General features: G+C 66.5%; 56 protein-coding genes (1 of these 56 running past the window's edge). 30 read left to right on the forward strand and 26 right to left on the reverse strand.

Annotated features, from left to right (window positions below; translation table 11 throughout):
* Window positions 1–107: 107 nt before the first annotated feature.
* Window positions 108–1,754: an IS1634 family transposase gene (locus DI606_RS06845; protein ID WP_099234654.1), complete on the reverse strand. Its 1,647-nt coding sequence runs from the start codon at window positions 1,752–1,754 to the stop codon at window positions 108–110.
* Window positions 1,755–1,920: 166 nt separating this feature from the next.
* Here DI606_RS06845 and DI606_RS06850 point away from each other — a divergent pair, with 166 nt between their 5' ends.
* The 3 genes from DI606_RS06850 to DI606_RS06860 all read left to right on the forward strand — a co-directional run bounded on the left by DI606_RS06850 (window position 1,921) and on the right by DI606_RS06860 (window position 6,357).
* Window positions 1,921–4,569: a TonB-dependent receptor gene (locus DI606_RS06850; protein WP_293980852.1), complete on the forward strand. Its 2,649-nt coding sequence runs from the start codon at window positions 1,921–1,923 to the stop codon at window positions 4,567–4,569.
* A 70-nt stretch (window positions 4,570–4,639) separates the two neighbouring features.
* A complete protein-coding gene (locus DI606_RS06855) occupies window positions 4,640–5,908 on the forward strand; it encodes an aminotransferase class V-fold PLP-dependent enzyme (protein WP_293980853.1) in 1,269 nt (422 codons plus the stop codon).
* A gap of 17 nt (window positions 5,909–5,925) precedes the next feature.
* Window positions 5,926–6,357, forward strand: a complete 432-nt coding sequence (locus DI606_RS06860) for a RidA family protein (RefSeq protein ID WP_293980854.1) — start codon at window positions 5,926–5,928, stop codon at window positions 6,355–6,357.
* A gap of 4 nt (window positions 6,358–6,361) precedes the next feature.
* Here DI606_RS06860 and DI606_RS06865 read toward each other — a convergent pair whose 3' ends face one another.
* From DI606_RS06865 to DI606_RS06890, 6 genes are all read right to left on the reverse strand, one after another.
* Window positions 6,362–6,556 carry a Trm112 family protein gene (locus DI606_RS06865; RefSeq protein WP_293980855.1) on the reverse strand — a complete coding sequence of 65 codons (195 nt, stop codon included), beginning with the start codon at window positions 6,554–6,556 and terminating at the stop codon, window positions 6,362–6,364.
* On the reverse strand, window positions 6,553–7,167 hold the full coding sequence (locus DI606_RS06870) for an LON peptidase substrate-binding domain-containing protein (RefSeq protein WP_293980857.1): 615 nt from the start codon (window positions 7,165–7,167) through the stop codon (window positions 6,553–6,555). Before DI606_RS06870 ends, DI606_RS06865 begins: the two co-directional genes overlap by 4 nt.
* 5 nt (window positions 7,168–7,172) lie before the next feature.
* Complete coding sequence (locus DI606_RS06875) at window positions 7,173–8,084, reverse strand: tetratricopeptide repeat protein (RefSeq protein ID WP_293980859.1); 912 nt, start codon at window positions 8,082–8,084, stop codon at window positions 7,173–7,175.
* 102 nt (window positions 8,085–8,186) lie between these two features.
* Window positions 8,187–8,633, reverse strand: a complete 447-nt coding sequence (locus tag DI606_RS06880) for a DUF2141 domain-containing protein (RefSeq protein WP_293980860.1) — start codon at window positions 8,631–8,633, stop codon at window positions 8,187–8,189.
* Window positions 8,630–9,358 (reverse strand): sterol desaturase family protein, encoded by a 729-nt coding sequence (locus DI606_RS06885; protein ID WP_293980861.1) that lies wholly within the window; start codon window positions 9,356–9,358, stop codon window positions 8,630–8,632. Before DI606_RS06885 ends, DI606_RS06880 begins: the two co-directional genes overlap by 4 nt.
* 60 nt (window positions 9,359–9,418) lie before the next feature.
* Window positions 9,419–10,309 (reverse strand): prephenate dehydratase, encoded by an 891-nt coding sequence (locus tag DI606_RS06890; RefSeq protein ID WP_293980863.1) that lies wholly within the window; start codon window positions 10,307–10,309, stop codon window positions 9,419–9,421.
* 150 nt (window positions 10,310–10,459) lie between these two features.
* On the opposite strand from DI606_RS06890, the gene DI606_RS06895 reads away from it, so the two are divergent.
* A complete protein-coding gene (locus tag DI606_RS06895; protein ID WP_293980864.1) occupies window positions 10,460–11,122 on the forward strand; it encodes a cytochrome c family protein in 663 nt (220 codons plus the stop codon).
* A 143-nt stretch (window positions 11,123–11,265) separates the two neighbouring features.
* Here the strand turns inward: DI606_RS06895 and DI606_RS06900 are convergent, their stop codons facing one another.
* A complete protein-coding gene (locus DI606_RS06900) occupies window positions 11,266–11,598 on the reverse strand; it encodes an STY0301 family protein (RefSeq protein ID WP_293980865.1) in 333 nt (110 codons plus the stop codon).
* A gap of 86 nt (window positions 11,599–11,684) precedes the next feature.
* Between DI606_RS06900 and DI606_RS06905 the strand changes: the two genes are divergently transcribed.
* The 9 genes from DI606_RS06905 (at window position 11,685) to DI606_RS06945 (ending at window position 17,990) form a co-directional block, all read left to right on the forward strand.
* The gene (locus DI606_RS06905; protein WP_293980867.1) at window positions 11,685–12,236 is read left to right on the forward strand and encodes a DUF1993 family protein; all 552 of its coding nucleotides are present in this window, start codon (window positions 11,685–11,687) and stop codon (window positions 12,234–12,236) included.
* Window positions 12,237–12,282: 46 nt separating this feature from the next.
* On the forward strand, window positions 12,283–12,972 hold the full coding sequence (locus tag DI606_RS06910; RefSeq protein ID WP_293980868.1) for a queuosine precursor transporter: 690 nt from the start codon (window positions 12,283–12,285) through the stop codon (window positions 12,970–12,972).
* A gap of 94 nt (window positions 12,973–13,066) precedes the next feature.
* A complete protein-coding gene (gene argB, locus DI606_RS06915) occupies window positions 13,067–13,984 on the forward strand; it encodes an acetylglutamate kinase (protein ID WP_293980947.1) in 918 nt (305 codons plus the stop codon).
* A gap of 200 nt (window positions 13,985–14,184) precedes the next feature.
* Window positions 14,185–15,123: a hypothetical protein gene (locus tag DI606_RS06920; protein ID WP_293980869.1), complete on the forward strand. Its 939-nt coding sequence runs from the start codon at window positions 14,185–14,187 to the stop codon at window positions 15,121–15,123.
* Between the two features lie 99 nt (window positions 15,124–15,222).
* Window positions 15,223–15,513: a YggT family protein gene (locus tag DI606_RS06925; RefSeq protein WP_293980871.1), complete on the forward strand. Its 291-nt coding sequence runs from the start codon at window positions 15,223–15,225 to the stop codon at window positions 15,511–15,513.
* Complete coding sequence (locus DI606_RS06930; protein ID WP_293980872.1) at window positions 15,510–15,833, forward strand: DUF167 family protein; 324 nt, start codon at window positions 15,510–15,512, stop codon at window positions 15,831–15,833. The genes DI606_RS06925 and DI606_RS06930 overlap by 4 nt, the downstream gene beginning before the upstream one ends.
* Window positions 15,830–16,723, forward strand: coding sequence for a bifunctional methylenetetrahydrofolate dehydrogenase/methenyltetrahydrofolate cyclohydrolase FolD (gene folD, locus DI606_RS06935; RefSeq protein WP_293980873.1), 894 nt, complete (start codon window positions 15,830–15,832; stop codon window positions 16,721–16,723). The genes DI606_RS06930 and folD overlap by 4 nt, the downstream gene beginning before the upstream one ends.
* Window positions 16,720–17,376 (forward strand): hypothetical protein, encoded by a 657-nt coding sequence (locus DI606_RS06940; RefSeq protein WP_293980875.1) that lies wholly within the window; start codon window positions 16,720–16,722, stop codon window positions 17,374–17,376. Before folD ends, DI606_RS06940 begins: the two co-directional genes overlap by 4 nt.
* The gene (locus DI606_RS06945; protein WP_293980876.1) at window positions 17,373–17,990 is read left to right on the forward strand and encodes a MarC family protein; all 618 of its coding nucleotides are present in this window, start codon (window positions 17,373–17,375) and stop codon (window positions 17,988–17,990) included. The genes DI606_RS06940 and DI606_RS06945 overlap by 4 nt, the downstream gene beginning before the upstream one ends.
* Window positions 17,991–18,038: 48 nt before the next feature.
* On the opposite strand, the gene DI606_RS06950 is transcribed toward DI606_RS06945, so the two are convergent.
* Window positions 18,039–18,719 (reverse strand): OmpA family protein, encoded by a 681-nt coding sequence (locus DI606_RS06950; protein WP_293980878.1) that lies wholly within the window; start codon window positions 18,717–18,719, stop codon window positions 18,039–18,041.
* A gap of 150 nt (window positions 18,720–18,869) precedes the next feature.
* On the opposite strand from DI606_RS06950, the gene DI606_RS06955 reads away from it, so the two are divergent.
* Window positions 18,870–20,186 (forward strand): hemolysin family protein, encoded by a 1,317-nt coding sequence (locus DI606_RS06955; protein ID WP_293980879.1) that lies wholly within the window; start codon window positions 18,870–18,872, stop codon window positions 20,184–20,186.
* The gene (locus DI606_RS06960; RefSeq protein ID WP_293980881.1) at window positions 20,120–20,998 is read left to right on the forward strand and encodes a kinase; all 879 of its coding nucleotides are present in this window, start codon (window positions 20,120–20,122) and stop codon (window positions 20,996–20,998) included. The genes DI606_RS06955 and DI606_RS06960 overlap by 67 nt, the downstream gene beginning before the upstream one ends.
* Here DI606_RS06960 and DI606_RS06965 read toward each other — a convergent pair.
* The 4 genes from DI606_RS06965 to DI606_RS06980 are packed head-to-tail and all read right to left on the reverse strand — an operon-like array spanning window position 20,967 to window position 26,543.
* Window positions 20,967–22,490, reverse strand: a complete 1,524-nt coding sequence (locus DI606_RS06965) for a Ppx/GppA family phosphatase (protein ID WP_293980882.1) — start codon at window positions 22,488–22,490, stop codon at window positions 20,967–20,969. The genes DI606_RS06960 and DI606_RS06965 overlap by 32 nt on opposite strands.
* A 4-nt stretch (window positions 22,491–22,494) precedes the next feature.
* Window positions 22,495–24,633: an RNA degradosome polyphosphate kinase gene (locus DI606_RS06970; protein ID WP_293980884.1), complete on the reverse strand. Its 2,139-nt coding sequence runs from the start codon at window positions 24,631–24,633 to the stop codon at window positions 22,495–22,497.
* A gap of 3 nt (window positions 24,634–24,636) precedes the next feature.
* On the reverse strand, window positions 24,637–25,275 hold the full coding sequence (locus DI606_RS06975; RefSeq protein WP_293980885.1) for a chromosomal replication initiator DnaA: 639 nt from the start codon (window positions 25,273–25,275) through the stop codon (window positions 24,637–24,639).
* Window positions 25,272–26,543 (reverse strand): heavy-metal-associated domain-containing protein, encoded by a 1,272-nt coding sequence (locus DI606_RS06980; RefSeq protein ID WP_293980886.1) that lies wholly within the window; start codon window positions 26,541–26,543, stop codon window positions 25,272–25,274. The genes DI606_RS06975 and DI606_RS06980 overlap by 4 nt, the downstream gene beginning before the upstream one ends.
* A gap of 138 nt (window positions 26,544–26,681) precedes the next feature.
* Here DI606_RS06980 and purM point away from each other — a divergent pair, with 138 nt between their 5' ends.
* Entirely contained in the window at window positions 26,682–27,776 is a 1,095-nt protein-coding gene (gene purM / locus DI606_RS06985; RefSeq protein WP_293980887.1) for a phosphoribosylformylglycinamidine cyclo-ligase, read from the forward strand.
* A 7-nt stretch (window positions 27,777–27,783) separates the two neighbouring features.
* A complete protein-coding gene (purN, locus tag DI606_RS06990; protein WP_293980889.1) occupies window positions 27,784–28,734 on the forward strand; it encodes a phosphoribosylglycinamide formyltransferase in 951 nt (316 codons plus the stop codon).
* Window positions 28,735–28,738: 4 nt separating this feature from the next.
* Here the strand turns inward: purN and DI606_RS06995 are convergent, their stop codons facing one another.
* From DI606_RS06995 to ptsP, 3 genes are all read right to left on the reverse strand, one after another.
* Window positions 28,739–29,638, reverse strand: a complete 900-nt coding sequence (locus tag DI606_RS06995; protein ID WP_293980891.1) for a hypothetical protein — start codon at window positions 29,636–29,638, stop codon at window positions 28,739–28,741.
* Window positions 29,639–29,726: 88 nt separating this feature from the next.
* Window positions 29,727–30,602, reverse strand: a complete 876-nt coding sequence (locus DI606_RS07000) for a helix-turn-helix domain-containing protein (protein WP_293980892.1) — start codon at window positions 30,600–30,602, stop codon at window positions 29,727–29,729.
* An 85-nt stretch (window positions 30,603–30,687) separates the two neighbouring features.
* On the reverse strand, window positions 30,688–32,961 hold the full coding sequence (gene ptsP, locus DI606_RS07005; RefSeq protein WP_293980894.1) for a phosphoenolpyruvate--protein phosphotransferase: 2,274 nt from the start codon (window positions 32,959–32,961) through the stop codon (window positions 30,688–30,690).
* A 167-nt stretch (window positions 32,962–33,128) separates the two neighbouring features.
* Between ptsP and DI606_RS07010 the strand changes: the two genes are divergently transcribed.
* Together DI606_RS07010 and DI606_RS07015 are read left to right on the forward strand one after the other, a co-directional pair.
* Window positions 33,129–34,286, forward strand: coding sequence for a pyridoxal phosphate-dependent aminotransferase (locus DI606_RS07010; protein ID WP_293980948.1), 1,158 nt, complete (start codon window positions 33,129–33,131; stop codon window positions 34,284–34,286).
* A 214-nt stretch (window positions 34,287–34,500) separates the two neighbouring features.
* Window positions 34,501–35,667, forward strand: a complete 1,167-nt coding sequence (locus DI606_RS07015) for a pyridoxal phosphate-dependent aminotransferase (protein WP_293980895.1) — start codon at window positions 34,501–34,503, stop codon at window positions 35,665–35,667.
* 74 nt (window positions 35,668–35,741) lie between these two features.
* On the opposite strand, the gene DI606_RS07020 is transcribed toward DI606_RS07015, so the two are convergent.
* The 3 genes from DI606_RS07020 to DI606_RS07030 all read right to left on the reverse strand — a co-directional run bounded on the left by DI606_RS07020 (window position 35,742) and on the right by DI606_RS07030 (window position 39,168).
* Complete coding sequence (locus DI606_RS07020) at window positions 35,742–36,692, reverse strand: hypothetical protein (protein ID WP_293980896.1); 951 nt, start codon at window positions 36,690–36,692, stop codon at window positions 35,742–35,744.
* An 83-nt stretch (window positions 36,693–36,775) separates the two neighbouring features.
* Window positions 36,776–37,789 (reverse strand): nitronate monooxygenase, encoded by a 1,014-nt coding sequence (locus DI606_RS07025; RefSeq protein WP_293980898.1) that lies wholly within the window; start codon window positions 37,787–37,789, stop codon window positions 36,776–36,778.
* Window positions 37,790–37,902: 113 nt separating this feature from the next.
* Window positions 37,903–39,168, reverse strand: coding sequence for an aspartate kinase (locus DI606_RS07030; protein ID WP_293980899.1), 1,266 nt, complete (start codon window positions 39,166–39,168; stop codon window positions 37,903–37,905).
* A gap of 140 nt (window positions 39,169–39,308) precedes the next feature.
* Between DI606_RS07030 and ubiG the strand changes: the two genes are divergently transcribed.
* Window positions 39,309–40,043, forward strand: coding sequence for a bifunctional 2-polyprenyl-6-hydroxyphenol methylase/3-demethylubiquinol 3-O-methyltransferase UbiG (gene ubiG, locus DI606_RS07035; protein WP_293980900.1), 735 nt, complete (start codon window positions 39,309–39,311; stop codon window positions 40,041–40,043).
* Here ubiG and DI606_RS07040 read toward each other — a convergent pair.
* Both DI606_RS07040 and DI606_RS07045 read right to left on the reverse strand, forming a co-directional pair.
* Window positions 40,040–40,849 (reverse strand): DUF1206 domain-containing protein, encoded by an 810-nt coding sequence (locus DI606_RS07040; protein WP_293980902.1) that lies wholly within the window; start codon window positions 40,847–40,849, stop codon window positions 40,040–40,042. The genes ubiG and DI606_RS07040 overlap by 4 nt on opposite strands.
* Before the next feature lie 106 nt (window positions 40,850–40,955).
* The gene (locus DI606_RS07045; RefSeq protein WP_293980904.1) at window positions 40,956–41,768 is read right to left on the reverse strand and encodes a CoA ester lyase; all 813 of its coding nucleotides are present in this window, start codon (window positions 41,766–41,768) and stop codon (window positions 40,956–40,958) included.
* Between the two features lie 122 nt (window positions 41,769–41,890).
* Here DI606_RS07045 and DI606_RS07050 point away from each other — a divergent pair, with 122 nt between their 5' ends.
* Together DI606_RS07050 and DI606_RS07055 are read left to right on the forward strand one after the other, a co-directional pair.
* Window positions 41,891–43,717 (forward strand): DUF885 family protein, encoded by a 1,827-nt coding sequence (locus DI606_RS07050; protein ID WP_293980906.1) that lies wholly within the window; start codon window positions 41,891–41,893, stop codon window positions 43,715–43,717.
* Between the two features lie 100 nt (window positions 43,718–43,817).
* Entirely contained in the window at window positions 43,818–44,402 is a 585-nt protein-coding gene (locus tag DI606_RS07055; RefSeq protein WP_293980908.1) for a hypothetical protein, read from the forward strand.
* A gap of 80 nt (window positions 44,403–44,482) precedes the next feature.
* Here the strand turns inward: DI606_RS07055 and DI606_RS07060 are convergent, their stop codons facing one another.
* The 3 genes from DI606_RS07060 to DI606_RS07070 all read right to left on the reverse strand — a co-directional run bounded on the left by DI606_RS07060 (window position 44,483) and on the right by DI606_RS07070 (window position 47,492).
* Window positions 44,483–45,301 carry a ferredoxin--NADP reductase gene (locus tag DI606_RS07060; protein ID WP_293980909.1) on the reverse strand — a complete coding sequence of 273 codons (819 nt, stop codon included), beginning with the start codon at window positions 45,299–45,301 and terminating at the stop codon, window positions 44,483–44,485.
* A gap of 157 nt (window positions 45,302–45,458) precedes the next feature.
* Window positions 45,459–45,776: a hypothetical protein gene (locus DI606_RS07065; RefSeq protein ID WP_293980911.1), complete on the reverse strand. Its 318-nt coding sequence runs from the start codon at window positions 45,774–45,776 to the stop codon at window positions 45,459–45,461.
* A gap of 111 nt (window positions 45,777–45,887) precedes the next feature.
* Window positions 45,888–47,492 carry a phosphoenolpyruvate carboxykinase gene (locus tag DI606_RS07070; protein WP_293980913.1) on the reverse strand — a complete coding sequence of 535 codons (1,605 nt, stop codon included), beginning with the start codon at window positions 47,490–47,492 and terminating at the stop codon, window positions 45,888–45,890.
* Between the two features lie 275 nt (window positions 47,493–47,767).
* On the opposite strand from DI606_RS07070, the gene DI606_RS07075 reads away from it, so the two are divergent.
* The 6 genes from DI606_RS07075 to DI606_RS07100 all read left to right on the forward strand — a co-directional run bounded on the left by DI606_RS07075 (window position 47,768) and on the right by DI606_RS07100 (window position 52,178).
* Window positions 47,768–48,472 (forward strand): response regulator transcription factor, encoded by a 705-nt coding sequence (locus tag DI606_RS07075; RefSeq protein WP_293980915.1) that lies wholly within the window; start codon window positions 47,768–47,770, stop codon window positions 48,470–48,472.
* Window positions 48,441–50,036, forward strand: a complete 1,596-nt coding sequence (locus DI606_RS07080) for an ATP-binding protein (protein ID WP_293980916.1) — start codon at window positions 48,441–48,443, stop codon at window positions 50,034–50,036. Before DI606_RS07075 ends, DI606_RS07080 begins: the two co-directional genes overlap by 32 nt.
* Window positions 50,037–50,118: 82 nt before the next feature.
* A complete protein-coding gene (locus tag DI606_RS07085) occupies window positions 50,119–50,553 on the forward strand; it encodes an HPr kinase/phosphorylase (protein ID WP_293980918.1) in 435 nt (144 codons plus the stop codon).
* On the forward strand, window positions 50,550–51,482 hold the full coding sequence (gene rapZ, locus DI606_RS07090; protein WP_293980920.1) for an RNase adapter RapZ: 933 nt from the start codon (window positions 50,550–50,552) through the stop codon (window positions 51,480–51,482). The genes DI606_RS07085 and rapZ overlap by 4 nt, the downstream gene beginning before the upstream one ends.
* Window positions 51,483–51,504: 22 nt before the next feature.
* Window positions 51,505–51,909 carry a PTS sugar transporter subunit IIA gene (locus tag DI606_RS07095; protein WP_293980922.1) on the forward strand — a complete coding sequence of 135 codons (405 nt, stop codon included), beginning with the start codon at window positions 51,505–51,507 and terminating at the stop codon, window positions 51,907–51,909.
* Window positions 51,906–52,178 carry an HPr family phosphocarrier protein gene (locus DI606_RS07100; protein WP_293980924.1) on the forward strand — a complete coding sequence of 91 codons (273 nt, stop codon included), beginning with the start codon at window positions 51,906–51,908 and terminating at the stop codon, window positions 52,176–52,178. Before DI606_RS07095 ends, DI606_RS07100 begins: the two co-directional genes overlap by 4 nt.
* A gap of 15 nt (window positions 52,179–52,193) precedes the next feature.
* Here the strand turns inward: DI606_RS07100 and DI606_RS07105 are convergent, their stop codons facing one another.
* A complete protein-coding gene (locus DI606_RS07105; protein ID WP_293980925.1) occupies window positions 52,194–53,270 on the reverse strand; it encodes an AI-2E family transporter in 1,077 nt (358 codons plus the stop codon).
* A 124-nt stretch (window positions 53,271–53,394) separates the two neighbouring features.
* On the opposite strand from DI606_RS07105, the gene DI606_RS07110 reads away from it, so the two are divergent.
* Both DI606_RS07110 and DI606_RS07115 read left to right on the forward strand, forming a co-directional pair.
* The gene (locus DI606_RS07110; RefSeq protein ID WP_293980926.1) at window positions 53,395–54,207 is read left to right on the forward strand and encodes an RNA methyltransferase; all 813 of its coding nucleotides are present in this window, start codon (window positions 53,395–53,397) and stop codon (window positions 54,205–54,207) included.
* Between the two features lie 2 nt (window positions 54,208–54,209).
* Complete coding sequence (locus DI606_RS07115; RefSeq protein ID WP_293980927.1) at window positions 54,210–55,490, forward strand: MFS transporter; 1,281 nt, start codon at window positions 54,210–54,212, stop codon at window positions 55,488–55,490.
* A gap of 55 nt (window positions 55,491–55,545) precedes the next feature.
* On the opposite strand, the gene DI606_RS07120 is transcribed toward DI606_RS07115, so the two are convergent.
* Window positions 55,546–56,147: the end of a TonB-dependent siderophore receptor gene (locus tag DI606_RS07120; protein WP_293980928.1), read on the reverse strand. The gene runs 2,029 nt beyond the window's last position; 602 of the gene's 2,631 nt are visible here — the last part of the coding sequence; the start codon falls outside the window, past its right edge — the gene reads right to left on this strand; it ends in the stop codon at window positions 55,546–55,548.

The raw sequence follows: 56,147 nt of genomic DNA on the forward strand, positions 1-56,147 counted from the left end.
CCCAACTTGAACAGTGCTTTTGGAAAAGGCATTTTTGTTCAATGACATGCACGCACCGGCGCGAGTGTTACCACTACATTTTTGGGTTTGGTTGAGCTTGCAGAGGCTTAGGTTCGCGGCGGCAGTTCGCTGATATTGGCCGGCAGCGCGATGCCGGTTGCCTTGAAGACATTCCCCACCTGGCCCGAAACGTGGGTGCGGGTGGTAATGACCTTGCCGTCCTTTTCGATGGTGGCTTCCTGAAGGCGATCGAGATCGTTGAGGAGCGGCTGCCATTCGGGCTGCAGGCCCTTTTCCTGACACAAGCGGGTCAGTTCCTTGGCCAGCGTCAGAGCGAGGAACGAGACAAACACATGGCCGCGGATAGCGGCATCGGACTGATGGAAGATGGGACGGGTATCGAAGCTCGCCTTGGCGACGCGGAACAGGGCCTCGACCTGAAGCAAATCACGGTAGCGGATGACGGCCTGTAGCGGAGTGATCCTGGCATTGGTGCGCAGCACGCTGATGCCGTCGTAGCGCGCCTCGTCGGCAAGCTTGCCCATGTCGATCTCGAAGGTCTTGCCGCTGGCCTTGAGATAGCGGCGATAGGCCGAGTTGCCGACCAGGGCCTTGTCGCCCTTCTTCAACTGGGTCTGGAGGCCATCGATGATCGCTTGCCGGTCGGCCTTGTCCTTCCTTGCCTCAGCTTCGTTGAGCGTGACGACGTAGCGCTGGGCATCTGCGCCTTTGCCAACGCGCACTTCCTTGACCCACAGCTGGGTGTCTCCTGCCTGTCGCTCGAGGACCAGGGGTACCATCGGAGCAGTGTCGGCAAGCACGACATCGCGGATGACGTTGCTGGTGCGCTCTCGCGCACCCAGGATGTATTCCATCCCCAGCTCTTCAAGGGCGGCGATCGTACCGGCACTGATCATGCCGCGGTCGGCCACGACGCACGAGCGGGTTATCCCAAAGCGGGTACGCAGGCGCGTGACGATGGGCATGAGCACCTTCACGTCGGCCGTGTTGCCCGGGACCATCTCGGTGCAGATCGGACGCCCCTCGGCGTCGATCACCACGGCCAGGATCATCTGGGCAAGCTCGGGCCGGTGGTCCTTGGAATGACCACGCCGACCCAGCGTGTCGCCGCCTGCACCGTAGAACGAGAGCGACGTCGTATCCATGAACACCAGGCTGAGATCAGTGAACAGGTCCCGCCGGCGATCGAACAGCTTCTCCTCGATCACGTCCTTCACACAGCGAGGTGCCAATGCGCCTTCTGCCTTCTCCTCGATCTCCTCGCCGAGCCAGGCCATGGCGCGATAGAAGTGATGGAGGGCAAGATCCTCGCTGCCGTCGATGGCGTAGCTCTCCATCCAGTCCAGGCAGGCTCGGTCCGAGCCTGAGACGAACAGGCGGTGCAGTGTAGCGACAAATACGGCGCGCTCCACGGCAAAGCCGAACTGGCGCCCTTCCAGCACCTCTTCCAATACAGCATCGATGCCAAGCCGCTGCCACAGGCGCCCGAACAGCAACGGGCCTCCGATCCTGCGGGCTACGATCCGGCCTGCATCGATATCGGACAGAATGATGCTGCGCTCTGCGTGACGTGCGATCGAGGCGGCCAGTCTGTCGAGTTCGCCACTTGCGGCCAGCGCATCCTTGCGGCCCAGAGCCTTGATCGTGCGCTGGCGGACAGTTTTGCCCTCGCGCACGCTCTCGACCAGGTAAAGATAGCGGTGGCCGCGCGCGACTCGTTCGACGACATACATGGCCAGGTTGTTACTGCCTGTACTCGTAAAGATAAACCAAACGGCCAGTTACAGGCAAAATGTTGTTAGCACATCCGGTTTTGCCCCCAAACCCACGCCTAGCAAAATCAAATACTTACCAGCTCGCGTTCCCTGCGTGTTCCGCCGGCACTGTTCAACTTGGGACATGACGCGCTTCGACGCACTCAAACTATCCTTGGTCCTGGCTTCGTCCTGGACCGCCTGCGCGGTGGCGCAGGAACCGCAGATCGCGCAGGAGCCGCAGTCCGAGGAGGGCACGGCGATCATCGTCACCGGAACGCGCGCCGTGGGGATGCAGGCTGCCGAAGCCGCCGCGCCCGTGCAGGTACTGAGCCAGGAAGCGATCAGCCATGTCGGCCAGCCCAACCTCAACCAGGTGCTGACCCAGATCGTCCCGAGCTTTACGGCGCAGACGCAAGGCACCGACCTTTCCAGCTTCTCGCTCTCGGCGCGGCTGCGCGGGTTGTCGCCCAACCACACGCTGATCCTCGTCAACGGCAAGCGCCGTCACGGCAACGGCATACTCCAGGTCATCTCCGGCGCGTTCCAAGGGTCGGCGGCACCGAGCATCGACCTGATCCCACCCGACTCCGTCTCTCGCGTCGAAGTGCTTCAGGAAGGTGCCGCCGCCGTCTACGGCACCGACGCCATCGCGGGCGTCATCAACTTCATCCTCAAGGACCAGAGCGAGGGCGGCAGCTTCAAGGTTACGGGCGGCCAGCATTATGACAGCGAAGGCGAATTGTTTTCGGCATCGGGCAATATCGGCACGAAACTGGGCGAGGACGGCTTTTTCAACCTGACGCTGTTCCATCGGCGGCAGGATTATACGACCGTAGGGAAGGGCCAGGTTCAGGTGACGCGGCCGGACGGGACGCTTCAGCCCAATGCACCCGCGCAATGGTCGAACCTTGCAGGGGACGCGCTGGCCGGGATCAACGGCGGCCAGCCGCGCACGAAACTGTCGGTCGCCTTCTACAATATGGGCTATGATTTCGGCGGGGTCGAACTCTACAGCTTCGGCGACTATGCGCGCCGCGAAGGCTGGGCGAAGCAGGGTTACCGCCATCCCAAGCGCATCTGCTACGAAACCGGCAATCTGGGCGGCGGCATCACGCCTGCGGCCTATAACCCCAATATCTGCTACAGCGACACCGGCATCAACGGCATGGTCCCGCTCCAGCATGTGATCGAGGATGAATATAGCTTCACGGTCGGGGCCAAGGGCGAATTCGGCGGCGGATGGAATTTCGACGTCAGCGCCACCTATGGCGATCAGGTCGACAAGATCTGGACCGAAAAGTCGGCCCATCGGGAATTGTGGCAGGAAAGCTATGCCGCCGCCCTGCGCGGCATCGGCACGCCCAACACGCCCGACAAGGCCTATGACGGCGGGTTCAAGCTGACGCAGACCACCGTCACTGCCGACATCCGCAAGGAATTCGACGCGGGCATGGTCAACCCGGTCACCTTCGCGTTCGGCGGCGAATATCGGCGCGACACTTACGAAATCATGCAGGGCGATTTCGCGTCGACCTACAAGACGGGCGTTCAGTCCTTCCCCGGATACAAGGCGAGCGATGCGGGAGATTTCAGGCGCAGTTCGCGCGCGGGCTATCTCAACCTTATCGCAGAGCCGGTCGACGGGTGGAGCGTCGACCTTGCCGGCCGGTACGAGGACTATACCGATTTCGGCGACACGCTGATCTGGAAGGCGACGACCCGCTACGACTTCTCGCCCGCCTTTGCGATCCGCGGCACGGCGAGCACGGGCTTCCGCGCGCCGACTCTGGCCGAACAGCATTATTCGACGATCAACGTCGGCCCGACCAGTGCCGTTGCGCAGTTGCCCCCCGGCACGCCTGCCGCCGCCCTGCTCGGCTTCGGGTCGCTGCGTCCTGAAAAGTCGAAGAATTTCTCGGCCGGTTTCGTCTTCCGTCCGGTCCCCAAGCTGGCCGTCACGGTCGATGGCTATCTCATCAAGATCAAGGATCGCATCACCGGCACGGCATCGCGCAACGCCGTCATCAACGGCGCGGTGCAGCCGGGCGCGGCGGCGATCTTCGACGCGCTGGCGGCGGCGGGCATCGTGCTCGACAGCGAATTGCAGCGCAGCGGCACGGTGGGCATTTCCAGCTTCACCAACGGCATCGACACGCGCACCTGGGGCATCGATTTTTCGGCGAGCTATCCGGTGGCGCTGAACTTCGGTTCGTTGAACCTGTCGCTGACGGCGAACTACAATAAGACGAAGATCACCGACAACAAGGTCGGCTATCCGCTGTTCAACGCCGCATCAGAGAGCAATATCGAGCGGGCCAATCCGGACTACAAGGTCGTCGCAGGCGTCCTGTTCAAGAGCGGGGGCTTCACGCTCAACCTGCGTGAAACCTTTTATGGCAAGACCAGCATATTGGTGCGCCCGGCATTCCAGTCGCTGGCGGCGGGTCGCGTGACCGTGGTGCCGAGCGGCGGCTTCATCATCGCCGACGGCGCGCCGGGATCGGGCCTTGCCAATACCGAGAACCTCTATTTCAACGGCGTGGTCAAGGCGACGGCGATCACCGATCTGGAGGCGGGATACGACTTCAACGACCATGTCACTTTCTCGGTCGGCGCGAACAACCTGTTCAACCAGAAGCCCGACATCCCCAAGCTGCTTCAGGGCGTGACCGTGCCCGTGGGCGTGTCGCCCTACGTCAATGGCGCTGGCGCCTACAGCGCGTCCTACGGCCACGGGCCCTACGGCACGTCGGGCGGCTATTATTACGCGCGGATCGACTTCAAGTTCTGACGCGCTGACACGATCCGGGGCCGGTCCTTTGACGGATCGGCCCCGAATTCATGGGGGGAGAAGGGCCGCGATGCAGTCTGTCGTTTCGCGCCGGGCCGTGATGCGGGGGACGCTGGGCGCGGCCAGCGCGGCGGCGATCGGCCCGGCGGCAAGGGCCGCTCCCACCCCGCTTCCCGACAGGGCGAGCTTTGCCGCGACGCCGGTCGCCTATCTCGACAATGCGTCGACCCATCCGATCAGCCTCGCCGCGCGTTCAGCGATGGACGCCTATGTCGCGGCGCGCACCCTGGACCCGGCAGCCGTCACGCGCCGCCCCCTGGATCGCGCCGCGACCGTCGCCAAATTCGCCGCCTTGGTCAACGCCGCGCCCGACGAAGTCACATGGACCCCCTCCACCACGGCAGGCGAGCAAAGCGTCCTGCGTGCACTCGGCCTTCCGCACCGGGGCGGGCGGATCGTCACCGATACGCTGCACTTCTACGCCGCATTCCCAATGTATCAGGAACTCGCCCGTCAAGGCGTCGATGTCGCATGGGTGAAGGCGCGGGACGGTCGCATCGACCCCGACGACATGGCAAGCGCGATCCGACCGGGGACGCGGTTGGTCAGCCTGTCGCTGGTTTCCACCTACAACGGGTTCCAGCACGATCTCAAGGCCGTGTGCGACATCGCGCATCGGGCGGGCGCGTTGGTCTATGCCGACATCATCCACGCAGCGGGCGCCGTGCCGGTCGACCTTCATGGCAGCGGCGTCGATTTCGCCGCCTGTGCCAGCTATAAATGGCTGATGGGGGACTTCGGTCTCGGCTTCCTCTATGCGCGGCGCGGCGTGGTGGACGCGCTGCCGGTCGCAGATTTTGGCTATTACGGTGTCGCCGCGCCGGACGCGCCGCCGGGCATCGGCCTGTCCCCACCCCTTACCCACATCTACCCGATGGACCCGCCCGGCGACGCGCCCACCAGCTATGCCAGAAGGCAAGGCGCGCTCGGCCATTTCGGCACCGGCACCTACGCACAGGCGGTGCTGGCGGCGATCGATTGCGGCCTCGACTATATCGCGGCCCTGGGTGTCCCCGCGATCCAGCAACATGCGCAGCAACTGGTCGGAGCGATGCGCGAGGGGGTGCGCCATAAGGGCTATCGCATCGCGACCCCGGAAGAAGCGCGCACGCCGTTGCTGACCGTGCTGCTGCCCGACGCGAAGGCGCGGCTCGCCGAACCGCTGGCGCGCGCGCAGGTTCGGCTGTCGCTGCACGACCATCATTTCCGCGTATCGCCATCGGTGTTCAACGATATGACCGATGTGGAGCGGCTGCTCGCCGCGCTGCCCCGCGCCTGAACTGGAGAAGACCTCGCATGAAACGCCTTATCTCCGCTGCCCTGCTGATCTCAGCCGTCCCGCTCGGCGCGCAGCCTGCGCCTGCGCCGCAAACGCTGCCTGCGACGCTGCCCTTCTCGCCCGCCGTGCGGGTTGGCGACACGCTCTATCTGTCGGGGCAGATCGGACAGGTGCCAGAGGGTATGGACCGGCACAAGGACGGGTTCGACGCAGCGGTGCGCGGTGCGATGGATGCCATCGGGCGCATTCTCAAGGATCAGGGCCTTGCCTTTGGCGATGTCGTCAAATGTACGGTGATGCTGGACGACATGGCGGACTGGCCGCGTTTCAATGCCGCCTATCTTCCCTATTTCGCGGGGAAGCGCCTGCCCGCGCGCAGCGCGTTCGGCGCGGACGGCCTGGCGATGGGCGCCCCGCTGGAAGTGGAGTGCATCGCCGCGTTTCGATGATGCGCTAAATCGGCGTCGCTTCCCGCACGATCAGGACCGGAACGCCGTCGCGAACGGGGAAGGCAAGCCCGGCGATATCGGACAGGAGCGCGCTGCGCTGTGCGTCCCAGCGCAACGGGCCGCGCGTCAGCGGGCACACCAGCTTTTCGAGCAGCCACGGATCGACGGGCGGCGGAGCGGCGGCGATGATTTCGCTCATTGCATGGTCGCGCCGCCGTCGCGTTCGATGCGCCCGACGATCTGCATGAGCTGGATGATCCGTTCCGACCGGTCGGACAGGCTGTCCGCCTCCAGCAAAGTCTGCTTGGCGGCAGGGTCGAAGGGCGCGATCTGGGCGATGCCGTTCACGAGCGCGGTGTCGTCGAGACGCGACACCGCCGTCCAGTCGACCACATAGCCCAGTGCATCGGCAAAGCGGCGGGATTCCTGTTCCAGCGCGGCACGTTCGACGGCGGCGAGGGATTCGTCCTCCTGCGGAGCCTGTTCGACATCGGCCTCGACCTGGCGGAACTGCGTCGAGACGGGCAGTTCGCGCATCACGCGGAATCGGGCGAGGCCAGTGAGGATGATGTTGAAGCGCCCGTCTTCCAACGCTTCGATATGGCTGACATGGCCAAGGCAGCCCATGTCGAAGAGCGGCGGCACCGGCCCTGCCCCGCGCGGCTGGATCATGCCGATGCGGCGGTCGCGCGCCATCGCATCGTGGATCAATGCCCGGTAGCGCGGCTCGAAGATATGAAGCGGCAACTCCATACCCGGCAGAAGCAGCGCACCGGACAGCGGAAAGATCGAGACGCGAGCGAGCGGCATGGGCGTTACGAAAACAGGATCTGGGACAGCCTGCGCCGCTGGCCCGCCACCCATGGGTCTTCCAGACCGACCGCCTCGAAGATGGTGAGCAGCTGGCTCTTGGCCGCGCCGTCATTCCATTCTCGGTCGCGACGCACGATGTCCAGCAAGGCGTCCGCCGCGCCGTCCCGGTCGCCATTGGCCATGAGGCCGTTGGCCAGTTCGAACCGGGCGTCATGGTCGTCAGGGTTGGCCGCAACCTTCGCCTCGATGCCTGAAAGGTCGGCAACGGGCCGAACGTCGCGGGCGAGCGCGATGGCGGCCCGGGCCTGATCGATCGCGGCGTGATGGGCGGCATCGGGGGCAAGCGCGGCCAGCGCGGCTTCCGCTTCGTCCAGCTGTCCCAGCGCCACCAGCGCGCGGGCCTGACCGGCAACGACCTCCGGATTGTCGGGATCCATTTCAGCGATCTGGGCAAAGATCGAGAGCGCGCGATCCGCCTCGCCGCCCGCCAGCAGTTCCTCGCCCATGGCGATGAGCGGCGCGATCTCCTGCGCCAGCGCCTTTTCATCCGATTCGATAGGGAGCTGTGCCAGAATCTGGTCGAGATATTGCCGCAGCTGTCCTTCTGTGCGGGCCTGGCTCAGGTCCGCGACAGGCTGTCCCTGGAAGACGGCATAGACGGTCGGGATCGACTGGACACGAAATTGGCTGGCGATGAAACCGTTATCGTCGACATTGACCTTGACCAGCTTGACGCCCTTGGACGCATATTCCTCGCACACCTTTTCGATGACGGGCGCGAGCTGCTTGCAGGGGCCGCACCATTCGGCCCAGAAATCGACGACGACCAGACTGGTGCGCGACGGCTCCACCACGTCGCGGCGGAATTCCTCCACCGCCGCCTTTTCGGTTTCGCTCAGTCCCAGGGTCGCCACGCTTTTCTTCTCCTGATGTCGCTGCGGATCGATCCGCCCTTAGATCGCCATATGGGGCGCGTCCCCCTGCGGGCGCAAGATGAGCCTTAAGGGCGGCGGCCTTCAAAGGAAATATTTGAGGCGGATGTCCTGTTCCACCGCCGATCCCGCAATGGCGAAGCTGGCCGAACGGAAACTGGGCGCACCGAAGTGCAGCGCGGGATTGCGCGAAAAACCGACGCCTTCGCGCGGAATTCCGGCAAAGGTATCGAGCCGGCCATTGTTGTTTTCATCGTGGATGATGGCGATGGCATATTGGCCGGGCGTCAACATGCCGAGCGGGATCTGTCCGCTTTTGGCGGGCACGGCGAAGGATCGCTTGTCCGGGTCGTCGCTGCAATCGGGAAAATGGTCGGGGTGGCGGGTGACGCAGACCAGCACCTTACCCTTGGCCGAACGCAGGCCCAGCATGTCCATGCTGAGCGGCTGGGCGAGGTCGATGGGGGCTGCGCCCGTCAATCCCACGATCGCCGCCATCGTCAAAGGCATCGTCCTCAACCCGCCCGTCATGCCTTGCCCCCGGAAAAGTCGCCCAGCCCCCGGTCGGTCCCGCACAGGCGATCCCACACACGGAAATAAAGGCCGTAATTGCAGCGATACTGGTCGTGGTGCCGCTGGTGATGCGTGGCGGTGATGAGCCAGCCGCCCAGCGGCCCGCGCACCAGCCAGCGCGGAAACATTTCCCACCCCATATGATTGCTGACGCCCATCACCGTCATGATCGTCAGCACGACGGCCAGCGCGCCGACATGGATGGGGATGAGGAAGACGAGCGCGGGGATCGCCACCGCGCCGCTCAGCGCTTCCCACGGGTGGAAGCTCATCGCCGCCCAGGCGGTGGGCGGGCGGCTTGCGTGATGGACGGCGTGGGCGATGCGGAACAGGCGGGGTCGGTGCATCCAGCGATGCGTCCAGTAGAACCAAGTGTCGTGCGCCGCGAGATAGAGCAGCACCGACACCGGCAGATACCAAAGCGGACGGTCGGCGACGTCGCTATAGATGCGCGTCCAGCCATGCGCCTGCCATCCCCAGGCGACGATCCCCGCCGGTACGCCGTAGATGAATGCCGAGAGGAGCGACCAGCCGACTTCGCGCCCCATCTGCCCTTCGAGGCCGCGATACAGGCCGGGCTGGCGGATGCGCGTCGCCAGCGCGAAGCCGCCGCTTGCCAGAAGATAGCGCACGGCGACGATGGCGCTCATCGCCAGCGCGGACAGGAGGATGGCTGCGACCATGGAGGTCCTATAGCCCGGCTTTACCCAGGAACCAACCCGCACGGAACCAAAGGCGCGTTTCTACGTTCTGGGCCGCGCCTGACGGTAGCTGCCGAGCTGGCGCACCCATTTGGTATGGAATTCCAGTTCGGCGAGCGCACGATCCACCGCCGGGTCGCCCGGCATCCCTTCGATATCGCAAAAGAATTCCGTCGCGGCAAAGCTCGCGCCGCGCTGGTAGCTTTCCAGCTTGGTCATATTGACCCCGTTGGTCGCAAAGCCGCCCATCGCCTTGTAGAGCGCGGCGGGAATATTCTTCACCTCGAACAGGAAGGTCGTCATGACCGGGCCGATATCGGGCGCGGGCATCCGGGGTTCTTGCGCCAGGACGAGGAAGCGCGTCATATTGTCGTCGCTGTCCTCGATATTTTCCGAGATGAGGTGGAGGCCGTAGAGTTCGGCGGCCAGATAGGGCGCGATGGCCCCTTCCCCCACGATCCGGCGTTCGGCCACCAACGCAGCCGCGCCTGCTGTATCGGCATAGGCGACCGGCTGGATGCCGCGTTCGCGCAGATAATGACGGCATTGGCCCAGCGCCTGCGGATGGCTGAGCGCGCTGGAGATGAGGCCGTCGTCGGGAGCCATCAGGCAGTGACGGATGCGCAGGAAATATTCGTCGATGATCGACAGGCCCGATTCGGGCAGCAGGAAGTGCATGTCGGCGACGCGGCCATGCAGGCTGTTTTCGATCGGGATGATCGCGCGCGCCGCCTGGCCCGAACGCACGGCGTCGATCGCATCCTCGAACGCGAAGCAGGGCAAGGGCACGCAATCGGGCGCATAATCGAGCGCCGCGAGATGCGAATTAGCACCCGGCGCACCCTGATAGGCGACGGCGCGGGCCGGGTCGGCGGCGGCCCTGCGCGCGAGGTCGGCGACGATGGCGCGGGCGGGAGCGGGGTAGTTATCCATGGGCGAGTGCCGCTTAGAGTCTCGTCCCCCACCGCGCAAGCATTTGGGTTCAACCCGGCTTGCGCGCTCGCCTGTCCGCCTTTATGGCATCCGGGCAACAGGGGGCACGACCGAAAGCCGCCATCTATTGGGTAAGGGAAGTCAGGCGAGATGGGCGATCGTTTCAATACCGTGGCGGGCTGGGCTTTATTTGCGGGCATTATCGCCCTCGGCGGTGCGATCGTCAGTTCCAAATATTTCGATAGCCATCGTCCTGAAAAGATGGGCTACGCCATCGAGGGCGTGGAGGCGGAAGGCGCAGGCGCGGCCAGCGGCCCCGGCCTCAACACGCTGCTTGCCAGCGCCGATGTCGCGGCGGGCGAAAAGGTCTTCGCCAAGTGTGCCGCATGCCACACCGTCAACCAGGGCGGCGCCAACGGCATCGGCCCCAATCTCTATGCCACGGTCGGCGAAGGGATCGGCCAGGGCAAGGGCGGCTTCGCCTTCTCCGACGCGCTCAAGAGCAAGGGCGGCAACTGGACCTTCGAAAATCTCGACCACTGGCTGACCAGCCCGCGCGAATTCGCGCCGGGGACCAAGATGACCTTCGCGGGCCTTGGCAACCCCAAGGATCGCGCGAACCTGATCGCGTGGCTGAACACGCAGGGGTCCAACCTGCCGCTGCCCGCCGCCGACGCCGCCCCCGCCGAAGCGAGCGCGACCGCCGAGGGCGCTGCCGCCAACGCGACCAACGCCTCCGAAAGCGTCAAGGGCGCTGCCCCCGCCAACGCGGCGCCTGCGGGCGGCCCGGCCACCGCGCCCACCGGCAAGTAAGGGGAACCAAGCGCCCGTCCGGATCGGAAACCCGGCGGGCGATGTGTCGAAGCGGCGTGACGCCGCAGCGCGGCGCAGGGCTTCCGACGCATTCGCTGCCGCCGCCGCGACTGCCCGATTCCGTCAGGAGTGCGCGACCGGGATCAGCGGCAGGACAGGCTGTTGCCCGCCTTGCTCCATGACGCCCGGCAAGTGCGCAGGGGCCGGGAGGATGTCAGGCGCAGCGGCGCGATGCCGCCATAGCCGCACTCGACCGTCAGGGCACGACCCGCGCGATAGATGCCCGCCACGTCCCATCGTTGCGTCAGGACGCCGCCCGTCCGGTGGCTGCTGTCGGGCGCCAGGATGGCCTTGTCCTCCACCGGACCGTCATAGACCGCGACCGCATCGAGCGTCCGCCCCCGATGACGCGCGGGGCAGGCCAGAGGCGTCGCCGCTTGCGCCATCGCTGCTGCCATCACGATCCATCCGATCATCGCCCTTCCCCCTTTGCCTGACCGCCGCTTTCCCTCTATCAGACAGGCCATCCCGCCGTCCATCGTCGCAAGGACCAGTGTAGCCCATGACCCCCGAGCATCTTCTCGTCTCCAGCTGCGCGCCCATGCTGCGCAGCCTTTCGACCTGGCTGGACAAGGCGGGGGCGGCGGGCGGCGACGCGCTGCTTTCCGCCCGGCTCGCGCCCGACATGTTCCCGTTGGCGACGCAGGTCCGCTTCGCCTGCGTCCAGCCGCGCGAGGGGATGCACCGGCTGGCGGGAGAGGAATTTTCCCCCGACCTGATCGCCCTGCTGGACGAGGCGCGCGACGGGGGCGACCGGCCCGGCACCCTGGACGATGCCCGCGCCCGGATCGCCGAGACGCTGGCGCTGATCGACGGCTTTGCGGGCAAGGCCGGGGCCGATCCCGAAAGGCCCATCGCCCATGCGCTGCCCATCGGCACGACCTTCGACCTCACCGCCACGCAATATGTGCGCGACTGGGTGCTGGCGCAGTTCTATTTTCACGTCATGACGACCTACGCGATCCTGCGGGCCAACGGCGTGCCGCTGGGCAAGGGCGATTATGTCGCGCATCTGCTGCCTTTCCTTCGGCCCGCACCCGCCGCGACGGCCTGACGCGGGGCATCTTCCCCCGCGCCCCGAATCCCGATAAAGGCCGCCGATGACTCCGACGCCCGCGCCCATCAGCCGCTCGCTCTTCTTCTTTTCGATCTTCTACGGCGGCATGGTCTGCATCGCAGGGGTGCTGGGGAACAAGCAGGTCGCGCTGGGGCCGCTCGCTGGGCTGGGGCCGATGGTGGGGCTGGGACCGCTGGCGGTGGAAGCGGGCATCTTTGCCTTCCTGCTGCTGGTGACGATTTCCAGCGCGGTCGCCGAACTGCACGGGCGCGCGGTCGCGACCCGGCTGGTGCAGATCGGCTTCCTGCCGCTGATCGCGTCGATCCTGCTGTCCATCGTCGTGCTGGCGGCGCCGGCGGCGGGCGACATGGACCCCAAGCGGGCCGAAGCCTTTGCCATGATGATGGGGGGCACGCCGCGCATCTGGGCGGGCGGGATCGTCGCCTACGGCATTTCGCAGACGCTCAACGTCACGCTGTTCGCCGCGTTGAAGGGGCGCGAGGGCAGCCGGTTGCTGTGGCTGCGAGCGGCGCTGGCGAGCATGCTGTCGCAGATCGTGGACACGCTGCTGTTCGTCAGCATCGCCTTCTACGGCGTCTTTCCCATCGGCGAACTGCTGCTGGGGCAGATGCTGGCGAAGGTCGTGCTGTCCGCCCTGTTGGTGCCGCCCATCATCTATCTGCTGGTGGCGCTGGGGCGGCGGCTGGACGGGGTTAACGCGACAGCGAAGTAGACAGTCGAACGATATATGCGCATATATCCTTCGTTAGCTAACTAACGATAGGAAAGGGGCGTCGCCGCGCTTGCGGCCCCGGCGTTATGGCCGTATGCGCGCGCGCATGACCAGCAACAACGCCCCCGATCCCGCCCTGCTCGCCAAGGCCGAAGTCCTCGTCGAAGCGCTGCCCTATATGCAGCGTTATGCGGGCAGGACTTTCGTCGTCAAATATGGCGGCCACGCGATGGGAGACCCCGAAGCCGCGCGCGACTTTGCCGAGGACGTGGTGCTGATGAAAGCGGTCGGCATCAATGTCGTCGTCGTCCATGGCGGCGGGCCGCAGATCGGCGCGATGCTGAAGAAACTGGGCGTGGAATCGCAGTTCGTGGGCGGCCTGCGCGTCACCGACGCCGAAACCGCCAAGATCGCTGAAATGGTGCTGGCCGGGTCCATCAACAAGGAAATCGTAGGCTGGATCGCCGGCGCTGGCGGACGCGCGGTCGGCATTTCGGGCAAGGACGGCGGTCTTGTCGTGTGCGAAAAGGTGCTGGGCAAGCGGGAAGCCGATCCCAACAGCGGGATCGAGCGCAATGTCGACCTGGGCTTCGTGGGCGATCCGGTGTCGGTCGACCGCTCTATCCTCGACACGCTGAGCCGCGACGGCATCATCCCGGTCGTCGCGCCCGTGGGCATCGGCGCGGACGGTCACACATATAATGTCAACGCCGACACGATGGCGGGTGCCATCGCGGCGGAGTTGAAGGCGTCGCGCTTCTTCCTGCTGACCGATGTCGCAGGCGTGCTCGACAAGCAGGGCGAATTGATGACCGACCTCGACCCTGTCGCCATCGCCACGCTGGAAGGCGACGGCACGATCAGCGGCGGCATGATCCCCAAGCTGGAAACCTGCGTGCGCGCGGTGGAGGGCGGCGTCGATGCGGCGGTGATCCTGGATGGGCGGGTGCCCCATGCAATGCTGCTGGAAATCTTTACCGACAGGGGCGCGGGCACGCTGGTGCGCAAGTAGGACGCTTTTAGAGCGCCGAACGACAAGGAAAGGGGAAATCGAACCGTGCCGAACGGGCGGGACCGGGACCGGTCTTGCACGGTCAACCGGCGCTGGCTATCGTCCAGTCGGGTCGAAGCTATTTTCCCATGAAATCGCCGTTCCGGTCTTTTCCTGGGCAATATTGCTTTAGAAATAAATCCATTTCTTGAGATGATAACATGCAAGAAAAGTTCGTTCTGGCGAGGGATGCTATCGATTTTCTCGAATTGCATGCGATCGAACCGACCGAGGTTAATTTTTCCTTTGGCATGGCCGTGTGCGACGGTGTCCATCCGGACCTCAACCGCGCCATTGCCGAGGAGATCGACGGAGGCTTGCGCCTGACGGCCGATAAGGTTTCATATCTGATCGACCGATATCTGGGCGCCCCCGCCTCCGCCGCGCTCGCCAGCCGGGAAAGGGCGGTGGTCCAGCAAAGCACCCAATTGGGCGAACTGACCCACGACGCCCACGACCTGACTGTCACGCTGCGCAACGACGTGTCCACGATGGCGAGCGAAGCGGGGCAATGGCCGCAATCGGACGGCATCGTGCAGCGGCTGGACCGGGCGGAGACCGAGCTTGCGAGGCTGCGGCGCGACTTCCTGACCCTGTACGAGGAAATCAAGCAGATCCACGCGCGCGATTCGGAAGATCGCGCGGCGCGCCACGAGGAGGAGCGCGTCCAGCTGGCGCAGATCATCGACGTGGAAAAGGCCAAGGGGCGGACCTTCGTCCTGATCCTGTTTCGCGTGGACGACATGGAGGAAATCCGGCGCGCCCACGGCGATGCCGTGGTCGGCAACGTGCTCAAGGCGTTCCGTGCGAACATCGCTACCGCGTTCGACGACCAATGCACGATCGTTCCGCTCGACCAGGAATTCGCCGTGATCGTCGGCAACAAGGCGGCGTCTGTCGCGCGCGACGAAGCGGAATCGGCGGTGTCCGCCTTTGCGATGCGGCGGTTCAAGCTGCGGGGCACCGGGGAGTGGATCGGCAGGGTCACAGCGTCGGGCGGCCTGGCCGTATCGACCCACGACGACGGCGACATCCTGATCGCGGCACAGGAACGACTGTCGGCGGCGGCAATGGACGGGGGCGACCGCGTCGGCTACTGAGTGCGGGACGACGGTTCGCGTCGGCGGGCATCGGACGCCGCTTGTCGCCGGCCCTCCCCCTCGGCTAGAGCGTGACGAACGCCTTTAACGGAGAGCCTTGTGGCCTACGCGCTTTATCAGATCATCGTCATTCTGCTGGATGTCCTGTGGTGGATCATCATCATCCAGGCGATCGTAAGCTGGCTGATCGCGTTCAACGTCATCAACACCGGCAATGATTTCGTGCGCACGGTGCTGATCGCGCTCGATCGGATGACGGCGCCGATCTACAACCCGATCCGGCGCGTGCTGCCCGACCTCGGCGCGCTCGACCTGTCGCCGATGGTCGTGCTGCTCGCCATCCTCATCATCCGGCAGGCGATCCTGCCGCCGCTCTTCGGCCTGGTGTGAGTGCATGGCGGCAGGACGGGCCTGACCTGCTGCTGAACATCCGCCTGACGCCGGGATCGGCGCGCGAGGCGATAGGCGGCGCATGGCGGGATGCGAACGAGGCGCTGTGGATCGGAGCGCGCGTGCGCGCCGTGCCGGAAAAGGGCAAGGCGAACGGCGCGCTGATCGCGTTGATCGCGGACCGGCTGGATTGGCCGCGCCGCGCGATTTTGCTGGAATCGGGCGACACCAACCGTCTAAAGCGGCTGCGGATCATCGGTGGGGGCGATGGGCTCGCGCGGTTCCGTCCCCTTTTGAACGCATGGGTGCAAGCGACATGACGATCGGCAAGATCATCGACGGAAAAGCCTTCGCAGCCCGGCTGCGCGATACGGTGGCCGAAGGCGTCGCCGCCTTCGTGGCGCAGGCGGGCCGCAAGCCTGGCCTTGCGGTCGTGCTGGTGGGCGAGGACCCGGCCAGCAGCGTCTATGTCCGTTCCAAGGGCAAGATGACGGTCGCGGTCGGCATGGAAAGCTTCGAGTTCAAACGCCCCGACAGCATCGGCGAGGACGACCTGCTCGACCTGATCGAGGAACTGAACCAGGACGAGCGGGTGGACGGCATCCTCGTCCAGTTGCCGTTGCCCGCCCATATCGACGAGGCGAAGGTGATCGCCGCCATCGATCCCGCCAAGGACGTGGACGGGTTCCATGTGGTGAATGCGGGGCGGCTCGCCACCGGGCAGGAGGCGCTGGTCCCCTGCACGCCGATGGGCTGCATCATGCTGCTGAAGGACGAACTGGGCGACCTGTCGGGGCTGGAGGCGGTGATCGTCGGGCGATCCAACATCGTGGGCAAGCCCATGGCGCAGCTGCTGCTGGCGCAGAACGCCACCGTCACCGTCGCGCACAGCCGCACCCGCGACCTTGCCAGCGTGGTCCATCGCGCCGACATCGTCGTGGCGGCGGTCGGTCGGGCGGAAATGGTGAAGGGCGAATGGATCAAGCCGGGCGCGACGGTCATCGACGTCGGCATCAACCGCGTGGCCGATGGCGAGGACGGCAAGAGCCGGATCGTGGGCGACGTTGCCACCGCCGAAGCGCTGGCCCATGTCCGCGCGATCACGCCGGTGCCCGGCGGCGTGGGGCCGATGACCATCGCGGTGCTGCTGCGCAACACGCTGGTCGCCGCCCATGCCCGGGCGGGGCTGGCAAAGCCGGAGGGGTTGTGAGGCGGGCCGCGCTCCTCGCGCTGGCGGCGGGCGCGCTGGTCGCGGCGAAACCGCCGATGCGCTACCAGCCCGACCCCAGCAGCGTGATCGCGGCGGAGATCGCCTTCAACCGGCTGGCGCAGGCCAAGGGACAATGGACCGCCTTTCGCGCGACCGCCGCCGACGACGCGTTGATGTTCGTGCCGCAAAAAGTGGTGGCGCGGGACTGGCTGAAGAAACAGGCCGACCCGCCCGGATCGATCAGCCGGTCGCCCGCCATCGTCTATGTGTCGTGCAACGGCAATCTGGCGGCGAGCACGGGCAGCTGGACGCGGCCCGACGGCGCGGTCGGCTATTTCACCACCGTCTGGCGGCGCGACAAAAAGGGCGCGTGGAAATGGGTGCTGGACCATCGCGACACGCTGGAGCAGGCCCGGCCCGCGCCCGATGTGCTGACCGGCAAGGTTGCGACCTGCAAGCGCGGCGCACGCCCCGAAGGACCGCCGCCCCCCGCCCCCGGCACGAAGCGAGGCGCCATGCCGCCGCCGCCGCCCGACGAGAGCCTGTTGTGGAGCGCGGAGGTGGAGCCGGACAATGCGCGGCGCGTCACCGTGCGCATGTGGACGGGGCAGGATTATGAAACGGTGATCGACGACCGGGTGAAAGCGCCATGATCGCACTGTTCCTGTCCGCCTTCGTGACGCTGTTCGTCGTCATCGATCCGCCCGGCTGCGCGCCGATCTACGCCAGCCTGACCAACGGCGCGAGCCAGGCGCAGCGGCGCGCGATGGCGATCCGCGCGGTCGGCATCGCTGCTGCGATCCTGCTGATCTTCGCGCTTTGGGGCAAGCAGCTGCTGGGCGTGCTCGGCATCCAGCTCGACAGCTTCCGCATCGCGGGCGGCATCATGCTTTTCATCATCGCGATGGACATGGTGTTCGAAAAGCGGACCCAGCGACGCGAGGACCGGGCGCAGAAGATCGTCGACACGCCCGAGGTGGAGGATGTGTCGGTTTTCCCCATGGCGATGCCGATGATCGCGGGGCCGGGATCGATCGCGACGGTCATGCTGCTGATGTCGCGCGCCAGCGGCCTGGCCGAACGCGGCGTGGTGGTGGGCGCGGTGGTGCTGACGCTGGCGCTGATGCTGGGGGCGCTGCTGGCCGCCGGGCCGATCATGGCGCTGCTGGGCGCAAAGATCGAGGCGGTCATCACCCGGTTGCTGGGCGTGCTGCTGGCCGCGCTGGCGGCACAGTTCGTGATCGACGGGCTGAAGGCGAGCTTCTGACGGAACGGGGCGGGCGCCATGCCCCGCCCCGCCCTGCTTCGTTTCCTGTCAGCTGCGCGTATCGGCTTCGGTGACCGGCGCGATCTTGATTTCGACGCGGCGGTTGGCCGCCTTGCCCTCTTCGGTCGCGTTGGAAGCGATCGGCTGGGTTTCGCCGAACCCGCGCGTCGCAATGCGGGCCGACTGCACGCCCTGCCGCACCAGATAGTCCGCCACCGCCTGCGCGCGACGTTCCGAAAGCGTCTGGTTGTAAGCGTCGCTGCCGTCGCTGTCGGTATGGCCGTACACGTCGATATAGGTCTTGGGATATTGTGACAGCACCGACGCCACGTCGTTCAGCGTCGGCTGGAACTGCGGCTGCACGTCCGACCGGTTAAAGGCGAAGGTGATGCCCGAGGGCATCCGCAGCAGCAGATTGTCGCCGTCGCGAATCACGTCGACGCCGGTGCCCGCCGTATCTTCGCGCAGCTTGCGTTCCTGCGCATCCATGTAGGCGCCGATGCCCGCGCCCGCGACCGCGCCGATGCCCGCGCCCAGGATCTTTTCGGTGCGGTCGCGCCGCCCGCCGACCAGATCGCCCAGCAGATAACCGCCCAGCGCGCCGCCAAGGCCGCCGATCGCAGCCTTCGACACGCGGCGCTCTCCGGTGTCGGGATCGGTGGTGCAGGCGGTGGTGGCGAGCATCGCGGCAAGGCCGGCGGCGCACATCAGGCGGTGGGTGATCTTCATGATTAGGCACATCCCTTGATTCTTCGACTGCCTTCAAAAAGGCGGAGCCGGACGCTTTGTTCCACCATCGAACTGAACTGCCGCTGACTGACGGTGACGGCGATGTTGTGAAAAGGAAGAAATTGGGGTTATAGGGTTTCCCTGACCGACATGGCCACGATCCCCCCTCCCCAAGTCACGCCCTTTCCCTGGGTCGATCTCATCATCATCCTTGTGCTGGTGGCGCTGAACGGCGTCTTCGCGATGTCCGAACTGGCCGTGGTGTCGGCGCGGCGGCCCCGGCTTCAGGCGATGGAAAAGGCGGGGCGCAAGGGCGCGCGCGCCGCGCTGGCGCTGGCGGCCGATCCGGGTAAGTTCCTGTCGACCGTCCAGATCGGCATCACGCTGATCGGCATCGGCACCGGCGCCTATTCGGGCGCCAGCCTGGGCGGGCCGGTGGGCGAGCGGCTGGCGATGCTGGGCATGAGCGATCATCTGGCGCAGACGCTGGGCTTCGCACTCGTCATCGGCCTTACCACCTATGCCTCTCTGATCGTGGGCGAGCTGGTGCCCAAGCAGTTCGCGTTGCGAGCGCCCGAGCCTATCGCCAGCCTCGTCGCGTCGCCGATGATGGTGCTGGCCAAGGTCACGGCGCCCATCGTGTGGGTGCTCGATGCGTCGAGCAGCCTCATCTTCAAGCTGCTGGGGCTGGCGCGCGAATCGGAAAGCCATGTGACGGCGGAGGAACTGCACCTGATCGTCGCCGAGGCCAGCCGGTCGGGCATCATCGAGGAAAGCGAGCGCGCGATCATATCGGGCGTCGTGCGCCTGGCCGACCGCCCGGTGCGCGAGGTGATGACGCAGCGCATGGATGTCGACTGGATCGACATCGGCGCGGACGAGGAAACGATCCGCGCCAAGCTGCTGGCGACACCGCACACCCGCCTGCCGGTGGGACGCGGTTCGGTCGAGGATATTATCGGCATCGTGCAGGCGCGCGACATCATGACCGCACTGTTCCGGGGGGAAGGGTTGAATCTGAGCGCGCTGATGCGCCGGGTCGATGTCGTCCCCGACCAGGTCGATGCGATGGATACGCTGGAAGTGCTGCGCAAGTCCGACGTGCCGATGGTGATGGTGCATGACGAATATGGCCATTTCGAAGGGATCGTGACGCCCGCCGACCTTTTGTCCGCCATCGCGGGGCATTTCGCGTCGGACCGCGACGCCTACGACGAACCGGACGTGGTGGAGCGCGAGGACGGCAGCCTGCTGGTTTCGGGCCAGATGGCCATCGACAAGCTGGCCGAGCGGATCGACATCGACCTGTCGGATGACCGCGACTATGCGACGGTCGCGGGCCATGCCCTGTGGCTGCTGCGCCGCCTGCCCGAAGTCGGCGACTATGCCGAGGATCAGGGATGGCGGTTCGAGATCGTGGACATGGACGGGCGCAAGATCGACAAGCTGCTGGTGGCGGCGGTCTGAACGCGGACGAGGCGCTCGCCGCGCTGGCGGAACGGCTGCTGGCAAGGGGCGAGCCATTGGCGGTGCTGGGCATCGCGGGCGCGCAGGGAAGCGGCAAGTCGACGCTGGCGGAACGATTGCACGCACGGATGACGGCGCGGGGCGTCGCCTGCGCTCTTCTGTCCATCGACGATCTGTATCGGACCCGGGCTGAGCGGGAAGCGCTGGGCGCGCTCGTCCATCCGCTGCTGCGCACGCGCGGGGTGCCGGGTACGCATGACGTGATGCTGGGGATGCGCACCGTCGATGCGCTGGCGCGCGGCGAGGCGGTGGCGCTGCCCCGGTTCGACAAGAGCGCCGACGACCGGATGCCGCGCGCACGATGGGATATGGCGGCGGCGGGCACGCGGCTGCTGGTCCTGGAGGGCTGGTGCGTGGGCGCGCGGGCGCAGGCGGATGCGGCGCTGACACGACCGGTCAACGCGCTGGAGGCGAGCGAGGATGCCGACGGTCGCTGGCGCGCCTATGTGAATGAGGCGCTGGCGGGCGAATATCGCGCGCTGTTCGACCGGATCGACGCGCTCGCCTTCCTCGCCGCGCCCGATTTCGCGGTGGTGGAACGCTGGCGGAACGAGCAGGAGGAGACGTTGCGCGCAGCAGGCGGCGCGGGCGTGATGAGCCCGGCGCAGGTGGCGCGCTTCATCCGCCATTATGAGCGGCTGACGCGGCACATGCTGGCAGAGATGCCGGGCCGCGCGGACCTGACGATCCGTCTGCGCGCCGACCGGTCGGTCGCGGCGATCAGCCCGTTTTCGTCACCATCCGGTGCTTGAGCCCCATCGCCTGCGCCAGATTGCGCAGCCGTCGGTCGACCGCTTCGCCGTAAAGATCGGCATCGGCATCGTCGAGGCGAAGGGTGATGCGGTCATCCTCCCGCTCCAGCCGTGACAGGTCGAGCGGACCTTCGACCCCGCCGGACAGACGCTGGGCGAGGCGGATGGCGAGCCCCCAGAGCGCGGCGCGGCGCAGCAGTTCGGGCCGGGCGATGCGGTCGAGGTCTGGCGGGGACGACAGGCCGCCGCCGAAATGGCTGTGCAGCGCCTGCCCCAGCATCGCACGTTCGACCACGCTGATGCCGACCCAGTTGCTGTGCAGCGCGACTTCCACCCCGCGTTCGGCACGAAAATCGGGATTGGCGCGCCAACTGACATCGGCGAGCAGGCAGGCGGCCCGGCGGATGCGGGCCATGTCGGGCGCATCGTCCGGGAACAGCGGCGCGATCCAGCGGTCGATGCGATTGCCATGGCCGCGAAACCGGGCCTGCGCTTCCCCTTCCGCTTCCGCCGCGACCAGCAGCGGGTCCTGCGCGCGCCAGTCGGGCGGCAACGCTTCGTAAAGCAGCCCTTCGCGCAGGCCGTAGGCGGACACGACGAGGCAGCTCGACTTCAACTGCCGCACCACGACCGACAGCAGCGCCGCGGCATCGGGAAGCGTCGGCACGCGCGATCCGGTCATCGCGGGAATGAGCTTCAGCCGCGCCTTGTCGACATGACTGACGATGCGGGTGAGCTGTTCGGCCCTGGCGGCGGTCATCTCATACTGATGGACCACCGGTAGCGGGAAATGCGTGATCTGCATGTCGAAGCGGGCGAGCGCACGCCACGACCCGCCAACCATGTAGAATGGAAGGCCCGGTTCGGGCGCCCACCCCGCCTTGCCCAGCATCTTGACGACGCTGCGTTCCAGCGCGCGCGGTCCCTTGGCGCGAATCTGCGGCAGGCGAAGGACACCCAGGGGCAGCGAGATGGTCTGTTCCACCGCACTGTTGCGGATGCGCGCCAGTTCCAGACTGCCGCCGCCCAAGTCACCGACGATGCCGTCCGCCTGCGGGATGCCCGACAATACGCCCATTGCGGCGCCGATCGCTTCCTGCGCGCCCGACAGCAAGTCGACCGTGAGGCCCATCTCCCTGGCGCGGGCGATGAAGTCCGGTCCGTTGGTGGCGTCGCGCACCGCCGCCGTCGCGACGCAACGTATGTCGCCGACCTTCATCGCACGGCACAGGCGCGCGAACCGGGCCACGGCGCGCAGGCCGCGCTCCATCGCCTCCGGCTCGATGGCGCCGGTCTTCGCCAGCGACGCGCCGAGGCCCGCCATGATCTTTTCATTGAAGAGCGTAAAGGGGATGCGCGGCGGCCCGTCGTAGACGACGAGGCGCACGCTGTTCGACCCGATGTCGATGATCGCCGTGCGGGCGTGCGCCGGATCGGTCGCATGCGCCACCAGTTCGGCGGCGTCGCGCAGGCGGCGGAGCATGGAGTTCATGGGATCAGGCCCGCCCGCGCAGCCGGAGCGTGGGGACCGCTTCGTTGTCGAATGCCGCGCCGCGCCCGGACAGAGACGGGTTGGTCATGAAGTAACGGTGCAGGTTGAAGGGCTTTTCGCCCGCCTCCACGCGGCTGTAATGGCCGTGCGCGTCGAGCGTCCAGCTTTGTTCGGTGTCGATGAGGTTGGCCACCATCACCTGGTCGACGATCTGGTCATGCACGGTCGGGTTTTCCAAAGGAGCCATGAACTCGACGCGGCGGTCGAAGTTGCGCGGCATCCAGTCGGCCGAACTGATATAGACGATGGCGCCGTTGTTGGGCAGCGCCTTGCCGTTGCCGAAGATCGCGATGCGGCTATGCTCCAGAAAGCGGCCGACGACCGATTTGACCCGGATATTGTCGGACATGCCCGGAACGCCGGGACGCAGGCAGCAGATGCCGCGCACGATGAGGTCGATCTGAACCCCCGCATTGCTGGCCGCATAGAGCCGTTCGATGATCGCGGGATCGACGAGGCTGTTCATCTTGGCCCAGATGGTACCGGGCCGACCGGCGCGGGCATGGTCGATTTCCGCGTCGATGCGGGCGCACAGGGTGTTGCGCAGGTCGCGGGGCGACATCACCAGCTTTTCGAGATGCTCGGGCTCCACATAGCCGGTGATGTAGTTGAAGAGCGCGGCGGCATCGCGACCGTAGGCAGGGGCGGCGGTGAAGAAGCTGAGGTCGGTATAGATGCGGGCGGTCACCGGATGATAGTTTCCGGTGCCGAAATGGCAGTAGGTGCGGAACTGCTCGCCTTCGCGCCGGACGACCATCGACACCTTGGCATGCGTCTTCCAGTCGATGAAGCCGTAGACCACCTGGACGCCCGCGCGTTCGAGCGCGTCGGCCCAGAGCAGATTCTGTTCCTCGTCGAACCGCGCCTTCAGTTCGACCACGGCGGTGACGGACTTGCCCGCTTCGGCAGCGTCGATCAGCGCGCGGATGATCGCCGACTGCTTGCCCGCGCGGTAGAGCGTCTGCTTGATCGCCACCACATCGGGATCGGACGCCGCCTGTTTCAGGAAGGAGACGACGACATCGAACGCCTCATAAGGGTGATGGACGACGATGTCCTTCGCCCGGATCGCGGCGAAACAGTCGCTGCCATATTCGCGGATGCGTTCGGGAAAGCGCGGGACATAGGGTTCGAACTTGAGGTCGGGGCGGTCTTCCTCGACGATGCCGGACAGGTCGCCGATGCCGATGAAGCCTTCCACCTCCTCGACGATGGCGTCGTGGCCCTGGAGCATGTCCTGGAGCATGTCCTCGACCGGTTCGGGAATGCGTTCCTCGATCTCCATGCGGATCACGCGGCCCCGGCGGCGGCGCTTGATGGCGCTGCGGAAATAGCGGACGAGGTCTTCGGCCTCTTCCTCGATTTCGATGTCGCTGTCGCGGATGATGCGGAACACGCCGCTGTTGCGCACCCGGTAGCCGGGAAACAGATCGGCGGAGAAACGGCGGATCACCGCTTCCAGCGCCATGTAGCGCGCCGGATCGCCCGGCACGCGCACGAAGCGGGCGAGCGAGGGCGGGATCATCACCAGTTCGCGGATCGGCTGCTTGTCCGACAGGCGCTCCAGATCGAAGACGATCGAAAGACCCTGATTGGGGATGAAGGGAAAGGGATGCGCGGGGTCGAGCGCCTGCGGCGTCAAGATCGGAAAGATCTGGGTCAGGAAATGATTGCGCAGCCAGTCGGCGCAGTCCGCGTCCATATCCGCCGACGGGCCGATCACCTCGATCCCCACCTCCGCCAGTTCGCCATGCACCGCCGCCCAGACGCGCTGCTGCGCCGCCATGAGATGAGCGGTCGCTTCGGTGATCCCGGCCAGCTGCTGCGCGGGCGTGAGGCCGTCCGCCGAGCGCAGGTCCACGTCCTGGATCTGCTGCCCCTTGAGCCCGGCGACGCGCACGGAAAAAAATTCGTCCAGGTTCGCGCCCGAGATGGAGAGGAAGCGCAGCCGTTCGAGTAGAGGATGCGCGCGATTCATCGCCTCCTCCAAAACCCGCTGGTTGAACGCCAGCCACGACAGTTCGCGATTGAAATACCGCGCTTCTGCCGGGGCAAGGCTGGCGGAGGGATCGGCTTCGGCCACGGATTACTCGCGTTGGTGGGTGGAAGGATCGTGCGGGACTATAGGCAGAAAGCCGACGCTTTGCAGAGCCTCTTTCGCCATTGGGAGCGAAATCTTACGGCCAGATGACAGCGCGGCGCGATCCAGCAGGCGGGCGGCATCCTCGATCGCGGCATAGCTGCGCTCCACCCGGCGGAGCAGCCAGTCCGGCAAGTCGGGTGAATAGCCCGCGCCCGCGCGGTCGAGATGACGGCAGACGAGCGCGCGGGCGAGCGGCTCGTCGGGCTGGGCGATGGCGACGTGGGGCGCGGCCGCGAGGCGCGAGCGCAGATCGGGTAGCGCGACCGGCCAGCGTTCGGGCGGCAGGTCGCCCACCAGCAACAGCGGGCGGCGCGCGGTCTGGGCGTCGTTCCAGGCGTGGAAAAGGTCGCGGTCGGACCGCTCCTGAGCGTCGTCGATCACCTCCCCCTCGCTCATCGCGGCGAACAGGCGCGCGAGCGTCGAACGGCCCGAGCGGGGCGGCCCGGTCAGCACGCTGACGCCCAGCGGCCAGTCGCGCCAGCTTTCCAGATGGCGGGCGGCGATGCGGTTGGCGTCGCTGACCAGGAAATCCCCGTCCTGTCTTTCCCCATGCCAGTCGAAGGGCAGGCTGATCTGGCTCATTGCGCGGGCGCGGACGCTCTTCTGCCGATGCGCAGCGTGGTGCCGGAGGCGGAGATCTGATAGCCGCGCGCCTGCAACCCGGCGCGCAGCATGTCGGCGCTGCCTTCGAAACTGACCTGCATCACCGACGTGCCGCCTAGCGCGAGGCTGCTCGTCCCGGCGGACCGGACGCCGGGCACGGCGCGCACCGCCGCCTCCGCCGCGCCGACCGACGCGACATCGGGCGTCTCGAACTGGATGGTGAAGCCGGTGGCTGCGGACGCGCCGGGCGCGGGCACGTCCACCGCCTCGATCGGGGCGTCGGCGGCGTTTTCGATTCCGAGCGCGTCGGTATCCACCGGCTCCTCGATGATGAGCGAGGGGTCGGGGCGCAGGCGTCCGTCATTGAGCGCGCGGATATAGAGTTCGTCGATCCGCCGCGCGCCTTCGTCCAGCATCTGCGGAATGCCGCCGTCGTTGGAGGCGCGCAGCTGGAGGGTGCCGATCAGCGTGTCGTCGGGACCGTAGCGCGCGGTGAAGGTGCCGGTGACGGGACCGCCGGGATAGCTGCGTTCGAGCCGCGCGATGGGGACCACCACGTCCGCCGCACCATATTGGTCGAGCAGCACGCGCCACCACAGCCGCCCGCGCCGTCCCGTCTGCCCGGCATTGAGCAGGATCGGGTCGGCGATGGACCCGGCGACGCGGACATAGTCGATGGCGCTGTCCCCGGTGCGATAGCGCGCCCACGCCTTCTGCCATTCGTTGGTCCGCTCGTAGGAGACGGCGCTGCCGCCGTCCCACAACACCGGGATGACCAGCAGCGGCGGGGAGCGCATGACATTGCCCGATACGCCCAGCAGCGCGCCCGTGCGTGCCCGGTCGAACAGGACGCCGAGCGTCGCGACATAGCGGGTCGGGCCGACCTGCTCCGCCTCGATCTCGACGCCCGAGATCATCGATTCCAGCTGCGAATCGGACAGGGCGGGCACGCCGCCGCCGCCATGGGTGCGGGTCCAGAGCATCCGCCATGCCTGCCGCTGCGCCAGCCGCCAACCGGCATAGCGAGCGCTGGCGGCATCCTTGCCCACAACGTCGACCTTGACCCCGCGCACTTCGAAATCGCCGCCGCTGGCAATGGGGGGCACACCGCGTTCCCCCTCCATCTGGGCGACGAGCGTCGCCGCCGCCAGCCCCAGGACCACCGCGATCAGGATCTGCACCGGACGCGACAGCGCCCGCAGCAACGCGCGGGGCGACAGGCGGGCAAGGGACAAAGGGAGGGTCACGCGCGCCCTTTTGGCGGGAAACGGCGGCCCTGCCAAGCCTTCCCGTTTTTACCCGCGCCTGCGCAATGGGGCACGGATCGCTTTTTCGGGTCGCCCTGTGTTTCCATCCGGCCCGAAAATGCTTTAGGGCGCGCAATCATGAGCGACACCGAATCCTACAGCTACGCCAAGGCTGGCGTCGACATCGCCGCCGGCAACGCCCTCGTCCGGGCGATCGCCCCGCTGGCCAAGGCCACCCGCCGCCCCGGCGCGGACGCCGACCTGGGCGGCTTTGGCGGTTTCTTCGACCTGAAGGCTGCGGGATATGACGACCCGCTGCTGGTCGCGGCCAACGACGGCGTGGGTACCAAATTGAAACTCGCCATCGACCATGACCGCCACGACGGCGTCGGCATCGACCTGGTCGCGATGTGCGCGAACGACCTGATCGTGCAGGGGGCCGAGCCGCTCTTCTTCCTCGATTATTATGCCACCGGTCGCCTGGAAGGTGGCGTTGCCGAGCGCGTGATCGCGGGCATCGCGGAAGGATGCCGGCTGGCGGGCTGCGCGCTCATCGGGGGGGAAACGGCGGAAATGCCGGGCATGTATGCCGATGGCGACTATGACCTTGCGGGCTTTTGCGTCGGCGCGGTCGAACGATCCAAGGCGCTGACCGGCAACCGGGTGAAACCGGGCGACCTGCTGCTGGGCCTTGCGTCCTCGGGCGTGCATTCCAACGGCTATTCGCTGGTCCGCCGACTGGCCGCCGACAAGGGGTGGAAGCTCGACCGCCCTGCCCTGTTCGATCAGGACGTGCTGCTGATCGACGCGCTGATGGCGCCGACGAAAATCTATGTGAAGAGCCTGCTGCCGCTGGTGCGCGCGGGCATGATCGACGCGCTGGCGCACATCACGGGCGGCGGGCTGCTCGAAAATATTCCGCGCGTCCTGCCCGAAGGCAGCCATGCGGTGGTGGACGCCGACGCGTGGGAGCAGCCGCGCCTCATGGCCTTCCTCCAGGCGCAGGGCCATATCGAGCCGGAGGAGATGGCGCGCACCTTCAACTGCGGCGTCGGCATGGTGCTGGCCGTGGACGAAACCCATGTCGCCGCCGTCACCAAGGCGCTGGAGGATGCGGGCGAGACGGTCTTCACCATCGGCCGGATCGAAGCGGGCGACAAGGGCTGCACCGTGCGCGGATCGGTGGAGACGTGGAGCGCGAAGGCGGACTGGTCCGCCACGCATCTGGGGTAGGCGAACGATGGGCAAGGCCAGGGTCGGCGTCCTGATTTCGGGCCGGGGGTCGAACATGGCCGCCCTGCTCTATGCCGCCAAGGAAGACACATGCCCCTATGAGATCGTGCTGGTCGCGGCGAACGATCCGGACGCGCCGGGCCTCGCGCTTGCGGCGGCGGAAGGGATCGCGACCTTCGGCCAAAGTCACAAGGGCATGAAACGCGCCGAGTTCGATGCGATCATCGATGCGCAGCTGCGCGCGGCGGGCGCGGATTATGTGGCGCTGGCGGGATATATGCGCCTGCTCTCCCCCGCATTCGTCGCGGGGTGGGAAAACCGGATGCTCAATATCCATCCGAGCCTGCTGCCCCGCTACAAGGGACTGGATACGCACCAGCGCGCCATCGATGCGGGCGACGCCTTCGCCGGATGTTCGGTCCATATCGTGACGGCGGAGCTGGACGACGGGCCGGTGCTGGGCCAGACGCCGGTCGCAATCCTGCCGGGGGACACGGCGGAAACGCTCGCCGCGCGCACTCTGATCGCCGAACATCAGCTATATTCGCGCACGCTCGCGACATTCGTCACGCGCGAACGGCAGCCCGACTGGCTGCTGAACAAGGTACGCGCCATCGCGCTGGCGCAACCGCAGGCCGAAGAGACGCTGTCGCACGGGATGCCCTGCTTCGGCATCGCGAAGGGCAAGAAATTCGCGTGGTTCACCCGCGACCATCATGGCGACGGGATCACCGCGCTGCTGGTCAAGACCACCGCGCCCGAGGAACAGGCGAGCCTGATCGAGGCGGAGCCCGACATCTATTATCGGCCCGCCTATTTCGGCGACGACTGGATCGGCATCCGGCTGGACCGGGGCGAGAATGACTGGGAGCATCTGACCGCCCGCATTCGCGCGAGCTGGCGTCAGATCGCCCCCACGAAGCTGCTCGGCCTGATGGATATCGCCGAGCAGTTCTGAAAGATCAGCTGCATTTGGCGGTCGTGCGCCCCTTCGCCATCATCGCCTTGAGCGAGGAGGACAGCGTCGCGCCATAGACCTGCTCCAGTTCCTGATAGACCTTGCACGCGTCGGCAGGCTTTTTCAGCTGGATCAGCGCTTCGCCGAGATAGGCTAGGCTGTCGGCAGCGCGATCCCCGCGTGGGCGCTTCTGGTAATTTTCGTAGAAGGCGACCGATGCGAGGGCGGGCTTGCCATCGTCCAGATAGGCGCGGCCCAACAGGTTCTGCGCCTTGCTGGCGACCGCACCGTCGCCATATTTCTCGACCGTGGCCTTCAGCTGCGCCTGCGCTTCGGGATAGAATTTCGCGTCCCACAGGCGAAAGCCGTAGGTGTAGGCGTCATCGGCAGCATTGCCGGTGCTGGGCCGTTCGACCGACGCGACGGCGGTCTTGCGCTCTTCGCTTGCGGCAGCGGGGGCAGCGGGCTTCGTCGCGGCGGCGGGCACCGGGCGCGCGGGCGGCGGTTCTGACGCGGCGGGCGCAGGCGCGGGCGCCGGGGTCGCGGCGGCGGCGCGGGCGTCGCTCTCCGCCTTGAAGCGATTGAACGCCTCCTCCAACTGCTTGAGCTTGAAGCCGTTCTCCTCGACCTGCCCGGTCATCTGCGCGAGCTGCGATTCCAGTGCGCCCACGCGCGCGGTCAGATCCGCAATCGGCGTGCTCGCCGGGCTACCGGGCGCGACGGTGGGCGTCTGCGGCTTTGCGATCTCGGCTTCGAGCGGCTGCCCGGCGGGAAAAACCTTCCGCTGGACGGCGCGCATCTCCTTTTCGAGCCGATCGACCCGCCCTTCGACCGTGGTCTGGGCGGCGGCAGGCATGGCGAGCGTCAGCAGCACGGCTGACGTCGCAAAAAGGGCGTTACGCATGATGTTCCCCGACTTCACTCTCTCGAAACTTGAGCATAAGGGCAAAATCGTCGCGGTAAAGCGCGACGTTGCCGGGCGCGTCGAGCGATCAGGGCTGCGGCGCAGGCGCGGGCGTGGCGGATGCAGGAGCGCGGGTTGCGGCAGGCGCGGGCGTACCGGCCGCAGGCGGCGTCGCGCCTGCTGCACCGCGCGCCAGCAACGCTTCGGCATTGACGGGCACATCGGCGATGGTGCGGTCCGCCGGTCCCAGCGCAGCGATGGCCTTGCCACCCACGGTCACCGACAGCGCCTGCGGACGACCCGTCAGGATCATCGGCCCCTTGGCGGTCGCGGGCAGCGTGAAGCTTTCCCCCTTCTTCATAAGGCCGTCCTTCAGCCGCTCGCCCGCTTCGTCATAGATGCGCAGCCACACGTCGTCGACGGCGGTGAAGACCACCGGCTGGGCGGCGGGCGGCGTGGGAGCGGGCGTGCCGACCGTGCGGGCGGGCACGGGGCGGCTTTCGTCGCGGGCGATCTCCTCCCCGGTGGGCGGGGTCAGGGCCTGCGTGCGCCACACAGCGTAGCCTGCCACCAGAATCAGCACGATGGCGAGCGCCACCCAGGCGAGGCGGCGGGGGGGCACGCGAGCGGGATCGACAGGCTCGGACGCTTCGTAACGGTTCGCGCCGATGTCGCTGTTGTGGACGGCATGGCGCACATCGGCGGCGATGGCGACTTCGTCCATGTCGACGGCGCGGGCATAGGCGCGCGCGAAACCCACGGCGTAGGGGATGCCGGGCAGCGCGGCATAGTCGTCACGCTCCACCGCTTCGAGCTGGCGCTGGGCGATACGCGTGCGGGATGCGACATCCTGGATCGACAGTCCCTGCGCTTCCCGCGCGGCGCGCAGCTTCGCGCCGGGCGTCGCGGGCTGCGCCTCCGCCAGGCTGGTTGCACCGGTGTCGAATTCTGTGTCTTCCGCCATGCTGCTCCGCGACCTTTGTAGCGCTGGCCTTGTCTCATTGTGGCACGGCGCTTGTCAACGCCGGTGGCCGCGAAACTGCCGGAAATCAGCCTTGTTCGATATTGTGCGTGCCCGCCAGCCGCTCCAGCCGGGCGCGGATGTCGGTATGGCCGCTGTCGAGCCATTCGCGCATGTGCGCCTGCACTTCACTAGCGTCGATGGCGCGGATCATCGCCTTGACCGGCCCGACCGATGCGGGCGTGATCGACAGGCGGCGGATGCCGAGTCCGATGAGCGCCATCGCTTCGAGCGTGCGCCCGCCCATTTCGCCGCACACGCCCACCGGCACCTGATGCGCGGCACAGGCGCGCACCACGCGGTCGAGGAAACGCAGGATCGCGATGCTGAGCCAGTCGTACCGTTCGGCCAGCCGGGGATGCGCGCGGTCTGCGGCGAACAGGAACTGCGTCAGATCGTTGGTGCCGATCGAGAGGAAATCGATGCGCGGCAACAGCAGGTCGAGCACTTCGGCAAGCGCGGGCACTTCGAGCATCGCGCCATATTTGACCGCGATGGGCAGCTTGCGGCGCTGGCCCGCCAGCCAGTCCCGCTGCGCTTCCACCAGCGCGCGGGCCTGCTCATATTCCCAGGGTTCCGACACCATCGGGAACATGATGTTCAATACCTTGCCAGCGCTGGCTTCCAGCAGGGCGCGGGCCTGCGCTTTCATGAGGCCATCGCGGTCGAGCGCCAGGCGCAGCGCGCGCCAGCCCATCGCGGGATTATCCTCATGCTCGTCCTCGTCGCGCTGCATGTAGGGCAGCGCCTTGTCGCCGCCGATATCGACCGTGCGAAAGATGACGGGCCGGTCGCCCGCCGCGTCCAGCACGTCCTTGTAGAGGCGCTGCTGCTTTTCGCGCTGCGGCAGCGTCGCCGACACCAAGAACTGGAATTCGGTGCGGAAGAGGCCGATGCCGTCGGCGCCCACGATGTCGAGCGCCTGCGCATCCTCCCGCAAGCCCGCATTCACCATCAACTCGACGCGCTGGCCGTCGGTCGTCACCGATGGCAGGTCGCGCATCGCGGCAAATTCGGCACGGCGTTTCTGCGTTACGGTCAGCTTGTTCTCGAACGCTTCGTCCATATCGGCGCTGGGGCGGATCAGCAGCGCATTCTCGTTCACGTCCATGAGGATGAGGTCGCCCTCGCTCACCTGATGCCGCACGTCGCGCACGCGGCCCAGCACCGGCACGCCCATGGCGCGCGCGACGATGGTGACATGGGCCGTCAGCGACCCTTCCTCCAATATGACGCCCTTCAGCCTGCGGCGGTCATATTCCAGCAGTTCGGCAGGCCCCAGGTTCCGCGCGATCAGGATCGCGTCCTGCCGCAGGCCCATGGTCGCCGCCGTGCCCAGTTGCCCCGACACGATCCTGAGCAGGCGATTCGCCATATCCTCCAGATCGTGCATCCGGTCCTGGAGCAGCGGATCGTCGATCTGGCGCATCCGCATCCGCGTGCGCTGCTGCACCCGCTCGATCGCCGCCTCGGCGGTGAGGCCGCTGTCGATCGCCTCGTTGATGCGGCGGATCCAGCCTTCGTCATAGGCGAACATCTTGTAGGTTTCGAGCACCTCCTGATGCTCGCCCTCCGTGCCGAATTCCGCCGCGCCGGTCATGCGGTCGATCTGTTCGCGCATCTTGGCGAAGGCGGAGATGACGCGCGCCCGCTCCGCCTCCGTATCCTCCGCCACCGTATGTTCGACATGGATGCGCGGCTGGTGGAAGACGGCGTGGCCGCGCGCCATGCCCATCACCAGTTGCAGCCCGTGCAGCATCGTGATGCCGGTGTCGGCGACGCGCGAGTCGGACGGGCCGTCGTCGGCCAGTTCGGCGTTGGCGATCAATTCGGACAGAACCATGGCGACCGTCTGCAACGCCTCGATCTCGACTTCTTCATAGCGACGCGGCTCCACATGCTGCACGCACAGGACGCCGATGGCACGCTCGCGCCGTACGATCGGAACGCCTGCGAAACTGTGGAACATGTCCTCGCCGGTTTCGGGGCGGTAGGAAAAGTCAGGATGCGCCGCCGCTTCGTCGAGGTTCATCGTTTCGACATTGGTGGCGATAAGGCCGACCAGCCCCTCCCCCTTCCCCATGCGGGTGACGTGGACCGCCTCCTGCTTCAATCCGCGCGTGGCGAAGAGTTCGAGCAGCCCTTCGCGCACCAGATAGATGGAACAAACCTCGCTCGACAGCGATTCGCCGATAATCTCCACCACCTTGTTGAGCTTCGCCTGCGCGCTGGTGCGCGCGGCCATGACTTCCTGAAGGCGGACCAGGATCTGACGGGCGGCGGCGGCGGGCGTGCTGGGCATGGTCGTTGCGCTACCAGATTGACGGCGGGCTTACCAAGGCGATTTCAATAAGGGCATATGCATTATTCATCCATTTTGCCCTTCGGATAGTGGAAACAATCGATACAATCGTCCGACAGGATGACCGGGTGGCGCTTGGCTCCCGCGAAGAGAGGGACGACAGGACGATGGCGACCGACACCCAGACGGATTTCAGACAGGATTTGAGCGACCGCGGCTATTCCCGCCGCCAGATGGCGAAGGCCGCAGCGCTGCTGGGCGCGGCGGCCGCGACCGTCCGCATGCCCGAAGCGCAGGCGCAGCAGGCGGCGAAGGCCGTGGCGGGCGCGGTGCGGATCGGCGCGAACGAATGCTGGACCGGCCCCTTCCCCGCCGGGGTCGCCGCCGCGACCAAATTGGCGCAGGAAGGCAATCGGTACGAACCCGACGACGAACATGCCAAGCTGTTCGCCGCCGTCGCTTCGGTCGAAGGAATTCCGGCAGACCGCATCCTCGCCTGGCCCGGATCGTCCGATCCGCTGAGCCGTGTCGCGGTCGCCTACGCCTCGCCCACGCGGGGCATCGTGACGGCGGACCCCACCTACGAAGCGATCTGGCGCACGGGCGCATGGATCGGCGCGCCGGTTAAGAAAGTGCCGCTGACTAAGGATTATGCCCATGACGTGAAGGCGATGCTGGCAGCCGACCCCAATGCGGGCGTCTATTATATCTGCTCGCCCAACAACCCCACCGGCACGGTGACGCCGATCGCCGACATCGAATGGCTGGCGAACAACAAGCCCAAGGACGCGATCCTGGTCGTCGACGAAGCCTATATTCACTGGGTCGACGGCCCCAACGCGGCGAAGCTCGCCGCGACGCGCGACGACGTGTTGATCCTGCGCACCTTTTCCAAGCTGTTCGGCATGGCGGGGATGCGCCTTGGCCTTACCTTCGCGTCGCCCAAGCTGATGGAAAAGATGATGCGCTACGACGGCGGTCAGGTGACGGCGATGCTGCCGATGACCGCCGTCGCGTGCGGCACCGCTTCGGTGACGGAAGCCGCGCTCATCAAGCAGCGTCGCGACGAAATGAACGCCGCCCGCGAAAAATCGGTCAGCCACCTCAAGGCCAAGGGCATCAAGGTCATCCCCGGCAGCCAGGCCAACATGTTCATGGTCGATTGGGGCAAGCCCGCCAAGCCGATGCTGGACGCCATCCTGGCGCAGGGGGTGCAGATCGGGCGCAGCTGGCCCATCTGGCCCAATATCTCGCGCGTGTCGGTCGGGTCGATGGCGGAAATGGAAGCGTTCAACGCCGCCGTCGACAAGGTTTGGAAGGCCTGATCCTGCCGCCCCGCGCCCGAAGGCGCGGGGGAACGCTCGACCGGCCCGCGCCTCCTCCCCCGAGGCGCGGGCCGGTTTCGTATCGGCTGGCGGCCCGGACGAAAGAAAAACAGCAGACCGCCATTGCGGATATGCGCCGCCGCTTCGTTTCCCCCTGTGACAAAGCAAAACGATCGCACGCAGGACGTTTTTCGCAGACAGGGGACATCACACCATGACCATGATGCTGAACAAGGAAGCCAGGGAAGACCTGATGGATCGCGGCTATTCGCGCCGCCAGCTGGCCGAGATCACCGCGCTGGTGGGCGCAGGCGTCGCCGCCAGCGCGCTGCTGCCCGCCGCCGCCCTGGCGCAGCAACAGGCCGCGCGTGGGGTCAAGGGCGCGGTGCGGATCGGCTCCAACGAATGCTGGGCCGGCCCCTTCCCCTCGGGCGTGCAGGCTGCCGCCGAAGCCGCATCGTTCGGCAACTGGTACGATCCGGACAATTATCGCGGCGACCTCATCAAGACGGTCGCTGCCGTCGAGGGCATTCCCGAAGCGCAGGTCATGCCCTGGCCCGGTTCGGGCGGGCCGCTGGTCAGCATCGTGGCGGCCTATTGCTCGCCCACCAAGGGGCTGGTCACCGCCGACCCGACCTTCGAATCCGCCTGGCGCACCGCCGACTATGTGAAGGCCCCGGTCGTCAAGGTGCCGCAGCCCATCGGCAAGGGCCATGACGTCAAGGCCATGCTGGCCGCCAACCCGAATGCGGGCCTCTATTATATCTGCACGCCCAACAACCCGACCGGCACGATCACGCCGCTGGCCGACATCAAATGGCTGCTCGACAACAAGCCCGCCGACGCGATGCTGCTGGTCGACGAAGCCTATATCCACTTCTCCGAAGCGCCCAGCGCCGCCAGCCTGATCGGCACCCGCAAGGACATCATCGTCATGCGGACCTTTTCCAAGCTGTTCGGGATGGCGGGCGTGCGGCTCGGCCTTACCTTCGCCGATCCCGACGTGCAGAAGCGCATCATGCTGTTCGGCCCGTCGGCGGGCGGCCTCGCGATCACGGCGATGCATTGCGGCAACGCGGTCTATAAGGAAGCCGCGCTCATCAAGGCCCGCCGCAGCGAGATGATCGCCAACCGCGACGAAACCATCGCCTGGCTCACCAAAAAGGGCATCGCCGTCCAGCCGGGCAGCCAGGCCAATATGTTCATGATGGACTGGAAAAAACCAGCCAAGGACATGCAGGCCGCCATGCTCGCCACACCGGAAAAGGTTCAGATCGGGCGTAACTGGCCGATCTGGCCCACGGTATCGCGCGTGACCGTGGGTTCGGCGGACGACATGGCCAAGTTCCGCGCCGCCGTGGACAAGGTCTACAAGGCTTAGGACATTTTATCCGAAGGTCGCGAAGGAAGGGCGCTCCGGCAAGGAGCGCCCTTTTTCACGGGGCCCGCAGGCGCTTATTCGTTGCCGGACGGCAGCGGCTGGACCACCAGCTTGGGATCGCTGTTGGCAGGCAGCGTGCGGGCCACGGGCGGCGGCCCGGGCGGCACTTCGCCCGGCACGGCCTGTACCGTGGACGCGGGGGCGGACGTAGCGGCAGGCGGCGGCACCGCCTGGACCGTCGCACCGGTCGACGGGACGGGCGCAGTCGCGGGCAGGCCCATCGACGAAGGCGGCGTCGCCATGCCCGGCCGCCAGTTCGCGGGCGCTTCGCCCGGCGGCACCGGCGGGGGCGGCAGGGGTGTGGGCGACAGGCGCAGCGTCACCGTCGCCCCGAAGCGCGACTGCCATTCGGCCAGCCGCCGCAGATAATCGGCATAGGCCGCGTAGAAATCCTGGAACGGCTTTTCCAGTTCGGCCAGCCATCCGGGCGCCAGCGCCAGCATCTGCGACGCGGGGGTTGCAAGCACCTTGGCCCCCACAGCCGTCGCGACCGGGCAGAAATGCTTGATGACGGGCGGCAGCGCGAAGAAATTGTAGACCACGGTGTTGAGCCGTTCGCGCGTGCCCACCGCCGAGCGGCCATAGGCGACGGTATAGTTGCGATCGACCGCGTCGTTGGCGCTGTCGAGGATGTCGCGGTGGACCGACAGGATCTGGTTATACTGGGTCCGCGCCGCCGACCCATATTTGTCGCAGTTGAGCGCCGCGACGTTGAGCGCCATGCGCACGTGCCAGAGCGCCGTATTCGACGTGACACCGCGATTGGCGGTCAGATATTTGCCGTCCGCCCCCTTTTCCGGGATGCTCATCCCCTCGACAGCATTGTCGGGCGGGGTGGGCCGGATGGTGGGGACGACCGGCGGCGGGGGCGCGGGCGGCGGGGGCGGCGGAGGTGTCGAGCAGGCGGCAAGAACGCTGAGCGACACCAGCGTCAGGCGCGCAAGGGAACGGCGGGTCGCGAACATCAACTTCTCCGTGGGACAAGCCCCCTCATGCCGGGCAATGCCCCGCGTGGAAATGCCTGTGCGACTCGGTTCGTCGCACGGTTTCAGGCGGCTCGCCGCTCCAGCGCCTGCGCCGCTTCGTCCAGCAGCTGGGCGATGATCGCAGCGACCGGCTCTTCCTTCGTCACCATGCCGACCGACTGGCCCGCCATCAGCGATCCGCCCTCGACATCGCCGTCGATCACCGCGCGGCGCAGCGCACCCGCCCAGTAATGCTCGATCTGAAGCTGCGCCTCCATCATCTCGATGGTGCCGCTGTCGAGCAGGTTGGCCACTTCACGCTGCTTGGCGGTGAAGCTTTCCGTACCCGCATTCTTGAGCGCGCGCACGGGGATCACCGGCAGGCGCGCGTCGATCTGGACACTCGCGACGGCATCGCGGGCCGATGCGCGGAAGAACGCCTTCTTGAAGGCGGGATGCGCGATGCTTTCGGTCGCGCAGGCAAAGCGGGTGCCCAGCTGCACGCCCGCCGCGCCCATTTCGAGATAGGCGGCGATCGCCTCGCCCCGTCCGATGCCGCCTGCGACGAACACCGGCAGCTGGCCCGCCATTTCGGGCAGGATTTCCTGCGCCAGCACGCTGGTGGAGACAGGACCGATATGGCCGCCCGCTTCCATCCCCTCGACCACCAGCGCGTCGACGCCCGACCGCGCCAGCTTCTTGGCCAGGGCGAGCGCGGGTGCGAAGCAGATGAGCTTCGCGCCCTTTTCCTTGATCGCCTCGATGCTGCCCTTGGGCGGCAGGCCGCCCGCCAGCACGATATGGCCGACCGCATGCCGCGCGCACACGTCGATCAGGTCGAAAAGCTGCGGGTGCATGGTGATGAGGTTGACGCCGAAGGGCCGGTCGGTCAGCGCCTTCGTCGCCACGATCTCCGCATCCAGCAGGTCGGGCGTCATCGCCCCGCACGCGATCACGCCGAAGCCGCCTGCATTGGACATGGCCGACACGAGGTTGCGTTCGCTCACCCAGCTCATCGCCCCGCACAGGATCGCCGTTTCGGAGCCGAAGAATGCGGCACCGCGGGCCATGAGGGAGGAAAGTCTGGCGTGGGTCATGATGTCAGCCTTCGAGAATCAAAAAGCCCCTCCCGGACCGGGAAGGGCCGATGGAGGCGACGACAGCCGCCTCCCCGTCCATGTCCTTCCCCTGAAGGGGGAGAGGCGAAAAATCAAGCGGCGGGCGCGTCGAGGCCATAGGCGGTGTGGAGCACGCGCACGGCGAGTTCGGTCTCATCCTCGTCGATCAGCACGCTGACCTTGATTTCGCTGGTGGAGATCGCCTCGATGTTGATGCCGCGGTCGGCCAGCGTCTTGAACATCGTCGCGGCGACCCCGGCATGGCTGCGCATCCCGACGCCGACGACGCTGATCTTGGCGACTTCGGTATCGGTGATGATGCGGCGAAAGCCGATGCCGTCCCGGTTGGCTTCCAGGATATCGACGCTGCGGGCAAGGTCGGCGCGCGGGACGGTGAAGGTCACGTCCGTCTCCTCATTGTCCTTGCTGTCGTTCTGGATGATCATGTCGACGTTGATCGCCGCGTCCGCCAGCGGCCCGAAGATGTTGGCAACCGCGCCCGGCTTGTCGGGCACGCGGGTGACGATGATCTTCGCCTCGTTCTTGTCGTGGGCGATGCCGGTGATGAGCTGACGTTCCATCTTGGTTTCCTTGAGCTTGGCGTCCAGTTCCTCGTCGCTCACGATCAGCGTGCCGGGAAGGTCGTCCTGGGAGGGATCATCGAAGGAAGAAAGCACCTGCACGACCACGCCTTCCTTCATGGCGAGGCCGACCGAGCGGGTCTGAAGCACCTTTGCGCCCACGGACGCCAGTTCCAGCATCTCTTCATAGGTGACGAGGTCTAGCTTGCGGGCGCGGGCGACGATGCGCGGGTCGGTGGTGTAGACGCCGTCCACATCGGTATAGATGTCGCAGCGGTCGGCCTTCACCGCCGCCGCCACCGCGACCGCAGAGGTATCGGACCCGCCGCGCCCCAGCGTCGAGACGCGGCCATCCTCCATCATGCCCTGAAAGCCGGGGATGACGGCAACCTGGCCGCTGCCCATCGCGGCGATCAGCGCGTCGGTGTCGATGGTGGAGATGCGGGCCTTGGCATGGGCTTCGATCGTGCGGATCGGAAGCTGCCAGCCGAGCCAGCTGCGCGCGTCCACGCCCATCGCTTTCAGCGTCATCGCCAGAAGGCCGCTCGTCACCTGTTCGCCCGCTGCGACCACGACATCGTATTCGGCGGGGTCGTAGAGGGCGGATGCTTCCTTGCAGAAACCGACCAGCCGGTCCGTCTCCCCCGCCATGGCCGATACGACGACGGCGACTTCATGCCCCTGTTCGACGACATGGCGCACGCGGGCGGCGACGCTGCGAATCCGCTCCATCCCCGCCATGGAGGTGCCGCCGAATTTCATCACGATGCGCGCCATTTGCTTGTCGAACCACCCTGTCTGCGTGAAAGAAAATGTCCCGAAGGGGCGAAAACGGCGCTTCTTTAGCAGCCGGTGCGGATATGGCAAGCAGCCCGACCGGCGACTAGGCAGGACCGGCACAGCGGCTATAAGGGGGCATGACCGACAGCAACGCCACCATCGACCCTCGCGAAGCCGCCCATTTCGGCGAAATGGCCGCCGACTGGTGGAACCCCGATGGGTCGAGCGCGATGCTGCACAAGCTCAATCCCGTGCGTCTCGCCTATATCCGCGCTGCCATCGACGCGCACTGGCCCGGAGCCGAACGGAGCTTTCGCCCGCTGGCCGGGCGGCGCGCGCTCGATGTGGGATGCGGCGCGGGACTGCTGACCGAACCGCTTGCGCGGATGGGCGCGCAGGCGACCGGCCTAGACGCCGCGCCGGAGAATATCGCGGCGGCGCAGGCCCATGCGCAGGGACAGGGCCTTGCCATCGACTATCGCGCCACCCCGGTCGAACAAATGGAAGAGAGCGGCTTCGACCTCGTAACCTCGATGGAAGTGATCGAGCATGTGGCCGATCCCGCCGCGTTCGTCGCCGCGCTGGCGGCAAGGCTCGCGCCGGACGGGCTGATGATCCTGTCGACCCCCAACCGAACGCCGCTTTCCCGCATCGCCATGATCGCCATCGGCGAAAGCGTCGGCGGCATTCCCAAGGGCACGCACGACTGGGGCAAGTTCCTGACGCCCGACGAACTGACCGCGCTGCTGGAAGCGGCGGGTCTGGAAGTGATCGACAGCAGCGGCCTTGGCTTCGATCCGGCGCGGGGCTTCGCGCTGTCGAACAACAAGGCGATCAACTATCTGCTGACCGCCCGGCACCGCGCGACCTAGAGGAAGTCGGGTTTGGCGACGCGGATGCGACGATAGCGGGCCTCGATCAGGCTGAAGACACCGAACAACGCAAGCCCGCATGCCGTGATCGCCAGGATGGCGCTGCCCTCGGGCTGGTCGCGCAGGTGGCGCAGCGCCTCGCCCAGCCCGCCTGCCCTGTCTGCGTCGCGATGGGTGGCGGCAGAAATCAGGAACCAGCCGATGATCGCGAAGATCAGCGCGCGCGCCGCATAGCCGCACCGCCCCGCCCATCGCACATAGCGCGGAGCGGGCACGTCGCCGCCCAGATCGTCGAAGCGGGCCTTGTACGCCTTCATCCCCTGCGCCGCCGCTACGGCGAAGAAGCCTACCCCTACGAGGACGAGCATCATCGGCCCACCCGGCTGGTCGAGCAACCAGGCCGACCAGCTTTCGGCATTGCGATCGCCGGGACTGCCGCTTTGGGCCTCGCTCTGCCGCAGCGCGAGGCGACCGGCGGCAACCGCCAGCAGGACATGCGCGATGCCGCTGATCGCATAGCCCGCCCGCTCGAACCGGCCCTTCATCGTGCGGCTGCGTCCTTCGGGATCGGTGATCGCTTCGGTCAGCCGCCAGACCGCATAGCCGGCAAAGCCCAGCGCACACACCGCCATCAGGACATGGCCCAGCGGCGCGTTGGCGAGCGTGCCGAGCGCGCCCTGATTGTCCGTCATCTCGCCGCCGTGGCGCGCGACATCCAGCGCGAACCAGCCCACGAGCATGTAGACCAGCCCCCGCGCCGCAAATCCGATCCGCGCGCAGGCCGTCATCCGGCGATTATAATTCATGACCATCCTCCCTGTCGGACACGCCAATGCCTCAAGGGGACGGTACGTTCCCTGTGGCAGTCGGACGGCGCCGGGGAGAGGCACCGTGCGACGCCACAGCGGACGGTCAGGCCACCGCTTCCGCCCTGGAGACGATGGCGCGGGCTTCTTCGACATGCATGGTTTCGATCATGCGGCCTTCGAACCGTTCGGCGCCGTCGGTCGCCGCTTCGATCAGGCGGCGGGCATCGGCCACGGCCTGCGCGTCGGGGCCGAAAATCTGGTTGGCGACGGGAATCTGCCCCGGATGGATCAGCGTCTTGCCGTCGAAACCCAGCGCATGGCCTTGCGCGCATTCGATTTCCAGCCCGGTTTCGTCGTCCAGCCGGTTGAAGACGCCGTCGAACACCGCAATGCCCGCCGCCCGCGCGGCCAGCACCACCGCCTGCATCGCGTGCGAAAGCCCGGCGCGGTCGGCAGACGGCGGGATGCCGAGGTCGCGGCGCAGGTCGTTATTGCCCATGAAAAGGCCCGCGCAGCCTTCCTGCGCCGCGATGGCCGGCGCCGCCAGCACGCCGCGCGCGCTTTCGATCATGGCGATGACGGGCTTTTGCGTCACGCCGAACACATCCTTCACCTGCCGCGCGCTTTCCACCTTGGGCAGGACGACATAATGGGCCGCGCCGCCCTTGATCGCGACCATCTCCGCCCCGTGGCTGGGCGTGTCCTCGGCATTGATGCGCACGGCGGCCAGACGCCTGCCGAAACCCTGCGTCAACGCCTCGACCGCGCCGTCGAGCGCGGCCTGCTTGGCATGGGCGGGCACCGCATCCTCCAGATCCAGAATCACCATGTCGCAGGGTAGATCCCGCGCTTTGGCGATAGCGCGCGGGTTGGACGCGGGCAGGAACAGCAGCGAACGGGCGTGGCGCAGCAACATGGCATGTCTCCCATAAAACCGGTGTCGCCTGCCTAATGCCGCGTTCGCAATGCGCCAGCCCTTTTCGCACCGGGCCATAATATGCCAAGGGATGCGTCTGTCCTTTCAAGGAGCCAAACCCCATGCCGACCAGCCGCCGCGACTTCCTGATTGCGGGTTCCTCCGCCCTTGCCCTGACCGCCCTGCCCGCGCGCGCGGCGCAGGGGGCGGATGCCCATGCCGAAGCGATGCTGGCCGACATGGCCGAAGCGATGATGGCCGACGCACCCGAAAGCGCGAGCGGACTGGGCGTCGACACAGGCCCGCGCGCCGCGCTCCGCTCGCGCCTCGGCGACAGGTCGCCCGCCGGGCAGGCGCGCATCGCCGCGCATGTGAAGGCGAGGCTGGCGAAGCTGCGCGCGCTCGACCGTGCCGCGCTGTCGCCATCGACCCGCACCGACGTGGACGTGGTGCTGGCCGCGCACGAACTGGCCGACCGGGGCTTTGCCTTCCCCTTCGGCGACATGGCGATGATGAACAGCAACTGGTCCTATCGCAACAGCCCCTATGCGGTCGCGCAGAACACCGGCAGCTTTGTCGAGACGCCCGATTTCCTCGACAGCAACCACCCGATCAAGAACGCCGCCGACGCCGACGCCTATCTCGCGCGGCTCAGCGCCTATGCCGCCAATCTTGCCGGAGAAACCGAGCGGTTGCGCCATGACGCGGGGATCGGCGTGGTCGCGCCCGCCTTCCTGCTCGACAAGACGCTGAACCAGATGACGAGCGTGCAGGGCCAGCCCGTCGACCAGTGGGTGCCGGTCGCATCGATCGCCCGCCGCACGAAGGACATGGGCGGCGACTATGCGGGCAAGGCCGCCGCCATCGCGCGGGACAGCATCGCCCCCGCGCTCGGCGCGCAGATCGCCGAACTCCGCCGCCAGCGTGCCACCGCGACGATGGATGCGGGGGTGTGGAAGCTGCCGCAGGGCGAGGATTATTACGCCTGGGCCCTTCAGGCGGGCACGACGACGCGCATGTCGCCGGAGGAGGTGCACCGGCTCGGGCTCGAACAGCTTGCCGTGCTTCAGGGCCAGATGGACGGCCTGCTCAAGGGGCTGGGCATGACCAAGGGCACGGTGGGCGAGCGCATGACCGCGATGGGCAAGGACCCGCGCTACCTCTTCCCCAATGACGACAAGGGCCGGGCGCAGATCCTTTCCTATATCGACGGTCGGCTGGCCGACATCCGCACTCGCCTGCCCCGCGCATTCGCGACGCTGGTGCCCGCCAAGCTCATCGTCAAGCGCGTACCGGTGGAGATCGAGGCGGGCGCGCCGGGGGCCTATGCCGGAGCGGGCACGATCGACGGCTCGGTGCCTGGCAACTACTATATCAACCTGCGCGATACCGGCATCTGGCCGCGCTATGCGTTGCCCACGCTCTGCTATCATGAGGGGATACCGGGCCATATCTGGCAGGGCGAATATACCTACAAACTGCCGCTTATCCGGTCGCTCCTTGCCTTCAACGCCTATTCCGAAGGCTGGGCGCTCTATGCCGAGCAACTGGGCGACGAACTGGGCGCGTATGAGGGCGACCCGGCGGGGCGGCTGGGTTATCTCCAGTCGATCGCCTATCGCTGCTGCCGGCTGGTGGTGGACACAGGGCTTCACGCCAAGCGCTGGACGCGCGACCATGCGATCCAGTGGTTCGCGAGCACCAACGGCTCCACGGTCGAGGATGTGCAGGGCGAAGTTGACCGCTACTGCGCCTGGCCGGGGCAGGCGTGCGGATACAAAGTCGGCCATGGAGAAATCAACCGTCTGCGGACGGTGGCGCAGCAGGCGCTGGGCGACCGCTTCGATTTCCGCCTGTTCAATGACATGGTGGTAAAGGGGGGCGGCGTGCCGATGACGGTGCTGGCGGGGAATGTGGACGCATGGGTGAAGGGGCGGCGGGGGGCCTGACGAGCGCATGTCTTGCCTTTTGCCGCATCCCGTGCATTCTGAAGCGGCGGCGGAGGCCAGACCGACGCCGATCCGATAGCCGGACGAAGCGGAAACAGCGATGCGCATCAATTGGCTTGCCGTGACGAGCGCGACGATCATCCTCGCCGCCCCATGCGCCCATGCGCAGGATTCGGCCCCATCGCCGGACGGGCGCGATACGGTCGCCATCGTGTCCGTAGGCAAGGGCGACGACAATGGGTCGGGCGCGCAGGCGCTTGTCCTGCGCTCGCGGGATCATGGCGAACGTCGCCTGCTCCTGTCGCGCTGGAATGCCGATTATGGCCGTAATCTGGCCAACCTGTCTCACCCCTTGTTCTCGCCCGACGGTGGCGCGATCTACTTCAGCAGCGCCGACGCCTCGCCCAGTTCGGCTTATGTCCATCGGTTCGATCTCAAGACCGATGCCGTAACGCCGGTCGGCCCCGGGTCGGTGCTGCGGGTGATGCGGACCGGCCCGTACAAGGGCGACCTGCTGGTGCAGACGCATCGTTACCGGTACCGTCCCGAAGGCGGTTCCTATAACCCGGTGTTCCTCACCCGTCCGTCGGGCCGGCGAGTCGCGATGATTCCGGGCAGCGACCGGGACGATGGCGAAATCGCCGTCGATCCGTGGCTTTTGCAAAAGAAGTGGCGGGCCTGGTAAGCGGCGAACGGTAACCTGAAACGGAAAAGAGCCGGAAGGATCGCTCCCCGGCTCCTTTACGATATCCATGTCGGCAGCGTTCAGCCGACGAATGCCCGCTCGATCACGAACTGCCCCGGCGCGGCGTTCGATCCTTCGGTGAAACCCGCGCCTTCGAAATAGGCGCCGAACTGCTTGATCATCTCCATGCTGCCGCACATCATGATCCGGTCGGTTTCGGGGTCGAACGTCGCCGCGCCCGGAATGCCATCGAACAACGCGCCGCTCTCGACCAGCTTGTCGATGCGCTGCGTGTGCCCGTCGAACGGTTCGCGGGTCACGGTCGAGACATAGTGGAATTGCGCGGGCGCCTGTTCCGACACCAGCGGATCGTCGGCCCACTTCGCCTCCAGTTCGTCACGGAAGGCAAGGTCGGACACACGGCGGACCGAATGGACGATCACCACCTGCTCGTAATATTCGTAGACATCGGGATCGCGCGACAGGCTGAGGAACGGAGCAAGGCCCGTGCCGGTCGACAGCATGATGAGCCGCTTGCCCGGCAGAAGCGCGTCGGTGACGAGCGTGCCGGTCGGCTTGCGGCCAAGGTAGATCTGGTCGCCCGGCTGGATAAGCTGAAGCCTGGAGGTCAGCGGGCCGTCCTGCACCTTGATCGACAGGAACTCGATCTCCTCGTCCCAGCTCGGGCTGGCGACCGAATAGGCGCGCAGCAGCGGCTTGCCGTTGTCGCCGGGCAGGCCGATCATCACGAACTCGCCGGAACGGAAGCGGAAGCTTGCCGGGCGAGTGATGCGGAAGCTGAAGAGATGCTCGTTCCAGTGCCTGACCGACAGCACGGTCTCCACGGAAAGTGCGCCGGTCGGTTCCAATGCCGGCTTTTCGGTCGTCACGTCGGTCAACTCTTCGTCCTCGTGCTGTAGCGGCCCCTTGGCAGTCGGCCAGTTGCGGATCGTTCGCAATAATGGCGATGTTCGCGGATTGGCCCTTCCGCCCTGCGAAGGCAAGGCCAAAAAAACTTGGGGCCACTAAACCGCCCGCTCTAGGTTGTCGGTCGGCTCAGCCGAACAGCCCCTTGGCAAGGCCGCCCAGTTCATTCAGCGGATTGCCGTCGCCATCGCGGTCGAACAGGCCGCCCAGTTGGCCGAGGAAACCCTCCGGCCCGGTCAGGTTGCTGAGCAGACCCTGAAGCGCGTCGGCCGACACGCCATGTTCCGCCGCCACCTCGGCCAGTGCCGCAACGCCGGTTTCGCCCGACCCGATCTTTGCCGCGATCTCGCTCATCAGGGCCTGCATCTGCGCAGGTTCCAGCCCGACCTGCGCCGCCACCGCCTCAAGGCCGCCCATCTTGCCGATCAGATCGTCGAACACGCCCATCACTCCATTTCAAACCATCGGAAAACCGAAGATAGCAGCCCGATGGCGCCAAAGCAAAAGGGGCCGGAAGGCATGACGCCCCCGGCCCCTTCGTTGACGCTCCGTCCAGGATCAGGCGGCGGCGACCAGCGCCGCGCTGCGGACGCCGTCGTCCACATGATCCTCGAACTGGGAGAAATTGTCGACGAACGCCTTCACCAGCGTGGCGGCGGTCGCATCGTAGGCGTCCTTGTCCGCCCACATCGCGCGCGGATCGAGGATGGTCGAGTCGACGCCATTCACCGCCACCGGCACTTCGAAGCCGAAATTGGGGTCGGTGCGGAATTGCGCGCTGTTGAGGCTGCCGTCGAGCGCGGCATTGAGCAGCGCGCGCGTCACCTTGATCGGCATACGCTTGATCCCCGGCATCGTCGCCTTGCCGCCCGCCCAGCCGGTGTTGACCAGCCAGCAGGTGACGCCGCCCTTGTTGATCCGCTCCTTGAGCAGGTTCCCGTAGACGCTGGGGTGGCGCGGCATGAACGGCGCGCCGAAACAGGTCGAGAAGGTCGCGGTCGGCTCTGTCACGCCGATCTCGGTCCCCGCGACGCGCGCGGTGTAGCCCGAGAGGAAGTGATACATCGCCTGCTCGGGCGTCAGCCGCGCGATCGGCGGCAGCACGCCATAGGCGTCGGCGGTGAGGAAGATGATGTTCTTGGGCACCGGACCCAGATTCTTTTCCGACGTGTTCGGGATGAAGTCGATCGGATAGGAACCGCGGCTGTTTTCCGCGAGGCTGTTGTCGTCGAGGTCGATGACGCGCGTCTCTTCGTCCATCACGACATTTTCGAGCACCGTGCCGAACCGCTTCGTCGTGGCGAAGATCTCCGGCTCTGCCTCGGCCGACAGGTTGATCATCTTGGCGTAGCAGCCGCCTTCGAAATTGAAGACCGCCGTGTCCGACCAGCCATGCTCGTCATCCCCGATCAGCGTGCGGCTGGCGTCAGCCGACAACGTCGTCTTGCCGGTGCCGGACAGGCCGAAGAACACCGCCGTGTCGCCGTTCGAACCGATATTGGCCGAACAGTGCATCGGCATCACGCCCTTGACCGGCAGCAGATAGTTGAGGATGCCGAACACCGACTTCTTCATCTCACCGGCATAGGCGGTGCCGCCGATCAGGATCAGCTTTTCGGTGAAGTTGACCGCGATCACGGTTTCGCTGCGGCAACCGTGGCGGGCCGGATCGGCGCGGAAGCTCGGCAGGTCGACGATCGTATATTCGGGCGCGAAGCCTGCCAGTTCCTGCGCCGTCGGACGGACCAGCAACGTGCGGATGAACAGGTTGTGCCACGCAAATTCATTGATGACGCGCACGTTGACGCGATGTTCGGGCTGCGATCCGCCGAACAGGTCGGCGACATAGAGCGTGTCCTTTTCGCCCAGCGCCTTGAAGAAATCCTCCTTGAGCGCGGCGAAATGAGCCGGCGTCATGGGAACGTTGGTGTTGCCCCACCAGACGGTGCCTTCGGTTTCGGCGTCGCGGACGATGAACTTGTCCTTCGCGCTGCGACCGGTATGCTTGCCGGTCTTGACGACCAGCGGGCCGTCCTTCGATAGCTGGCCCTCGCCATTGCGAACGGCTGCTTCGACGAGCGGCGCGGTGCCGAGGTTCCAATGCTGGGTGGCATGAGTGGCGATGCCCTGGTCCGCCAGGGTGATTGAGGATTTGGCCTGCACGCCGTAGCTCCTATATGTTGATGTCGGCGCCTTGTTCGAAAGGACAGCCGATCCGCCCATTGAGCGCCGCTTACCGCAGCGTCTTCATTCGCAGACGATTTCCGGCATAGGCCGTTGCGCCCGAACCGTCAAATGCCGCCACGGCGCGGCCTGTGCCGAAATCGTGCGTGGCGGCGGACGGCTGTGTCCGCCGCGCGCCTCCGACCCTTTCTTGCGGGCGCGCGCCGCATGCGTTAACGCTCCCGTTCGCCCTATCCGATCAGCTGGGACCCTGCATGACCGCGACCATCGCCCTGGTGGATGACGACAAGAATATCCTGACCTCCGTTTCCATCGCGCTTCAGGCGGAAGGGTTCCTGACGCGCGTCTATTCCGATCCCGAAAGCGCGCTCAAGGCCCTGCTGGACAATCCGGCCGACCTCGCCGTGTTCGATATCAAGATGCCGCGCATGGACGGGCTCGAGTTGCTGCGCCGATTGCGCGAGCGGAGCCAGATGCCGGTCATTTTCCTGACGTCCAAGGCGGACGAGCTGGACGAGGCGCTGGGCCTTGCCATGGGCGCGGACGACTATATCGCAAAACCCTTTTCGCAACGGCTGCTGATCGCCCGCATCCGCGCCATCCTGCGCCGGTCCGAAGTGCGCGCCATGCCCGAAACCCCGGACGAGCCGGTCGCCGAGCCGATCCTGCGTGGGCGGCTGGAAATGGACCCGGCACGGCACCGGGTGAAATGGAACGGCAGGGACGTGACCCTGACCGTCACCGAATTCCTGATCCTCGAAACGCTGGCGGCGCGCCCCGGCGTGGTCAAGAACCGCAATCAGTTGATGGACGCGGCCTATCAGGACGACGTCTATGTCGACGATCGCACCATCGACAGCCATATCAAGCGGCTGCGCCGCAAATTCCGCGAGGTAGATCCAGATTTCAACGCAATCGACACCCTCTATGGCGCCGGCTACCGATTCTCGGAGGAATGACGACGTGCCGCTGGCGGTGCGCTGGTCCGGGCGGTTGAGCCTGACCCCGCGCATTCTGGCGGTCAACGTTTTCGCGCTGGCGCTGCTGGCCGGCGGCTTCTTCTATCTCGACAGCTACCGCACGCGCATCGTCGACGCGCGGCTCGAACAGTCGATGCGCGAATTGAAGCTGCTCGCGCTCGGCCTCCAGGCCGCGCCCGCCGCCCGCGACGACGCGCTGATCGCCGCTTATGCGCGCCAGACGCTCGACCGGGTGCGCCGCTACGGGCCGGACGGGCAGCTGGTCGCCGACAGCTTTGCCATGGCCGCCCCGCGCTACGAACTCGTCTCGCCCGAAAGCGAGGAGTGGAAACGGCATGTCGCGCGCTTCCTCGACAAGGTGGTGGACAGCGTAGTGGACGCCGACCGCCCGCCGGACTTTCGCGAACCCGCGATCGACCGGGCGGAGGCATGGCCCGAACTCATGCTGGCGCGCAAGACCGGCCACCCCCAGTCGATGAACCGCTACGCGCCCGACCGCACCTTCATGATCTCCGCCGCCGTGGCGCTGCCCGACGGCACCATGTTGCTCGCGACCGAGAATGCGCGCGACATCACCCGCATCGTGCGCGCGGAGCGGCTGCGGCTGGGCATGGTACTTGCCGTCGCGATGCTGGCTTCGGTGCTGCTGTCGCTCTTCCTCGCGCGCACCATCGTCCAGCCGCTTCAGCGCCTTGCCCGCGCCGCCGTCAGGGTGCGCCTGGGCCGCGCGCGCGAGGTGATGGTGCCGCGCCTGCCAGAACGGCGCGACGAGATCGGGATGCTGGCCCGCGCGCTGTCGGACATGAGCCAGGCGCTGCGTCAGCGGATCGACGCGACCGACGCCTTCGCCGCCGATGTGAGCCATGAGTTGAAGAACCCCATCGCATCGCTTCGCTCGGCCCTCGACGCGCTGGAGCGGGTGGACCGGCCCGACCTGCGCACGCAACTGATGGCGATCGCGCAGGACGATGTGCGGCGGCTCGACCGGCTCGTCACCGACATCGCCGAAGCGTCCCGCGTGGACGCAGAATTGTCGCGCACCCGCTTCGAACCCATCGACCTTGGCGTCCTCATCGAACGCATGGTGATTGCGCGGGAAGCGCGCGGGGTGCCGCGCGGCGTGCGCCTCGCCTTCGCGCGCCCGCGCAAGGATCTGGCGGTGGTGCCCGGCGACGAAGGGCGGCTGATCCGCGTGCTCGACAACCTCATCGACAATGCGGTGTCCTTCTCGCCCGAGGGCGGCCTCGTCCGCATCGTCGCCACGGTCGCGGACGGCCAGGTGCTCGTCAGCGTCGAGGACGAAGGACCCGGCGTCCCCGAATCCGAGCGCGAACATATTTTTCGCCGATTCCACAGCGTCCGCCCCGAAGGCGAGGTGTTTGGCAAGCATTCGGGCCTTGGCCTTGCCATCGCCCGTTCGATCGTGGAGGGACATCAGGGCACGATTGCCATCGGCGACCGCGAGGACGCGCAGAAAGGCGCGCGCTTCGTCGTGCGCCTGCCCATGGCGATGGCGCGCGATCCCGGCATCGTGTCGGAATAGAAGCGCGCGGGCGAAGGGCATCGGGCATTTGCTTCGTCCGCCCGAGGGACTACAAGCAAGGCGGGGGACACAAGGCCGGACCATGGCGCGCGCATTATCGTCTGAAACGCTTCACGCGACCAGCGTGGCCATAGGGGGCCGCGCCGTGCTGTTGTCCGGCCCCAGCGGCAGCGGCAAGTCCGACCTTGCGCTGCGCCTCATCGACCGCGGCGGCATTCTGGTCAGCGACGATTACACGCTGGTGAAGCGGGTCGACGGGCGCCTGGTCGCCACCGCCCCTGCCACCATCGCGGGACAGATGGAGGTACGCGGGATCGGCATCGTCGATCTGCCCAGCGTGGGCGAAGCGCCCGTCGCGCTGCTCGTCGACCTGTTCGACCGGGTGGAGCGCATGCCGCTCGACCCGCTGCTGCGCATCGTCGCGGGGATGCAGGTGCCCGTCATCAAGATCGCTCCGTTCGAGGCATCGGCCCCGATCAAGGTCGAACTCGCGCTCAGCAAGATAGGCCTTAGATGAACCAGCCCAAGACCATCCTGCTGCTGTCGGGCCTGTCGGGCGCGGGCAAGACGACCGCGCTCAAGACGCTGGAGGACATGGGCTGGGAAGTGGTGGACAATCTGCCGCTCGTCCTGCTCGACCGGCTGCTCGACACGCCTCTGCCCGAAGGTCATGCCGGCGAGGATGCGCGCCCGCTGGCGCTCGGCATCGATGCGCGCACCCGCGGTTTCGATGCCGCCGCCATCGTTCAGCGGATCAAGGCGCTGCGCGAACGGCACGATCACGCCGTCGAAACGCTCTTCCTCGATTGCGCGGGCAGCGAGCTGGAACGGCGCTTCGCCGAAACCCGGCGACGCCATCCGCTGGCGCTCGACCGCCCCGCCGCCGACGGCATCGCGCGCGAACGGGAACTGACCGAACCGCTGCGTCGCTGGGCGGGGCAGGTGATCGACACGACCGGATATACGACCAACGCCCTGCAACAGGAAATCCGCGCCCGCTTTTCCCGCGATGGGCTGTCGGACCCGGTGCTGACCATCCTGTCGTTCGGCTTTTCGCGCGGAGTGCCGCGCAACGCGGACCTGATGTTCGACATGCGCTTCCTGCGTAATCCGCACTGGATCGACGCGCTGCGGCCGAGGACCGGCCTCGACCCCGAAGTGGCCGCCTATATCCAGGAAGACCCGGCTTACGAGGACGCGGTGCGCCGGATCGAGGAACTGCTCGCGATCCTGCTGCCCCGCTATGCGGAGGGCGGCAAGACATACGTCACGGTCGCCTTCGGCTGCACGGGCGGCAAGCACCGCTCCGTCCACGTCGCCGCGCGCGTCGCGAAATACTTGCAAGCGGCGGGCTTTTCGCCCACCCTTCTGCACCGCAATATTGAATCGGCGACCCAGGAAGTTCTGGAGAAGCGCCGACCGGGAGGCCCGAAAGCATCATCATGACACAATTGGGCCGCAGAATCAGATGATCGGACTCGTACTCGTCACCCACGGATCGCTCGCGACGGAATTCGTCGTCGCCATGGAGCATGTCGTGGGACCACAACAGCAGATCGCGACGATCTGCATCGGGCCGGAAGACGACATGGAGCTGCGCCGCGCCGACATCGCGTCGGCTGTCGCCCGCGTCAACGACGGGTCGGGCGTCATCCTGCTGACCGACCTGTTCGGGGGCACCCCTTCCAACCTTGCCATATCGCTGCTCAAGGCAGGTGAGATCGAAGTGATCGCGGGTATCAACCTGCCGATGCTCATTCGCCTGGAAAGTGCGCGCAAGGTCATGGACGTGCGCGCCGCCGTCGCCGCCGCACGGGAAGCGGGTCAGAAATATATCAGCGTCGCGTCGGAATTATTGGGTAGCACTGCATGAACGAAGTCAGCCGGGATGTCCTGATCAGCAACAAGCGCGGCCTCCACGCGCGGGCCAGCGCCAAGTTCGTGACGATGGCGAGCGGCCTGCCCGCCGACATCACCGTCAGCAAGGACGGCAATCATGTCACCGGCACGTCGATCATGGGCCTTATGATGCTCGGCGCGGCGATGGGCGACCATATCACGATCAAGGCGACCGGCCCGGATGCGGAGGATTCGCTCGGCAAGCTCGTCACCCTGGTCGAAGACAAGTTCGGCGAGGAATAGGGCGCAGCCGGCGTCCTATCCGCTGCCGACCTCACCCACCCGCCGCATCTGGGTGAAGATGTCCCAGGTCGCGATGAAAAGCGCGGCGATCACCGGCCCGATGACGATGCCGTTGAAGCCGAACAGCTCTATCCCGCCCAGCGTGGTGATGAGCACGACATAGTCGGGAATGCGCGTTTCCCGGCCCACCAGGATCGGGCGCAGCAGATTGTCGACCGACCCGATGATCAGCGCGCCGCAGCCGATCACCACCGCGCCCTGCCACACCGCGCCCGTCGCCATCAGGTAGAGCGCGACCGGTGCCCACACGATCGCCGCACCCACGGCAGGCAGCAGCGAAAAAATTCCCATCAGCACGCCCCACAGCAGCGCGCCGGGGATGTCGAGCAGCCAGAACACGACACCGCCGATGAAACCCTGGACGATGGCGACGACGACGCTGCCCTTGACCGTCGCGCGGATGACGATGACGAACTGGCGCAACAGCGCCTCGCGCTGGTGCGGGCGCAGCGGCGCGGCTTCGGCAAACCGCTTCGAAAGGCGGTCGCCGTCGCGCAGCAGGAAGAAGGCGAGGTAGAGCATCACGCCCAGCGCGATGACGAAGCTGAACGCCCCCTGCCCGATCAGCAGCGCCTGCCCCGCGAGCGAGCGGATGCTGCTGGTAAGGCCGCGCGTCACGGTGATCCGCGCGGCGTCGAAATTGTTGAAGCCGAAACGGCGCAGGATCGAATGCGCCCAATCGGGCATCGCGCTGACCATCTGGGTGAACATGCGCTCGAAATTGATCTGGCCCGACTGGATCATGCCGTAAAAATGCGCCGCTTCCTGTACCAGCGCGACGGCAAGGAAGATCGACGGCACGATGACGATGGCAATGATCGCGGCCAGCGTGATGAGCGCGGCGCTGTTGCGATGGGTGGGCATGGCCTTGATCAGCCGCTGGTTCACCGGCCAGAACAGGATGGCGACGATCACGCCCCACAGCACGGCCGCGAAGAAGGGTTCCAGCACGGCGGCGAAGGCGATGGACACCAGCGCCACGAGCGTCAGGAAGAAGCCATCCTCGATACGATAGGATTGCCGGTCAGTCATTCCACCCCCGTAAGAAATTTCAGCGCCCAAATCCATGGGGACACGGTCCTGTTCCATCCCCCCTGTCATTTTGTCCGCGTCGCCGCTAGACAAGCCGCCTCTTCGTCCTGGAGCATAGACCAACGTGGCGCGCGAAATTACCGGCTTTTCCAACCCGCTGGTCAAGCGCGTACGATCCTTGCGCGAAAAGAAATATCGCAAAGCCGAAGGGCTGTTCCTGGCCGAAGGGCTGCGCATCCTGACCGAAGCGCGCGAAGAAGGCGTGCTGCCCGAAATGCTGTTCCACGCAGGCTCCACCCATCCGCTCGCCATCGACCTCATCGCCGCGATGGAGGCGGCTGGGGGCGAGCAGGCGGGCTATGACATTATCGAAACCACCCCCGACATCCTGTCCAAGATCAGCGGGAAGGACAATCCGCAGGCGGTGGTCGGCGTCTATCGCGACCGGCTGACCCCGCTGGCCGATCTGGACCGGGGGCGGGCCGATATCTGGATCGTCGCCCAGTCGCTGCGCGATCCCGGCAATCTTGGCACCATCTTGCGGACCGGCGACGCGGTCGGCGCGGGCGGCCTCATCCTGATCGACGATTGCGTCGATCCCTTCTCGGTCGAATCGGTGCGCGCCAGCATGGGCGCGCTCTTCACCCAGTCGATCACGCAGGCGCGCTGGGACGAGTTCCTGCCCTGGCTGCGCGGCGGCCCGGGCCAGTTGATCGGCACCAGCCTCAAGGCCACGCACGATTATCAGGAGCCGCGCTACGCCAGCCCCGCCTTCCTCCTCGTCGGGAACGAGGCGCAGGGACTGCCGCCCGAATATGAGGCGCAATGCGACCTGCTGGTCAAGATGCCGATGCGGGGCAAGGCCGACAGCCTGAACGCCGCGGTCGCGACGGCGGTCATGGCCTATGAACTGCTGAACCAGAAAAGAAGGACGTGACGATGGCCGGGAGGCGGACAAGCGGCATGGGCGAAATGTGGCGGCACAGGCGCGTGCTGGCGGCCAGCCTCATCGGTACGGCGGTCGAATTCTACGATTTCTATATCTACGCCACCGCCGCCAGCCTCATCTTTCCGGCACTGTTTTTCCCCGCCTCCTCCCCGACGGCGCAGCTGATGGCATCCTATGGCAGTCTGGCGCTCGCATTCTTCGCGCGGCCGCTGGGTGCGGCCATATTCGGCCATTATGGCGACCGGGTGGGACGCAAGGCGACGCTCGTCACTTCGCTGATGCTGATGGGCGGCTGCACGCTGCTGATCGGGTTCCTGCCGACGCACGTACAGATCGGCTGGTGGGCGCCGCTGATCCTGTGCCTGTTGCGCTTTGGGCAGGGGCTGGGGCTTGGCGGCGAATGGGGCGGCGCGGCGCTGCTCGCGGTGGAGAACGCCCCGCCCGGCTGGCGCGCGCGTTTCGGGATGTTCCCGCAGCTGGGCGCGCCTGTGGGCTTCATCGCGGCGAACGGCCTTTTCCTGATCCTGGGCACGATGCTGTCGGACGCAGAATTCTACGCCTGGGGCTGGCGCTTGCCGTTCCTGGGCAGCGCGGTGCTGGTGTTCCTTGGCCTGTGGGTGCGGTTGAAACTGACCGAAACGCCGGAGTTCGCCGCCGCAAAGGCGCATGCGCCGCCGCCCGCCGTGCCGCTCGCAACGCTGCTGTCCTCGCATCTGGGCGCAGCGATCGCAGGCACATTCGCCTGCGCCGCCTGCTTTGCCGTCTATTATATCGCGACTGCCTTCGCGCTCGGCTATGGCACGACGACGCTGAAGATCGACCGCAGCATTTTCCTGTCGCTCCAACTGGGTGCAATCCTGTTCATGGCAGGGAGCATCGTCGTCGCGGGCTGGTGGGCCGACCGGTCCAGCCCCACCCGCGTGCTGGCTTGGGGATGCGCAGGCACCATCGCCATGGGGATCGCCTTCGGCCCCATGATCGGCACCGGCGCGCTTCTGCCGATCTTCCTGATCCTCAGCCTCGCGTTGTTCCTTATGGGATTCGTCTACGGCCCTCTTGGCGCCTATCTGCCTGCGCTGTTCCCGATCCAGCTACGCTATACCGGCGCGTCCTTCGCCTTCAACCTCGGCGGTATCATCGGCGGCGCGCTTGCGCCCATCGTCGCGACCTGGCTGATCGCCGCCCAGGGCGTCGCGCTGGTGGGCCTCTACATGTCGGTTGCCGCTGCGATCAGCCTGGGCGGGCTGTGGTGGACCAGCCGGGCCGCGTGACGCCGAACGGGCGGCGAAACGCTCGCCGCCCGCCCCCTCTCATCGCGTGCCGAAGTCAGAAGGTCACGTTGATCCGCGCATAATAATAGCCGCCGTTGATGCCGAAGGGCGAAAAGAGCGGATATTTGCTGGTCGAATAGCCCCGTTCGTTGTTCGCCAGTTCCGCGTCGCGGATCAGCGCCTTCGACCGCTGCGTCGGATATTTGTTGAACAGGTTGTTCGCCCCGATGGTGAGCTTGAGCGGGGTCGCCACCTGATAGCTCAGCTCAAGGTCGGTGAGAAAAGCGGACTTGACCGGCACCTTGATAAGGTTGCCCGCATCCGGTCCCAGCCGCGCCGTTTCGAACGCATAGACCTCGGAATAATAGCTCTCTCGCAGGTTGGCCGAGAATTTGCCCAGCGACCAGAAAGCGTTGAGCGTGCCCCGGAAGCGTGGCGTGCTATGCTCCAGCTCGACCACGCTGCCCGTGTCGATGAGGGCGGTGAGATCGGGATTGACGCTGCTGGAATAGAGCGCCGACGGCAGCGCGTTGATGCTCAGGACCTTGTTCTGGTTGTAGTTCGCCGTGTAGGTGAGGTCGAGCTTGCCCATGTCGCCGAGGTTTGCGGTGTAATTGGCGACAAGGTCGATGCCGCGCGTGCGCATCTTCACGCCGT

The sequence above is a fragment of the Sphingobium sp. genome, from assembly GCF_003248505.1.
Lineage (GTDB): Bacteria > Pseudomonadota > Alphaproteobacteria > Sphingomonadales > Sphingomonadaceae > Sphingobium.

Coding starts and splice junctions, on each gene's coding strand:
- purN (WP_293980889.1), top strand. CDS start 27,784: ATGGGCAAGGCCAGGGTCGGCGTCCTGATTTCGGGCCGGGGGTCGAAC.
- DI606_RS06885 (WP_293980861.1), bottom strand. CDS start 9,358: ATGGTCGCAGCCATCCTCCTGTCCGCGCTGGCGATGAGCGCCATCGTC.
- DI606_RS06950 (WP_293980878.1), bottom strand. CDS start 18,719: ATGAAGATCACCCACCGCCTGATGTGCGCCGCCGGCCTTGCCGCGATG.
- folD (WP_293980873.1), top strand. CDS start 15,830: ATGACGATCGGCAAGATCATCGACGGAAAAGCCTTCGCAGCCCGGCTG.
- DI606_RS07115 (WP_293980927.1), top strand. CDS start 54,210: ATGGCCGGGAGGCGGACAAGCGGCATGGGCGAAATGTGGCGGCACAGG.
- purM (WP_293980887.1), top strand. CDS start 26,682: ATGAGCGACACCGAATCCTACAGCTACGCCAAGGCTGGCGTCGACATC.
- ubiG (WP_293980900.1), top strand. CDS start 39,309: ATGACCGACAGCAACGCCACCATCGACCCTCGCGAAGCCGCCCATTTC.
- DI606_RS06890 (WP_293980863.1), bottom strand. CDS start 10,309: ATGGATAACTACCCCGCTCCCGCCCGCGCCATCGTCGCCGACCTCGCG.
- DI606_RS07050 (WP_293980906.1), top strand. CDS start 41,891: ATGCCGACCAGCCGCCGCGACTTCCTGATTGCGGGTTCCTCCGCCCTT.
- DI606_RS07100 (WP_293980924.1), top strand. CDS start 51,906: ATGAACGAAGTCAGCCGGGATGTCCTGATCAGCAACAAGCGCGGCCTC.
- DI606_RS07085 (WP_293980918.1), top strand. CDS start 50,119: ATGGCGCGCGCATTATCGTCTGAAACGCTTCACGCGACCAGCGTGGCC.
- argB (WP_293980947.1), top strand. CDS start 13,067: ATGCGCGCGCGCATGACCAGCAACAACGCCCCCGATCCCGCCCTGCTC.
- DI606_RS06905 (WP_293980867.1), top strand. CDS start 11,685: ATGACCCCCGAGCATCTTCTCGTCTCCAGCTGCGCGCCCATGCTGCGC.
- DI606_RS07020 (WP_293980896.1), bottom strand. CDS start 36,692: ATGTTCGCGACCCGCCGTTCCCTTGCGCGCCTGACGCTGGTGTCGCTC.
- DI606_RS07040 (WP_293980902.1), bottom strand. CDS start 40,849: ATGAATTATAATCGCCGGATGACGGCCTGCGCGCGGATCGGATTTGCG.
- DI606_RS06910 (WP_293980868.1), top strand. CDS start 12,283: ATGACTCCGACGCCCGCGCCCATCAGCCGCTCGCTCTTCTTCTTTTCG.
- DI606_RS07010 (WP_293980948.1), top strand. CDS start 33,129: ATGGCGACCGACACCCAGACGGATTTCAGACAGGATTTGAGCGACCGC.
- DI606_RS07080 (WP_293980916.1), top strand. CDS start 48,441: ATGGCGCCGGCTACCGATTCTCGGAGGAATGACGACGTGCCGCTGGCG.
- DI606_RS06920 (WP_293980869.1), top strand. CDS start 14,185: ATGCAAGAAAAGTTCGTTCTGGCGAGGGATGCTATCGATTTTCTCGAA.
- DI606_RS07000 (WP_293980892.1), bottom strand. CDS start 30,602: ATGGCGGAAGACACAGAATTCGACACCGGTGCAACCAGCCTGGCGGAG.
- DI606_RS07025 (WP_293980898.1), bottom strand. CDS start 37,789: ATGACCCACGCCAGACTTTCCTCCCTCATGGCCCGCGGTGCCGCATTC.
- DI606_RS06865 (WP_293980855.1), bottom strand. CDS start 6,556: ATGAGCGAAATCATCGCCGCCGCTCCGCCGCCCGTCGATCCGTGGCTG.
- DI606_RS06965 (WP_293980882.1), bottom strand. CDS start 22,490: ATGAACTCCATGCTCCGCCGCCTGCGCGACGCCGCCGAACTGGTGGCG.
- DI606_RS07065 (WP_293980911.1), bottom strand. CDS start 45,776: ATGGGCGTGTTCGACGATCTGATCGGCAAGATGGGCGGCCTTGAGGCG.
- DI606_RS06895 (WP_293980864.1), top strand. CDS start 10,460: ATGGGCGATCGTTTCAATACCGTGGCGGGCTGGGCTTTATTTGCGGGC.
- DI606_RS06860 (WP_293980854.1), top strand. CDS start 5,926: ATGAAACGCCTTATCTCCGCTGCCCTGCTGATCTCAGCCGTCCCGCTC.
- DI606_RS07015 (WP_293980895.1), top strand. CDS start 34,501: ATGACCATGATGCTGAACAAGGAAGCCAGGGAAGACCTGATGGATCGC.
- DI606_RS07045 (WP_293980904.1), bottom strand. CDS start 41,768: ATGTTGCTGCGCCACGCCCGTTCGCTGCTGTTCCTGCCCGCGTCCAAC.
- DI606_RS06850 (WP_293980852.1), top strand. CDS start 1,921: ATGACGCGCTTCGACGCACTCAAACTATCCTTGGTCCTGGCTTCGTCC.
- DI606_RS06880 (WP_293980860.1), bottom strand. CDS start 8,633: ATGACGGGCGGGTTGAGGACGATGCCTTTGACGATGGCGGCGATCGTG.
- DI606_RS06855 (WP_293980853.1), top strand. CDS start 4,640: ATGCAGTCTGTCGTTTCGCGCCGGGCCGTGATGCGGGGGACGCTGGGC.
- DI606_RS06845 (WP_099234654.1), bottom strand. CDS start 1,754: ATGTATGTCGTCGAACGAGTCGCGCGCGGCCACCGCTATCTTTACCTG.
- DI606_RS07105 (WP_293980925.1), bottom strand. CDS start 53,270: ATGACTGACCGGCAATCCTATCGTATCGAGGATGGCTTCTTCCTGACG.
- DI606_RS07075 (WP_293980915.1), top strand. CDS start 47,768: ATGACCGCGACCATCGCCCTGGTGGATGACGACAAGAATATCCTGACC.
- DI606_RS06870 (WP_293980857.1), bottom strand. CDS start 7,167: ATGCCGCTCGCTCGCGTCTCGATCTTTCCGCTGTCCGGTGCGCTGCTT.
- DI606_RS07030 (WP_293980899.1), bottom strand. CDS start 39,168: ATGGCGCGCATCGTGATGAAATTCGGCGGCACCTCCATGGCGGGGATG.
- DI606_RS07055 (WP_293980908.1), top strand. CDS start 43,818: ATGCGCATCAATTGGCTTGCCGTGACGAGCGCGACGATCATCCTCGCC.
- DI606_RS06960 (WP_293980881.1), top strand. CDS start 20,120: ATGGCGGTTCGAGATCGTGGACATGGACGGGCGCAAGATCGACAAGCT.
- DI606_RS06995 (WP_293980891.1), bottom strand. CDS start 29,638: ATGCGTAACGCCCTTTTTGCGACGTCAGCCGTGCTGCTGACGCTCGCC.
- DI606_RS07095 (WP_293980922.1), top strand. CDS start 51,505: ATGATCGGACTCGTACTCGTCACCCACGGATCGCTCGCGACGGAATTC.
- ptsP (WP_293980894.1), bottom strand. CDS start 32,961: ATGCCCAGCACGCCCGCCGCCGCCGCCCGTCAGATCCTGGTCCGCCTT.
- DI606_RS06975 (WP_293980885.1), bottom strand. CDS start 25,275: ATGAGCCAGATCAGCCTGCCCTTCGACTGGCATGGGGAAAGACAGGAC.
- rapZ (WP_293980920.1), top strand. CDS start 50,550: ATGAACCAGCCCAAGACCATCCTGCTGCTGTCGGGCCTGTCGGGCGCG.
- DI606_RS06945 (WP_293980876.1), top strand. CDS start 17,373: ATGATCGCACTGTTCCTGTCCGCCTTCGTGACGCTGTTCGTCGTCATC.
- DI606_RS06955 (WP_293980879.1), top strand. CDS start 18,870: ATGGCCACGATCCCCCCTCCCCAAGTCACGCCCTTTCCCTGGGTCGAT.
- DI606_RS06900 (WP_293980865.1), bottom strand. CDS start 11,598: ATGATCGGATGGATCGTGATGGCAGCAGCGATGGCGCAAGCGGCGACG.